This is a genomic window from Streptomyces rubellomurinus, assembly GCF_000961885.1.
In the GTDB taxonomy this organism is placed as follows: Bacteria; Actinomycetota; Actinomycetes; order Streptomycetales; family Streptomycetaceae; genus Kitasatospora; species Kitasatospora rubellomurina.
The window spans coordinates 1-49,468 of the sequence record NZ_JZKH01000059.1; the positions used below are offsets into that span (position 1 = coordinate 1).

The following is a 49,468-nucleotide window of genomic DNA, read 5'->3' on the forward strand; positions in this document are numbered from 1 at the left end:
GCCGCGCCCCTCCTCCCCCCGCCTCGCCGCCCGCGCGGCGGCCTACGCCTCCTCCTCCCCCAGCAGCCCGCGCCGGTAGGCGGGGACGAGGTTCTGCGGGACGAGCAGCTTGCGGCCGTTGAGGGTGACGGGGACGAGCTCGGGGGCCTTCGCCTTCCACTGGGCGCGGCGGTGCCGGGTGTTGCTGCGGGAGGTCCTGCGCTTGGGGACTGCCATCGGGGGCTCCTATCGGGTGGTGCCGGAGGCGTACGGGAGGAGGGCCATCTCGCGGGCGTTCTTGATCGCCCGGGCCATCGCCCGCTGCTGCTGAACGGTGAGCCGGGTGACCCTGCGGCTGCGGATCTTGCCCCGGTCGGAGACGAAGCGGCGCAGCAGGTCGGTGTCCTGGTAGTCGATGTATTCGATGCCGGCCGCCGTCAGCGGGTCGGGCCGGGTCTTCGAGGGGGCGGGTCGTCGGCGCACGGGCGGCTCCTTCAGCAGACGGGGTCGAGCAGGTCCTGGAAGCCGTCCGGCAGGGCCTTCCAGCCCGGTTCGCCGGCGGCGAGTTCGGCGTCGGTGAGCAGGCAGGAGTCGAGCAGCTCGGTGATGCCGTCGACGTCCAGCCCGTGCGCGGTGAAGCTGAGCTGCTGCACCCGGTCGGCGTGCACGGGGTGCCAGTCGAGGGCGGCGGCCGCCCGGCGGGCCGGCGGGTAGAGGTCCCAGACGGCGTCGGGCACGGAGCCGAGCCAGGGCCCGCACTCCTCGACGGCGAGGTTGGCCCCGGCCGCGTCCCACCCGAGCATCAGCGCGGGCCGGTTGGCGAGCCAGAACCGCCCTCGGCTGCGCTGCGCGGCCGGGACGAGCAGGTCGAGCGCCCGGTGCAGCCGGTCCGGGTGCAGGGGCCGGCGCCGTTCCCAGACGAGCGTGGCGACGCCGGCCTCGTCGCCCTCCTGGGGGAGCAGCGCGATCGCCGGGTTGACGCGGTCGCGGGCGGCGGGGACGTCGAAGCCGCCGAGCGCGGCCCGGGTGAGCGCGCCGCTGCCGAGCCGGACGATCCGGGCGGTGGGGTGGAGCTGTCGCAGCAGCGCGAGCCCCGGCGCGTGCGCGGTGGCGCGCGGCACGGCGAGGGTGGTGGCGTACTCGACCTGGTGGGCGAGCGCCTCCGCCCGGGTCCGCCGGTCCTGCCGGGCGGTGTGCTCGCCGTGCTCCACCAGCTCGTCGGGGACGGAGAGTTCGCCGAGCAGCCGGTCCGGGTCGACGGCGGTGACGACGCCCGCGATCTCCAGCAGGTCGGCCGCGCAGCGCCCGTCCGCCTCTCCCCCGGCGATCACCTCGACGGCGGGGTGCGGGTCGCTGCCGCCCCAGAGCTCGACGATCGCGAGCCCGTACCGGCCGTTCTCGGCGAAGTCCAGCAGCCTGGGCAGCAGGTCCTCGCGCAGGGCGCAGCAGGGGCAGTCGTTGGGCAGCGGCACCTCGGCCCGGTCGAACGCGCCGCGCCCGTCGCGCAGTTCGCGGTGGACGAGGCCGCGCGCGGCGTCCCGCAGGTCGTGCCGCAGGATCACCGCGTCCACCGCCGCCTCCGCCAACTCCCGGACGGCATCGCGGCGTTCGTCGGCGTGCAGGCCGCCGACCACGACCACGGGCAGCCTGACCGCTTCCACGGCGCTCACCAGCTGGCCTTGCGCACGCCGGGCAGGTGGCCGGCGTGCGCGTGTGCCCGCAGGTTGATCCGGGAGAGGCCGAAGGCGCGCAGGTAGCCGCGCGGACGGCCGTCGACGGCGTCGCGGTTGCGCACCCGGGTGGCGCTGGCGTCGCGCGGCTGGCGGGCGAGTTCGGCCCGGGCGGCGGCGCGTTCGGCGGGGCCGGTGCCGGGGTGGGCGATGGCCCGCTTGAGTTCGGCGCGGCGCTCGGCGTACCGGGCGACGAGGGCGCGCCGCCGCTCGTTCTTGGCGATCTTGCTCCGCTTGGCCATCAGACCTTCCCCCCTCGCGCCCGGATGCGGGCGACGGCGGCTTCGACGCCGATCGCGTCGACGGTGCGGATGCCCTTGGCGCTGAGCACGAGCCGGACGTACCGGCCCTCGCTGGGCAGCCAGTAGCGCTTGCGCTGGATGTTGGGGTCGAAGCGGCGCGGGGTGCGGCGGTGCGAGTGCGAGATCGCGTTGCCGAACCCGGGGCGGCGGCCGGTGAGTTGGCAGTGTGCGGACATGGGTGCTCCCTGGCGTCCGGGTACCCGGGGATCCGGGAATGGGCAGGACCGGGCTCACGTTACACCACATGAAAATGACTTCCATTTCGGTGTACGGTTTCGAGCCGACCGCACCCCCGACCCCCAGGAGGCCCCGATGGCCCGCAGCGAACTGCGCCCCGTGATCAAGCTCCGCTCCACCGCCGGCACCGGCTACACGTACGTGACCCGCAAGAACCGCCGGAACGACCCGGACCGGATGGTGCTGCGCAAGTACGACCCGATGGCCGGTCGGCACGTCGACTTCCGCGAGGAGCGCTGAACCGCGCCGGACAACGCGAAGCGGCGCCTCCCCCACCGCGGGGAGGCGCCGCTTCGGCACGCGCGGAGCCGCCTCAGCGCGGCGGCGGGACGGAGACCACCATGGTCAGCCGCAGCACCCGGTCCCCCGCGTTGCGGTAGACGTGCGCGTAGGCCGCGTCGAAGGAGACCGTGCTGCCGGCCGGGACGGGGCGGCCCGCGCCGTCGTGCACCAGCGTGAGCTCGCCCTCGTCGACCCGGACGATCTCCACCGTCCCGGCCGGGTGCGGCTCGGAGGAGTACTCCTCGCCCGGCTCCATCCGCCACTCCCACAGCTCCAGCGGCCCGGGCGCCTCGATCCCGTGCAGCAGGGTGCCCGTCCCGCCGCTGACGCCGGTCCAGAGCGGGACGGCCTGGTCGCCGGGGATGATCCGGACGTCCGGCCCCTCCTCGTAGTCGAGCAGCGTGGCGATCGAGACGCCGAGCGCGTCGCCGAGCCGGACGACGGTGGCCACGCTCGGGTTGGTACGGCCCTGCTCGATCTGGACGATCATGCCGCGGCTCACCCCGGAGCGGGCGGCGAGGGCGTCCAGGGTGTGGCCGCGCTCGGCGCGCAGCCGCTTGAGGTTGCGGGCGAGCGCCCGGGAGACGAGGTCGGGGTCCGGCACGCGGGCAGCCCTCCGGTGTCCACTGTACGAGACGTACAGAATATTGTTCGGCCGAGTTCAGTTCAGTGCACTACGCTGCCGATCCGGCAACAAGTCCACCTGACTGTACTGCGGAGTGCATCGTGCTGTCCTCGATCCCCCGGTCCCTCCCGTGACCGCCCTGCTCGCCCTCACTGCCAGCCTGCTCACCGGCCTGGGCGACTTCGGCGGCGGCGTCCTCACCCGCCGGCTGCCCGCGCTCGCCGTCGTGGTCGTCTCCCAGGCCACGGCCACCGTCGTCCTCCTGCTCGCCGTCCTCGCCACCGGCGGCTGGGCCGACGCCTCCCCCGCGCTCTGGTACGCCGTCGCCGCCGGAGTGATCGGCCCCTTCGCGATGCTCGCCTTCTACCGGGCACTCGCGCTCGGCCCGATGGGCGTGGTGTCCCCGCTGGCCACCGTGGGCGTCGCGGTGCCGGTCGGCGTCGGGCTCGCGCTCGGCGAGCGGCCGGGCCCCGGCCAGCTGGCCGGGATCGCGGTGGCCGTGGCCGGTGTGGTGCTGGCCGGCGGCCCCGAGCGCGGCGGGCCGTCCGCCGCCCGCACGGCCCTGCTGCTCACCCTGGCCGCCGCGTTCGGCTTCGGCGCCAACATGGCCCTGCTCTCCCGGGCCTCGGCCGGCGGCGGGCTGCTGCTCGTGCTGTGCGTCCAGCGGCTCGTCAACGTCGCCGTGGGCGGCGCCGCGCTGGTGGTCGAGCAGCGCGGCGCCGACACCGCCGGGCTGCTGCCGGACCTGCGCTCCCGGCTGCCCCTGCTCACCGCGGTCGGGCTGGCCGACGTCGCCGGGAACGCCGCGTACGCGCTGGCCGCGCACGCCGGCTCGGCGGCGGTGGCCGCCGTGCTCGCCTCGCTCTACCCGGTGGTCACCGCGCTGCTGGCGCGCGGACTGCTGAAGGAACGGCTGCGCCCGGTCCAGGTGGTCGGCGCCGGGCTCGCCGTCGCCGGCACCCTGCTGCTCGCGGCGGCGTAGCGCCGCCGGCCCGGGCGGACCGCCGACCGGGGCCCGCCCTGCCAGAATGTCGGTATGCATCTCGTACCGGCCGACCGCGCGGGCCACCGCACCATCGACGGGCACCGGGTCTGCGAGGCCATCGCCGCGATCGGCGATCCCGCGCACGTCCGGTCCTGGGCCGAGCGCTTCTCCCTGCTCGCCGACCCCGGGCGGCTCGCCCTGCTGCTCGCCCTGCACCGGGCCGGGGCGCTCGCCGTGTCCGACCTCGCCGTCGCCACCGGCATGCGCGACACCGCCGTCTCGCAGGCGCTGCGGCTGCTGCGGACGGCGGGCGTGGTCACCGGGGACAAGGACGGCCGCGTGGTGCGCTACCGGCTCGTGGACGAGAGCATGCGCCCCCTGCTCGACGAGTGCGTCGCCGGGGAGCACAACGAGCCCTCCGCCGCCGTCTGCTGACCCACTCGGCGACCGACCCGGCGACCGACCCGGCGGCCCGCCCGGCCGGACGGCCTCAGGCCTGCTGGCAGGACGGGCACCAGAACAGGTTCCGCGCGGCGTGCTCCTCCGTCCGCACCTCCGTGCCGCAGACCAGGCACGGCATGGCCGCGCGCCGGTAGACGTACACCTCGCCGCCGTGGTCGTCCACCCGCGGCGGACGGCCCATCGCCTCGGGGGTGTGCTCCGGGCGGACGGTGTCGATCCGGCCGGCCCCGACGCCCTCGCGCATCAGCGCGACCAGGTCCGCCCAGATCGCGTCCCACTCGCGCCGGGTGAGGTCCCGCCCGGCCCGGTGCGGGTCGATGCCGTGCCGGAACAGCACCTCGGCCCGGTAGACGTTGCCCACCCCGGCCAGCACCTTCTGGTCCATCAGCAGCGCGGCGACGGTCGTCCGGCTGCCCGATATCCGCCGCCAGGCGGCCTCCGGCTCGGCGTCGGCACGCAGCGGGTCGGGGCCGAGCCGGGCGGCCACCGCGGCCTTCTCGGCGTCGGTGACCAGCGCGCAGGTGTTGGGACCGCGCAGGTCCGCGTAGCCGTCCTCGTTCTCCAGCCGCAGCCGGACCAGGCCCACCGGCTCGGGCGCCGGGCCGGTGCCGAAGGTGAAGCCGCCGTACAGACCGAGGTGGACGTGCACCCAGCCGCCCTCCTCGAAGCCGAGGAACAGGTGCTTGCCGAAGGCCTCCGCACCCGTGAGCAGCTGCCCGTCGATCACCTTCGCCTCGTCGGCGAAGCGGCCCTGCGGGCTCGCGGCCCGGACGGCGCGGCCGCCGAAGGCCTTCAGGTTCTCGGCGGCGAGACGGTGGATGATGTGGCCTTCCGGCACGGGCGCGACTCCCCACGGTCGGTTCGACTGGACCGGTCCATCATCCCAGCCGGCACCGACAGCCCGGGCGCCCCCGGACCCCCGAGGTCAGCGGACCGGCATCCCCGTCAGCCGCGCCAGGATCACCCGGTCCAGCTCGGCGGCCGTCCCGGCGACGTCCAGGTACGAGTTGTCGATGATCGGCAGCCCGGAGTTGTACCAGCCCGCCATCCGCCCGTGGATGCGCGCCACCTCCTCGTCGCCGAGCCGCCGGTTGCCGCTGCGCCGGGAGTTGCGGCGCAGCACCGAGTCCAGGCTCGGCAGCAGCACGACCGGGAGCATGCCCGGGCCGATGTGCCGCTTCCAGCCGCCGAGGCCGATCGCCGGGCGGTCCGGGAAGACGGCGTCGTCGATGATGCAGGAGATGCCGTTGGCCAGGTAGTTGCGGCAGGCGAAGCCGCAGGTGCGCCGGGCCAGCCGGTACTGCGCCTCGGAGGCGTTGTTCCAGCCGGCCTGCGGGTTGGCGAAGCCGGACTGCACCCACTCGCGGACGTCGTCCAGGCTGACGTGGGCGGTCGGCGTGGGCCGCCGCTCGGCCCAGTACCGGGCGACGGTGGTCTTGCCGGCCCCGGCGGGCCCGATCAGCAGCACCGCGATCGGCCCGGCGGGCGCGTGCGGGCGCGGCGGGTGGGCGGGCAGCTGGACGGGCGTGCCGGGGGGCAGCACGAAGTGCCCGGTGCCGCCGGGCGGAACGGGCACGGTCGACAGCTGCACGGTCGCGTGAACGGGCACCGGCGCGGGCTGCGCTGCGGGCGCAGGTACGGGCTGCGGCGGAGGTACGGGCTGCGGCGCGGGCGCAGGTACGGCCTGCGGCGCCGGCGGCGGCGGTGACGTCGGCGGTGAGGGCGGAACGGGCGCCCCCGCCCCCGGCGGCACCGGCGGACCCGACACCGCCGCACCGCCCCCCGGCGGCACCGGCGGACCCGCGGGACGCGGCGGGACCTGCCCGCCTGCGGCGTACTGCGTCACGGAACCTCCCGACACCTCTCAGCGGGGACACTACACGGCGGCCCGGCGGCGGGCACAGTCCGCCACCGGGCCCTCGGCCGGTCCTCGACCCCCCGCGCTCAGCGCGTGGTCAGCTGCTCCGCCAGCGCCCGCAGCGCCAGCTCGTACGAGCCGATCCCGAACCCGGCGATGGTGCCGGACGCCACCGCGGCGATCACCGAGGTGTGCCGGAACGCCTCCCGGGCGTACGGGTTGGAGATGTGCACCTCGATCAGCGGCGCGGTGCGCTGCGCGGCGGCGTCCCGCATCGCGTACGAGTAGTGCGTGAACGCGCCCGGGTTGATCACCACGGGCACCTGCCCGTCCGCCGCCTCGTGCAGCCACTCCACCATCTGCTGCTCGGAGTTGGTCTCGTGGACCTCGACCTCGAAGCCGAACTCCTTGCCGAGCGCGGTGCAGCGCTCGACCAGCCCGGCGTACGAGGTGGCGCCGTAGACGTCGGGCTCGCGGCTGCCCAGCCGGCCCAGGTTGGGGCCGTTGAGCACCATCACCCTGGTCACGAGGAGACCTCGGCGTACGCGGCGACCAGCAGCGACGGGTCGGGGCCCTCCAGCACGGAGGTCTTGCCGAGGCCGTCCAGGACGATGAAGCGGATGAGGTCGCCGCGCGACTTCTTGTCGATCTTCATCGCGTCCAGCAACTTCGGCCAGGCGTCCGCCCGGTAGCTCAGCGGCAGCCCGACCGAGGCCAGCACGCTGCGGTGCCGGTCGGCCGTCTCGTCGTCCAACCGGCCCGCCAGGCGGCCGAGTTCGGCGGCGAAGACCATGCCGATGGAGATCGCGGCGCCGTGCCGCCACTTGTACCGCTCGGCCCGCTCGATGGCGTGGCCCAGGGTGTGGCCGTAGTTGAGGATCTCCCGCCGGCCGGACTCCTTGAGGTCCCCGGAGACCACGTCGGCCTTGACCTGGATGGCCCGGCGGATCAGCTCGACGGTGTGCGGGCCGGCCGGGGACTTGGCGCCCTCCGGGTCGGCCTCGATCAGGTCGAGGATGGCCGGGTCGGCGATGAAGCCGCACTTGATGACCTCGGCGAGGCCGGAGACGTAGTCGTGCTTGGGCACGGTCTCCAGGGTGCCGAGGTCGGCCAGCACGCCCACCGGCGGGTGGAAGGCGCCGACCATGTTCTTGCCCTCGGCGATGTTGATGCCGGTCTTGCCGCCCACGGCCGCGTCGACCATGCCGAGCAGCGTGGTGGGCATCGAGACCCAGCGCACCCCGCGCAGCCAGGTGGCGGCGACGAAGCCGGCCAGGTCGGTGGTGGCACCGCCGCCGAGGCCGACGACCACGTCGCTGCGGGTGAAGCCGGTCTGCCCGAGCACCGACCAGCAGTACGCGGCGACCTCGGCGCTCTTGGCGTCCTCGGCGTTCGGCACCTGCAGGCCGATCGCCTCGTAGCCCTCGGCGACCAGGTCCTCGCGGATCGCGTCCGCGGTGGCGGCCAGCGCCTCCGGGTGGATGATCGCGACCCGCTTCGCCCGGCCGCCGATCAGCGGCGCCAGCTCGCCGAGCAGCTGGTGCCCGATCAGCACGTCGTACGGGTCGTGGCCGGCGCTGCCGCCGACGTGAATCCTGACGATGGGGTCAGTCATGGGGGGTCTTCAGCTCCAGTGCTTCCAGTACGGCGTCCGCGACCTGCTCGGGGGTGCGGCCGGCGGTGTCGACGACGGCGGTGGCCACCTCGAGGTAGAGGGGGCGGCGGGCCTCCATCAGCTCGCGCCAGCGGGCGCGGGGGTTGACGGCCAGCAACGGGCGCGGCGCGTCCAGGCCGACCCGCTTGACGGCGTCGGCCAGCGGGACCTCCAGGAACACGACCGGCAGCTCGCGCAGCAGCTCGCGGGTGGCCTCGGCCATCACCGCGCCGCCGCCGAGCGCCAGCACGCCGCCGTGCCCGGTCGCGGCCGCCCGGACGGCGGCCACCTCCAGCGCGCGGAAGTGCGGCTCGCCCTCGTCGATGAAGATCTCCGGGATCGGCTTGCCGGCCGCCGACTCGATGTCGGCGTCGGTGTCCCGGAAGCCGACGCCCAGGCGCTCGGCCAGGGCCCGCCCGACGGTGGACTTGCCACTGCCGGGCGGCCCGACCAGCACCACGACGGGATTCGTCATCGGACGATCAGGTGGTCGAGGTAGCCCTGCACGTTGCGGCGGGTCTCGGACACGTGGTCGCCACCGAACTTCTCGTTCACCGCGTCGGCCAGCACCAGCGCGACCATCGCCTCGGCGACGATGCCGGCGGCCGGCACGGCGCAGACGTCCGACCGCTGGTGGTGCGCCTTGGCCGGCTCGCCGGTCCGCACGTCCAGGGTCTGCAGCGCCCGCGGCACGGTGGCGATCGGCTTCATCGCGGCGCGCACCCGCAGCACCTCGCCGGTGGACAGGCCGCCCTCGGTGCCGCCGGCCCGTCCGGAGGTGCGCTTGACGCCCTCGGGGGTCGGCACGATCTCGTCGTGCGCCTTCGAGCCGGGCACCCGGGCCAGCTCGAAGCCGTCGCCGACCTCGACGCCCTTGATCGCCTGGATGCCCATCAGCGCGGCGGCCAGCCGTGCGTCGAGGCGGCGGTCCCAGTGCACGTGCGAGCCGAGGCCCACCGGCACGCCGTACGCCAGCACCTCGACCACGCCGCCGAGGGTGTCGCCGTCCTTGTGGGCCTGGTCGATCTCGGCGACCATCGCCTTCGAGGCGTCGGCGTCCAGGCAGCGCACCGGGTCGGCGTCCAGCCGGGCCTCGTCCGAGGGCAGCGGCAGCACGCCGGCCGGGGCCTTGGCGGCGGCCAGCTCGACCACGTGGCTGACGATCTCGATCCCGGCCACCTCGCGCAGGTAGGCGCGCGCGACGGCGCCCAGCGCGACGCGGGCGGCGGTCTCCCGGGCGCTGGCGCGCTCCAGGATCGGCCGGGCCTCCTCGATCGAGTACTTCTGCATGCCGGCCAGGTCCGCGTGGCCGGGCCGGGGGCGGGTGAGCGCCTCGTTGCGGGCCAGGCCCGCCAGCACCTCGGGGTCGACCGGGTCGGCCGACATGACCTGCTCCCACTTCGGCCACTCGGTGTTGCCGACCATGATCGCGACCGGGCTGCCCATGGTCAGGCCGTGCCGGACGCCGCCGAGGAAGGTCACCTCGTCCTGTTCGAACTTCATCCGCGCGCCGCGGCCGTAACCGAGCCGGCGGCGCGCCAGCGCGTCGGCCACCACGGCGGTGGTGACCGGTACACCGGCGGGCAGGCCCTCCAGCGTCGCGACGAGTGCGGGGCCGTGCGACTCCCCCGCCGTCAGCCAGCGCAACGTACCCAACGGAGCTCCTTCATCAGCGGACCGGCCCACGACACCGCCGGGGCCCGCCCGGGCGTGCCTTCTGTCCGAATCCTTTCATGCCGCGGCGGCGCACCGGGGCCGCAGTCCGCGTGCCGGACAGCAAGTGGACACACCTCGGACCGGCGCGGCCGGTCGGTGCCCGGCCGGTCACTGCCCGGCGAGCGCCTGCTCCCCCGCTTCGCGCATCGCGGCCAGCGGGCCCGGCGTGCGCCCGGTGAAGGCCTCGCTCTGCAGCACCGCCTGGTGCACCAGGAGGTCCAGCCCGCCGAGCACGGTGGCCCCGCGCTCGGCGCAGGCGGCGGCCAGCGCGGTCGGCCACGGGTGGTAGAGCACGTCGAACAGCGCGCCCGGCGCGCCCGGCAGCGCCGCGGCGAAGCCGTCCGTGGCGCCGACCGGCGTGGTGGAGACGGTCAGCGGCCGCGCCAGCGCCTCGGCTCCGCGGGCCCAGTCGGCGGTGCGCACCGCGACGCCCAGCCGCTCGCCCAACTCGGCCATCTCCCGCGCCCGTTCGGGGCTGCGGACGTAGACGGTGACCTCGCCCGAGCAGATCTGGGCGAGCGCCGCCAGCGCCGAGGAGGCGGTCGCCCCGGCGCCGAGCACGGCCGCCTCGGGCACCTCGGTGATCCCCCGCTCGCGCAGCGCGTTCACCAGGCCGGGGACGTCGGTGTTGTCCCCGGTGCGCCGTCCGTCCGCGGTGAACACCACGGTGTTGACGGCGTCCACCGAGCGGGCCGTCGCGCTCACCTCGTCGAGCAGCGGGATGACGGCCCGCTTGAGCGGCATGGTCAGCGACAGCCCCGCCCACTCGGCCTCGTCCAGCCCGGCGAGGAAGCCGGGCAGCCCGGCCTCGTCGACCTCGAAGCGGTCGTAGCGCCAGCCGTCCAGCCCGAGCGCCGCGAAGGCGGCCCGGTGCAGGTCCGGCGAGAGCGAGTGGGCGATCGGCGAGCCGAGGACGGCCGCCCGGTGCTTGCTGGTCAACGCTGCCTCTCCGTGGGCGTCCTTCGAACCGGGGCTACTTGCTGGTGCAGTGGCCGCGCTCCTTGTCGAAGCCCTGGCCGGCGTTCTTGCAGTACTCCTCGACGTTGGCGTAGTGCTCCTTGGCCGTCTCGGCGAACCGGGTGTCGCTCGCGGACATCGCGATGAAGTACAGCCACTTGCCGTCCGCCGGGTGCAGCACCGCGTTGATCGCGTCGTCGCCGGGGTTGGAGATCGGCGTCGGCGGCAGGCCCGCGTTGAGGTAGGTGTTGTACTTGTTGGACGCGTCGTCCATGTCCTTCTTGGTGAGCTCCTTGCGGCCCAGCGAGTACTGCAGCGTGGTGTCCATGCCGAGCCGGTGGTGGGTCTCGGGCTCGTTGGCCAGCCGGTTCTGGATGGTCTTGGCCATCTTGGCGAAGTCCCCGACGTTGTTGCCCTCGCGCTGCAGGATGCTCGCCTCGATGAGCACCTCGTAGCCGTTCTTGAGGCCCGCCTGGGAGGCCTGGGCGTCCAGGTTCGCGTACTTCTCGGTGGCGTTCTTGACCATCTGCTTGAGCAGGTCCTCGGGCTTCATGCCGTCTGAGATGTTGTAGCGCGTCGGCCAGAGGAAGCCCTCGACGTTGCCGTTCGCGTACGCGGGCAGGCCGAGGCTGCCGGCCTGGGCCTTGGCGACACCGGCCGTGGTGCCCGGCGCCAGCTTCAGCTTCCCGTCGATCTTGGCGTAGATCTCGCTGGAGTTGAGCCCCTCGGGCAGCACCAGCGCGGCGCCGCCCATCTGGTCGACCAGGGACTGCACGGCGGAGGCCGCCGACATCTCCTTCTTCAGCGCGTAGAAGCCCGGCTGGATGTTCTGGCACTTCTTGTCGGCGTCGCAGGCCTTGGTGAAGGCGTCGACGCTCTTGACCACGCCGGCGTTCTTCAGCTTCAGGCCGATCTGCCCGCCGACCGCGCCCTTCTCGACCTCGACCTGCACGCTGCCGCTGCCCTCGCCGGAGAAGTCCGGCGGCGGGCCGAAGTGGTCCTGGTAGAAGCCGTAGCCCCACCAGCCGGCGCCGCCCACGGCGCCGAGCAGCACCAGCGCGACCACCAGGCAGGCCCCGCCGTTGCGCCGGCCCGACTTCTTGCTCTTCTCCTTGCGCTTCTTCTTCGCGTCGCGGGACTCGTCCTCCACGCCGAGGAAGCCGCCCTCGTGCTCGGCCTCCTCCTCAAGGTACGCGCCGTCCTCGTGGTGGCCGTCCAGATGGTCCTCGGGGTGGCCGTCCCACTCCTCGGCCTCGGCCTCGTGCGCGCCGCCGACCGGGTCGGCGCCGGCCTCCAGCGCGGCGGCCTCGGCCTCCCAGTCGATGCCGTCCGGGCCGGGACCGGACACCGGCTCGGGGTGCTGCGGCTGCTGCTGCGGCACCGGCTGCTGGACCGGCTGCTGAGCCTGCTGGACCTGCTGGGGCATCTGCTGCTGCCCGTACTGGCCGCCGCCCTGCGGGTAGCCCTGCTGCGGCATCGGCTGCGACATCTGCTGCTGCGGGTACTGCCCCTGCTGCGGCGCCTGCGGCTGGAAGCCCTGCTGCCCGCCGAAACTCTGGCCCTGCTGCGGGTACGCCTGCTGCCCGCCCTGGTAGCCCTGCTGCTGGCCGTACTGGCCGCCGCCCTGCGGGTAGCCCTGCTGCGACATCGGCTGGGGCGCCTGCTGCTGCGGGTACTGGCCCTGCGGGGCCATCGGCTGCTGGTAACCCTGCTGCTGGGGCTGCTGGTACTGCTGCTGCCACTGGCCGTCCTGCTGGCCGGGGACCGGCTGCTGGCCGCCGTACCCGGGATCACCGGGGTGCCACGGCTCGCCCTGGGGGCCGTAGCCCCGACCCAGATCGGTCATTGATCCCCTTAACCGACAGTGACGACCGACGGATCGGACCGGCCGTCCGGGACGCCGTCCCGGCTGATTCTCGAACCGGCGTGCTAGCGCAACGCCTGGGAGGAGACGTTACCGTACCGCAGCCGGGCCTCCGGCAGGGCGGACGTACCGTCAGTGCCCGACCTCACCCGCGGCCACCGTCCGCTACGGCGTCCCCGTGCCGGGCACCTGGGCCGGGGCGGAGGGCTGGGCCGACGCCGAGGCGGCGGCCGACGCGGACGACGAAGCGCCCGGCGCCGCCGCCCGGTTGGCGTTGAACTCCGCCACGTTGCGCTGCTGCACCTCGAAGCTGTCGGTGAAGCGGGTGTCCCCCGGCTTCACGGTGACGAAGTAGAGCCAGTCCCCCGGCGTCGGGTCCAGCGCCGCCATGATCGCCTGCCGCCCGGGGTTGGAGATCGGGGTCGGCGGCAGCCCGGCGTGCAGGTAGGTGTTGTACGGGGAGTCGAGCTTGGTCTCGGTGACGGTGGTGTTCAGCGTCGAGCGGCCGAGCGCGTAGTTGATGGTGGAGTCCAGCTGCAGCGGCATGCCCTTGGCCAGCCGGTTGTAGATCACCCGGGCCACCCGGCCCATGTCCTCGGTGTTGTCGGCCTCGCCCTGGACCATGCTGGCCACGGTGACCAGCCCGTACAGGCTCTGCCCGAGGGTCTGGGCGACGATGTCGGCGTCGTCCCGGCTGAACTCCTTGCCGGCCCGCTCGACCATCTGCTTGAGCAGGTCGAGCGCGGTGGTGCCCTCGGTGACGCTGTACGTCGCCGGGAACAGGTAGCCCTCGGGGCTGCCGGCCGCGAACTCCGGCAGGCCCAGCTCGGCGCTCTGCTCCTTCGCGGTGCGCTGGGTGGTGCCCTCGGGCAGGTTCAGCTTCTTGTCGATCGCCGCGTAGATCTGGTAGCCGCGCCAACCCTCGGGAATGGTCAGGCCGTTGGCGTTGGCCGGGTCGATCAGGACGGCGAGCGCGGCCGCGGCCGACATCTTCAGCTTGAGGGTGTACGTCCCCGGCTGGATGCGCCCGGCGGCCGCCGCGCTGCCCTTCGCCGCCCGCGTGAAGGCGAGCGAGCTGGCCACCACCCCGTTGCGGACCAGCGCGGAGGCGATCTGGGTCAGGCCGGCGCCCTCGGGCACCGAGACCTGGACGCTGCCGCTGCCCTGCCCGGCGTAGTCGGCGGCGGCCGCCGGCCGGCGCTGCCCCTGGAACCAGGTGTAGCCGGTCAGTCCGACCCCGCCGATCACCGCGACCAGGGCGAGCGCGGTGAGCCCGCAGGCCAGCCCGTTACGCCGTCGGTGCGGATCGGGCGCATCGGAGCGCGGACGGGGCGCGGACGGCGGCCGACCCTCCGGCTCCCACACCGGCGCACCCAGGTGGCCGGGCGTGAGCCCCGGGTGGCAGTCCTGGTCGGTCATGGCGGGCGTCCCCTCGGCGGTCTCGAACCGGCCCGGATCCGTCCGCCTCGATCAGCGCCGATCGGAGGTCGATCCGAAAGGCCACCACGACACGGGAGGAAACCGGACACGAACGAAGAGGGGTCCGTGCGGACGCGTCCGCACGGACCCCTCGACGGGACGTTAGACCAGGCCGGTCAGCCCGCCGCCTCGACGCTCTCACCGGGCGGCCTTCCGCTCACCCGTTCGGACTCAAGGGCGGTCTGCAGGATCACCACCGCGGCGGCCTGGTCGACCACCGAGCGGCCCTTCTTCGCCTTGACCCCCGAAGCGCGCAGCCCGTGGGTCGCGGTGACGGTCGTCATCCGCTCGTCCACCAGCCGCACCGGCACCGGGTAGAGCCGGTTGGCCAGCCGCGCGCAGTACGCGCGGACCTTCTCGGCCGCCGGGCCCTCCTTGCCGCTCAGCGAGCGCGGCAGCCCCACGATCACCTCGATCGCGTCGTACTCCTCGACGATCGCGGCGATCCTGGCCTGCGACTTCACCCCGGCGGGCACGGTCTCCACCGGCGTGGCGAGCACCCCGTCGGGGTCGCAGGACGCGACCCCGATCCGGGCGTCGCCGACGTCGACGGCGATCCGCCGGCCGCGACGAAAGGGCTTCGGCTCCTGCTCGATCATCAGGAGGCGCGCTCCGCGACCAGGCCGCGCACCGCGGCGACGGCCTCGCCGATCGCCGCCGGGTTGGTGCCGCCGCCCTGGGCGACGTCGTCCTTGCCGCCACCGCCGCCGCCGAGGGTCTTGGCGGCGGTCCGGACCAGCTCGCCGGCCTTGATGCCGCGGCCGCGGGCGTCCTCGTTGGTGGCGATCACGGTCAGCGGGCGGTCGTTCGCCACGGTGAACGCGGCGACCACGGCCGGGCGCGAGCCGAGGCGGCCGCGCACGTCCAGCACCAGCTTGCGCAGCTCGTCCGCGCCCACGCCGTCGGCGACCTGGGCGGCGACCACGGCGATGCCGTGGACGTCCTCGGCCGAGTCGGCCAGGCCCGCCGCGGCGGCCAGCACCTTCTCGGCGCGGAAGCGCTCGATCTCCTTCTCGGCGTCCTTGAGCTTGGCGAGCATGCCCGAGATCTTCTCCGGCAGCTCCTCCGGACGGCCCTTGACCAGCTCGGTCAGCTGGGCGACCACGGTGTGCTCACGGGCCAGGAACTTGTACGCGTCGACGCCGACCAGCGCCTCCACCCGGCGCACGCCGGAGCCGATCGAGGACTCGCCGAGCAGCTTCACCAGGCCCAGCTGGGCGGTGTTGCCGACGTGCGTGCCACCGCACAGCTCCTTGGAGAAGTCGCCGATGGTGACGACGCGCACCTCGTCGCCGTACTTCTCGCCGAACATCGCGATGGCGCCGGCCTTGCGGGCCTGGTCCATCGTCATGACCTCGGCGGTGACCTCCAGCTCGCGGCCCAGCACGTCGTTGATCTTCTGCTCGACGTCGACCAGCACGCTGCCCGGGACGGCCGCGGGCGAGCCGAAGTCGAAGCGGAAGCGGCCGGGGGCGTTCTCCGAACCGGCCTGGGCGGCGGTCGGGCCGAGCGCGTCGCGCAGCGCCTGGTGGGTCAGGTGGGTGGCCGAGTGGGCCCGGGCGATCGCCCGGCGGCGGTCGGTGTCGATCGTGGCGTACGCCGAGGCGCCGAGCACGACCTCGCCGAACAGCACGCCGCCGGAGTGCACGACCACGCCCGGGACGGGCTGCTGCACGTCGCGGATCTCCACCACCGCGCCGGACTCCAGCCGGATCCGGCCCTGGTCGGCGAGCTGGCCGCCGCCCTCGGCGTAGAACGGGGTGCGGTCGAGGATGATCTCGACCTCGTCGCCCTCCGAGGCGGCCGGCGCCGGAACGCCGTCCACCAGCAGGCCGACCACGGTGGCCTCGCCCTCGGTCAGGGTGTAGCCGGTGAAGACGCTGGCGCCGGACTTGTCGGCGACCTCGCGGTACGCGGCGACGTCGGCGTGGCCCATCTTCTTCGCCTTGGCGTCCGCCTTGGCGCGGTCCCGCTGCTCCTGCATCAGGCGGCGGAAGCCGGCCTCGTCCACCTGCAGGCCCTGCTCCTCGGCCATCTCCAGGGTGAGGTCGATCGGGAAGCCGTAGGTGTCGTGCAGCTTGAACGCCTGGTCGCCGGAGAGGACGACGCCGCCGGACTGCTTGGTCTCGGTGACCGCCGCGTCCAGCAGGTTGGTGCCGGCCTTCAGCGTCTGCAGGAAGGCCGCCTCCTCGCCGACGACGACCGTCTCGATGCGCTTGCGGTCGCTCTCCAGCTCCGGGTACTGCGGAGCCATCGCCTTGATGGCGATGTCGATGAGCTCCTTGGCCACCGGCTCGGTGGCGCCCAGCAGGCGCATGTTGCGGATGGCGCGGCGCAGGATGCGGCGCAGCACGTAGCCGCGGCCCTCGTTGCCGGGGGTGACACCGTCGCCGACCAGCATCAGCGCGGTGCGGATGTGGTCGGTGACCACGCGCAGCGACACGTCCGACTTGTGGTCGGCGCCGTAGGCGTGGCCGGTGAGCTCGGCGGCGCGGTCGAGGATCATCCGGCTGGTGTCGATCTCGAAGAGGTTGTCGACGCCCTGCAGGATCGCGGCGAGGCGCTCCAGGCCGAGACCGGTGTCGATGTTCTTGCTCGGCAGGTCGCCGAGGATCTCGAAGCCGTCCTTGCCGTCGCCGTGGCCGCGCTCGTACTGCATGAAGACCAGGTTCCAGATCTCCAGGTAGCGCTCGCCGTTGACCGCCGGGCCGCCCTCCTCGCCGTACGCGGGGCCGCGGTCGTAGTTGATCTCCGAGCACGGGCCGCACGGGCCGGGGACGCCCATCGACCAGAAGTTGTCCTTCATGCCCAGGCGCTGGATGCGCTCCGAGGGCACGCCGATGACGTCACGCCAGATCTGCTCGGCCTCGTCGTCGTCCTTGTAGACGGTGATCCAGAGCTTCTCCTTCTCCAGGCCGTAGCCGCCGTCCGCGACGGGAGTGGTGAGCAGCTCCCACGCGAACTTGATGGCCCCTTCCTTGAAGTAGTCGCCGAAGGAGAAGTTGCCGCACATCTGGAAGAAGGAGCCGTGCCGGGTGGTCTTCCCGACCTCCTCGATGTCCAGCGTGCGCACGCACTTCTGGACGCTGGTGGCGCGCGAGAACTGCGGCTTGACCTCGCCCAGGAAGTAGGGCTTGAACGGCACCATGCCGGCGTTGACGAGCAGCAGGGTGGGGTCGTCGGCGACCAGGGACGCCGACGGAACGACGGTGTGGCCGCGCTCCTCGAAGAAGCGCAGCCAGCGGCGGCGGATCTCAGCCGACTCCATTAGTGGTCCTTCCGGTTGGTGCCGCCCCGCGGCAGGGCTCGGCGGGGCGTTTCATCGATGGTCTGGGGGGTGGTGCGGATGCTGTCGGACGGGGGCAGGGCGGCGGCCGGGCGACCGGGCGCCGCCGAGATAGCTCGGTACTGCGGCTCGCCCGAGAGGGGCAGCGCGGAGCGCTTCCCAAGAAGGGTGGCGGCGGGCGACGGGCGGGCCCGGCGGGTGCGCCGGGGCTCCACCACGGCGGTGCCGCGCAGGCCCAGGTCGTCCTTCAGCTGCTCCTCGCGCTCGGCCATGCCGGCCCGCACGTCCAGCGCGAACTGCTTGGCCGCGTCGCCCAGGTGCAGCGCACCGCGCGCGGCGGTGCCGGAGAGGCTTTCGGGGGTGAGCCGCTGGGCCGCCTCGTTGGCCTTCTTCATGACCCAGACGGTGGCGCCGGCGCCGACCGCCATCCAGAAGATGCGTGCCATGCCGTCAGCCCCTCACCGCTCGCCGGACCCGGGAGAGCAGGCCGCCGCGGGGCGCCGTGGCGGCGCGCACCTCGGCCCGGATCAGCCGGGCCAGCTCCTCGCGCTCGCCGCTCTGCAGCGGCACGTTCGGCAGCCCGCCGCCCTGCTGCTTGGCGACCGCCTTGCGGACGCCGTAGCTGAACGCCGCGACCTTCACCAGCGGCCCGCCGAGGGTGGCGGCCACGGTGGAGGACAGCGCGTTGGCGTTGGCGGCGGCGTCCTGCACGTTGGCGGTGATCTCGTCCACCCGTTCCAGCTGCTGGTTGGCGCTGCGCACCGCGGCGCCCGCCTCGGACAGCAGCGGGACGGCCTGCTCGGTGACGGCGGAGACCAGGACGGCGGCCTCCTTCAGCACCCGGGAGAGGCGGACCAGCACGACGGCGAGCAGGGTGACCAGGACCGCCCAGAACACGGCGACGAGCAATCCGGCCAGCTCTCCCACGGACACCTTTGCGCGCTCCCTCGCCTTGCACGTATTCAGAAGGAACCCTATCGCGCCCGCGCCCGGAATCCGGACCGGGCCGTTCGCCCCCGCCGATCCGGTCGGGTGTGCGATCCCCGCGCGTAACCTACCGGCCGGTCACCTCGTTCTGCCAGGCGGGCCGACAGCACGGACGGCCCGGACGCACGTCCGGACCGCAGCGGTCCGGGCCGAGGAACGACGGGGAGCAGGGCGTGGCCGGCGACTGGACAGCACAGCCCGCGGCGCAGCCGCGCGAGCCGGAGCCCGGCCGGCTGCCGGCCGAGGTGACCGGCTTCGTCGGGCGGCAGCGCGAACTGACCGAGCTGGCGGCCCTGTTGGCCGCCGCCCGGCTGGTGACGGTGACCGGCCCGGGCGGGGTGGGCAAGAGCCGGCTGGCGCTGCGCGCGGCGGCCCGGGCGGCCGGCGCCTTCCCGGACGGCACCTGGCTGGTCGAGGTGGCCCCGGTGCAGGACCCGCTGCTGCTCGGCCACGCCGTCCTGGAGGCGCTGCGGCTGACCGACTGCACCGCCCGCCCGCCGGTGGACGTGCTGGCCGAGCGACTGGCCGGCCGCCGCCTGCTGCTGGTGCTGGACGGCTGCGAGCACCTGGTGGAGGCCTGCGCCGAGCTGGCGGACACCCTGCTGCGGGCCCTGCCCGGCCTGCGGGTGCTGACCACCAGCCGCTCGGTGCTGCGGGCCTCGGGCGAGCACCTGCTGACCCTGGCACCGCTGCCGGTCGGCGCCCTGCCGGGGCAGCGCCCGGGCCCGGGCGTGCTGCCGGACGCGGTGCGGCTGTTCGCCGACCGGGCCCGGGCGGTGCTGCCGTCCTTCGAGGTCACCGAGGCCAACGCGGAGGCGGTCGGCCTGCTCTGCCGCCGGCTGGACGGCATCCCGCTGGCCGTGGAGCTGGCGGCCGGGCGGCTGCGCGCGCTGTCGGTGGAGCAGATCACCGCGCGGCTGGACGACCGGTTCCGGCTGCTCACCGGCGGCTCCCGGACAGCACTGCCCCGGCACCAGACGCTGCGCACCACGATCGGCTGGAGTCACGAGCTCTGCACGGTGCAGGAACGTTTACTCTGGGCCCGCCTGTCGGTCTTCGCCGGGAGTTTCGACCTGGAGGCCGCCGAGTACGTCTGCGCCGGCGAGGGCATCGAACCCGAGGACGTGCTCGACCTGCTGGACGAACTCGTCGCCAAGTCCGTCCTGCTGCGCGAGGACAGCCCCTTCGGCGTCCGCTTCCGGCTGCTGGACACCCTGCGCGAGTACGGCGGCCACTGGCTGCGCGCGGCCGGCGAGGAGCAGCGGCTGCTGCGCCGCCACCGGGACTGGTACCTGGGCGTCGCCACCTGGGGCGAGGTCGAGTGGTTCGGCCCGCGCCAGGCGGAGACCGCCGAACGCACCCAGCTCGCCCACACCAACCTGCGCGCCGCGCTGGAGTTCTGCCTGTCCGAGCCCGGCGAGGAGCAGATCGCCCTGCTGCTGGCCGGCACCCTCTGGTTCTTCTGGGTCGGCTGCGGCCACCTCGGCGAGGGCCGGCACTGGCTGGACCGCGCGCTGGCGCTGGACCGCGAACCCACCGAGGCCCGTGCCAAGGCGCTGTGGGTGACCGGCTACATGGCCACCCTCCAGGGCGACCTCACGGCCGCCCGCCCGGCCCTGGAGGAGTGCCGCCGCCAGGCGCTGGACACCGGCGACGACCGGGCGCTCGCCTACGCCGTCCACCGCCAGGGCTGCGCGGCGCTGATCGGCGACGAGCCGGAGCGCGCCGCCGAGCTCTTCGAGGAGGCGCTCTGGCACTACCGGACGATCGGCGAGCTCAACAGCAACGTCGTGATGGCCATGATCGAGCTGGGCCTCGCCTACCTGTTCCAGGGCGACCTCGACAGCGGCGAGCTCTGGTTCGGCCAGGCCCGCGAGGTCTGCGAGGAGCACGGCGAGCAGTGGGCGTACGCGTACGTGCTGTACGCGTCGGCGTACTCGCACTTCCTGGACGGCGCGATCCAGCCCGCCCGCGCCCTGGCCCGGGAGTGCGTACGGCTGAACCACCAGTTCCGCGACCTGCTCGGCATCGTGCTGGGGATCGACCTGCTGGCGCTGCTGGAGACCGAGCCGGCCGGGCCGGGCGAGCCCGCCGACCTGTGCGAGGCCCGGGTGCTGCAGGGCGCCGCGCACCGGATCTGGCGCACGGTCGGCACGCCCTTCCTGGGCTCGCGCTCGTTCTTCGGCACCCACCAGGAGTGCGCCGAGCGGGCCCGGGCCGGGCTCACCCAGCAGGCCTTCGACGACTGCTACCGGGCCGGCGCCCGGCTGGACCTGGACGCCGCGGTCTCCCGGGCACTGGACGGCGGCGGCTCGCCGGAGGGCCCGGAGCCCGGCCCCGGCCCCTGCTCGGTGCCGCCCGCACCGGCGCCCGCGCCCGTCCCGAACAGCTGAGGTCCCGAACAGCTGAGGTCCCGAACAGCTGAGGGGGCGGCCCGGAATAGCCGAAGCTTGCCGATTGCTTGAGGAGGCAAGCAACCACCCGGAAGGAGCACCATGGCCGTCCACGACGAGTACCGCCGCGCGGCGTTCTACTTCGACTCCAAGGCGTACGCCGACGCCGCCCGCCTGTTCGAAGGCGTCCTGGCGGAGGAGCCGGCCAACCTCTCGGTCCGGCTGATGCTCGCCCGCAGCTACTACCACTCCGCCCAACTCGGCCGCGCCGAGGCCGAGTTGCACCGGATCCTGGAGGCCGACCCGGCCGAGGACTACGCCCGGCTGATGCTCGGCCGCACCCTGGAGCGCCAGGGCCGCGCCGAGGAGGCCCGCCCGCACCTGCGGCTGGCCGCCGCGATGACCGGCGAGGACGTCTGAGCGGAAAGCAGTGCGGAAAGCGGAACGGAAAACGGAGCGGAAAAGGGGCGAGCCCCCGCCACCTCGGAAGGTGGCGGGGGCTCGCTCCCGGTCCCGCGCAGTGCGGAACCGCTCGCGGGTCAGCGCGAGTAGTACTCGACGACCAGCTGCTCGTCGCAGATCACCGGGATCTCCTTGCGCTGCGGCGCACGGTCCAGGCGGAAGGCCAGGGCCTTCAGGTTGACCTCGAGGTACTTCGGGGTCTGGCCCTCACCCGCGTAGCCACCCTCACGGGCGACCTGGAACGGGACCTTCTCCTTGCTGCGCTCGCGGACGGTCACCACGAAGCCCGGCTTCATCTGGAACGACGGCTTGTTGACCTTGCCACCGTTGACCTCGATGTGGCCGTGGACGACCATCTGACGGGCCTGGTAGATGGTGCGGGCAATGCCCGAACGCAGCACCAGGGCGTCGAGGCGGGTCTCCAGCTCGGCGACGAGCGCCTCACCGGTCTTGCCCTCGGCCTTCTTCGCGCGGTCGAACGCGCGGGCCAGCTGCTTCTCGCTCAGGTCGTACTGGGCGCGAAGACGCTGCTTCTCGGTCAGACGGACCTTGTAGTCCGAGTTCTGCTTGCGACCACGGCCGTGCTGGCCGGGCGGGTACGGGCGGGCCTCGAAGTACTTGACGGACTTCGGGGTCAGCGGCACGCCGAGCGCACGCGCGATCTTGACCTTGGGGCGCTTCTGGTTCGCCATGAACCAAACCTTCCTCAGTTACGAATACGGCTTCACCAGGTGTTGACGGAGGTCGCATCTCGCGACCCGGAGAAAACCCCGCCGTCTGCGCGACGGGATCAGCCGCTCTCCGGAGCCGGGCACGAAAAGTGCTGGTCACACGGGCGGACCCGGAAAACCGGGCCGTCCGCGACACCGAAACGGTGCGCGACGCTCCTGGTGCGGACCTCCCGGAGGAGGTCTACGGCCATTGCCCCGCTGGTGCGGCCGGTCGGTGGGGTCTCCCCCGCCGCCGTCCCGGGACGTGGCACTCCGATCGAGTATACCGGCTGCTAGTCGGCCTTCTTCTCCGCCCTGCGCTCCCCGCGCAGCCGCCCGCGCGTCCACTCCACGGTGTCCGCGTACCGCACCTCGCCGCCGCGCCGGTTCGGCCGGTAGTACTCCTTGCCGTGCACCGCGTCCGGCGCGTACTGCTGCGTCGCGATGCCCTCGGGCAGGTCGTGCGGGTACTGGTAGCCGTGCCCGTGGCCGAGCTTGCCCGCGCCGCCGTAGTGCGCGTCCCGCAGGTGCGGCGGCACGGCGCCCGCCAGCCCCTGCCGGACGTCCGCCAGCGCCGCGTCGATCGCCAGGTAGGCCGAGTTGGACTTGGGCGCCAGGGCGAGCGCGATCGCCGCCTGGGACAGGATGATCCGCGCCTCCGGGAAGCCGATCAGGGCCACCGCCTGGGCCGCCGCCACCGCCGTCTGCAGCGCGCTCGGGTCCGCCAGGCCGACGTCCTCGCTGGCCGAGATCATCAGCCGGCGGGCGATGAACCGCGGGTCCTCCCCCGCCTCGATCATCCGGGCCAGGTAGTGCAGCGTCGCGTCGACGTCGCTGCCGCGGATCGACTTGATCAGCGCGCTGGCCACGTCGTAGTGCTGGTCGCCGTCCTTGTCGTAGCGCACCGCCGCCTGGTTCACGGCCGTCTCGGTGGTGGCCAGCGTGATGCTCGCCTCACCCTTCTCCAGCGCCGCCCCGGCCGCCGCCTCCAGCGTGGTGAGCGCCCGCCGGGCGTCCCCGCCGGCCAGCCGGACCAGGTGGTCCTCGGCCTCCGCGGTCAGCTCCAGCGCGCCCTCCAGGCCGCGCTCGTCGGCCACCGCGCGGCGCAGCAGCGCCCGGATGTCCTCGTCGGTCAGCGACTCCAGGGTCAGCAGCAGCGAGCGGGAGAGCAGCGGCGAGATCACCGAGAAGTACGGGTTCTCGGTGGTCGCCGCGATCAGCGTGACCCAGCGGTTCTCGACGGCCGGCAGCAGCGAGTCCTGCTGGGCCTTGGAGAAGCGGTGGATCTCGTCCAGGAACAGCACCGTCTCCCGGCCGGACATGCCGATCGCCCGCCGGGCGCCGTCGATCACCGCCCGGACCTCCTTGACCCCGGCGGTGATCGCGGACAGCTCGACGAAGCGGCCCTCCACGGCCTGGCTGATCACGTGCGCGAGCGTGGTCTTGCCGGTGCCGGGCGGCCCCCAGAGGATGACCGAGCTGGTGGCCGCCGGCCCGCGCGAGCTCGCGACCAGCCGGCGCAGCGGCGAGCCGGGCTTCAGCAGCTGCCGCTGCCCGGCGACCTCGTCCAGGGTGCGCGGGCGCATCCGCACGGCCAGCGGCGCCCGGCCGGGCTCCCGGCTCTGGCGTTCCTCGGCGGCGGCGGTGAAGAGGTCCGGTTCGTCCACACCGGAAGCCTATGCGAGGCCCCCGACACTACGGCGCGGGATGCTCGGGGCGGTCCAGCAGCACCACGTCGAACTCCTCCAGCGACCGCAGGGTCGCGCCGCTCTCGGCGATCGCCCGGGCCCGGGTGTCGGCGACCGGCCCGCGCGAGGCCACGAAGGTCTCCTGGTCCGCGAAGATCCCGCCCACCGAACCGCGCCCGCTGCCGCGGTCGACCAGCATGGCGGCGGTCACGAACCCGGCCATCTTCTCCAGCCCCGGCAGCGCGCGGTCCCGGAAGGCCTCGACCATCGCGTCGACCCTGGCCGGGTCGACGTCGAACCGCGTCAGCCGGAACCCGGCCCCCGGTCCGGCCGACCCGGGCGGAGCCGTCGCCACGGCCTCCCAGACATCGGTGGTCACGGTGCCGGCCAGCGGCGCCAGCAGCTCCCGGCGGCGCTCCCCCAGCGCCGCGTCGCTGGCGCGCTCGGCCTCCGCGGACTCCCACCACGAACCCATCGCGATCTTGCCGAGGGTCCGGTCGGCGAACAGCCCGTAGCCGCGGTAGCCGGGCTGGCCGGTCAGCAGCGCGAGCGCCTCGGTGCGGAGCCCGTCCAGGGTCTGCTCGATCCGGTCCGGATTCCCGGTGGCGTAGACGGTACGAACGAACATGAGCGCGCCTCCTGTGGACGCCCGGGCGCCACGCGGGGCCGTTCGTCGAGAAGCAGCGCCCGGAAGGCCCCGTCTACTCCAGTTTGGCAGCGTGGTCCGGAACGTACTTCTGGAGGTCCCGGGGCGGCCGCTGGTAGCCGCGCGGGGCCGGGCGCGGCGGCAGCTCGATCCTCGGCGGGGTGATCTCGTGGTACGGCACCGAGGAGAGCAGGTGGGCGATCATGTTGATCCGGGCCCGGCGCTTGTCGTCGCTCTCCACCACGTGCCAGGGCGAGTCCGGGACGTCGGTGTAGACGAACATCTCGTCCTTGGCCCGGGAGTAGTCCTCCCAGTGGTTGATCGACTCGACGTCCATCGGGGAGAGCTTCCAGCGCTTCATCGGGTCCTCCAGCCGCTCCCGGAAGCGCCGCTGCTGCTCGGTGTCGCTCACCGAGAACCAGTACTTGCGCAGCAGGATGCCGGCCTCGACGAGCATCCGCTCGAAGGTCGGGCACTGGTGCAGGAACTGCCAGTACTCCTCGTCGGTGCAGAAGCCCATGACCCGCTCGACGCCCGCCCGGTTGTACCAGCTGCGGTCGAACAGCACGATCTCGCCGGCCGCCGGCAGCTGCTCGACGTACCGCTGGAAGTACCACTGGGACTTCTGCCGCTCGGTCGGCGTCGGCAGCGCCGCGACCCGGGCGATCCGGGGGTTCAGGTACTCGGTGACCCGCTTGATCGCGCCGCCCTTGCCCGCCGCGTCCCGGCCCTCGAACACCACCACCAGCCGGGCGCCGGTGACCCGCACCCACTCCTGGAGCTTCACCAGCTCGTGCTGCAGCCGCAGCAGCTCCCGCTCGTACGGCTTCTTCGCCAACCGCTGCCGCTGCTCCTCGGCCACCCCGGGTCCTCCGTCCGCCTGTCCTGATGATCCCTCACCGTAGGCGCCGGCGGCCGACTTCGCAGGTCGGTGGGAGAGGTCGGTGGGAGAGGTCGGTGGGCCGGAGGTCCGGAGGCCGGGGCGGGGCCTCCGGGGGGGGAGCGGGGCCCGGTCGCGCACGCGCTTCGGCGGGCGGGGACTACACGCCGACGAACGGCTCCGGGTAGCGGCACAGGCCGCGCGGCCCGCCGTCGTACGCCGCCAGCGGCAGCGCCTGGAAGTACGCCTCCGGCACCTCGAACGGGCCGCTGACCTCGTGCCGCCCGGCCGGCGTGAAGCCGAACCGCCCGTAGTACTCCGGGTCGCCGAGGACGACCACCAGCTTCTCCCCCGCCTCCTCGGCCGCCGTCAGCGCGGCCCGGACGACGAGTTCGCCGACACCCCGGCGCTGCCACTCGGGCGCGACCGCGACCGGCGCGAGCGCCAGCGCGTCACCGGTCGTCGCGGCGTCGCCGACCCGCAGCCGGGTCAGCAGCGCGTGCCCGATCACCAGCCCGGCACCGTCCACGGCCACGATCGACAGACCGGGCAGCCAGGCGGGATCGCGGCGCAGCGCGTCCACCAGGTCCGCCTCGTCCGGGCCGGGGAACGCGGCCATGTGGACCCGTCTGGTCGCCGGGGCATCCCCCGGGTCTTCCACTCTCGTTGTGACCCGCATGGGTCAACCCTCCCTGTGTCGCACACCGTTGTGGACCGGCCCCGGACGGTGGGTGGACCGTCCGGGGCCGTTGCAGGTTAGCGGATGACGCGGCGTCAGCTCTCCGGCTGCGCCTCGGACTTGGCGTCCTCGCGCACCTTGGGCTTGGCGTCCACGCCGGCCTCGCGGCGCTGAGCCGGGGTGATCGGGGTCGGGGCGCCGGTCAGCGGGTCGCCGCCGGTGGACGTCTTCGGGAAGGCGATGACGTCCCGGATGGTGTCGTACCCGCCGAGCAGGGTGACGATGCGGTCCAGGCCGAAGGCGACGCCACCGTGCGGCGGCGGGCCGTAGTTGAAGGCGTCCAGCAGGAAGCCGAACTGCGAGGCCGCCTCCTCCTCGGAGAGGCCGATCGCGTCGAACGCCCGCTTCTGGACGTCCCGCTGGTGGATACGGATCGAACCGCCGCCCAGCTCCGAGCCGTTGAGGACCAGGTCGTAGGCGTTGGACAGGGCCGCGCCCGGGTCGGTGTCGAAGGTGTCCAGCGACTCCGGGGTCGGGGCGGTGAACGGGTGGTGCACCGCGTGCCAGCCCTGGAACTGGCCCTTGTCGTCCTCGATCGGCTCGAACATCGGGAAGTCGACGACCCAGAGGAAGGCCCACTGGGACTCGTCGATCAGCCCGCAGCGCTTGCCGATCTCCAGACGGGCGGCGCCCAGCAGCTCCTGCGAGGCGCGCTCCTTGCCGGCGGCGAAGAAGACGGCGTCGCCGTTCTTGGCGCCCGCGGCGGCGGCGAGGCCGGCCAGGTGCTCCTCGGAGAGGTTCTTGGCGACCGGGCCGCGCAGCTCGCCGGTCTCGGCGTCGATGAGCACGTAGGCGAGGCCCTTGGCGCCGCGCGCCTTGGCCCAGTCCTGCCAGGCGTCGAGCTGCTTGCGCGGCTGCGAGGCGCCGCCGGGCATGACCACGGCACCGACGTACGGGGCCTGGAAGACGCGGAACTCGGTGCCCTTGAAGTACTCGGTGAGGTCGGTGAGTTCCTGGCCGAAGCGGACGTCCGGCTTGTCGGAGCCGTAGCGGCCCATGGCGTCCGCGTAGGTCATCCGCGGCAGCGGGTTCGGGATCTCGTAGCCGTGGACCTCGCGCCAGATGGCGCCGACGATCTTCTCGCCGAGGGCCAGGATGTCCTCCTGGTCGACGAACGAGGCCTCGATGTCCAGCTGGGTGAACTCCGGCTGCCGGTCGGCGCGGAAGTCCTCGTCGCGGAAGCAGCGGGCGATCTGGTAGTAGCGCTCCATGCCGGCCACCATCAGCAGCTGCTTGAACAGCTGGGGCGACTGCGGCAGGGCGTACCAGTGGCCCGGCTGCAGGCGGACGGGCACCAGGAAGTCGCGGGCGCCCTCGGGGGTGGAGCGGGTGAGGTACGGCGTCTCGATGTCGAGGAAGTCGTTCTCCTCCATCACCCGGCGGATGATGTTGTTGACCTTGGAGCGCAGCCGCAGGCCCTTGGCCGGGCCCTCGCGGCGCAGGTCCAGGTAGCGGTAGCGCAGCCGGACCTCCTCGTTGACCGTGCCCGGCTCGTACTCGGCGACCGGGAAGGGCAGCGGGGCGGCCTCGGAGAGCACCTCGATCTCGCTGACGACGACCTCGACGGCACCGGTCGGGATGTCCGGGTTCTCGTTGCCCTCGGGGCGGACGCGGACGTCGCCGACGACCTTGACGCAGTACTCGGCGCGCAGGCCGTGGACGGAGTCGAGGTCGCGGACCACGATCTGCACGGTGCCGGAGGCGTCGCGCAGGTCGATGAAGGCGACGCCGCCGTGGTCGCGGCGGCGGGCGACCCAGCCGGCCAGGGTGACGGTGGTGTCTGCGTGCTCCGGGCGGAGCGTGCCCGCGTCGTGCGTGCGGATCACAGCTGCTTCTCCTTCAGGGTGGTGACGAGTGCGTCGAGGGCGACGGGGGTCTGCTCGCCGGTGTTCATGTCCTTGAGCTGGACGACGCCCTCGGCGAGGTCCCGGTCCCCGGCGATCAGGGCGAAGCGGGCGCCGGACCGGTCGGCGGACTTCATGGCGTTCTTGATGCTCTTGACGCCGAAGGCGAGGTCGGTGGCGACGCCGGCCCGGCGCAGCTCGACCACCTTGGCGAACAGGGTGTTCTTGGCCTCCTCGCCGAGCGCGACGGCGTAGACGGCGGTGGCGGCCGGCAGGTCGAGGGCGACGCCCTCGGCCTCCAGCGCGAGGAACGTGCGGTCGACGCCGAGGGCCCAGCCGACGGACGGCAGCGCGGGGCCGCCGATCATCTCGGACAGGCCGTCGTAGCGGCCGCCGCCGCCGATCGCGGACTGGGCGCCGAGGCCGTTGTGCACGAACTCGAAGGTGGTGCGGGTGTAGTAGTCCAGGCCGCGGACCAGCTTCGGGTCGTCGACGAAGGCCACGCCGTTGGCGGTGAGCAGCTCGCGCACCTTCTCGTCGTAGGCCTTGCAGTCCTCGCACAGGAAGTCGCGCAGCATCGGGGCGCCGACCAGCTGGTCCTGGACGTCCTTGCGCTTGTCGTCGAGGACGCGCAGCGGGTTGATCTCGGCGCGGCGGCGGGTCTCCTCGTCCAGGTCGAGGCCGGTGAGGAACTCGATCAGGGCGGCGCGGTAGACCGGGCGGCACTGCTTGTCGCCGAGGCTGTTGAGCAGCAGCGAGTAGTCGCTCAGCCCCAGCGAGCGGAAGGCGTCGTCGGCCAGGATGATCAGCTCGGCGTCCAGCGCCGGGTCCTCGGCGCCGATCGCCTCGGCGCCGACCTGGGAGAACTGGCGGTAGCGGCCCTTCTGGGCGCGCTCGTAGCGGTAGTACGAGCCGGAGTACCAGAGCTTGACCGGCAGGTTGCCCTGCTTGTGCAAGTTGGCCTGGAGGGCGGCGCGCAGCACCGAGGCGGTGCCCTCGGGGCGCAGCGCGAGCTCGTCGCCGCCCTTGGTGGTGAGGTTGTACATCTCCTTGGTGACGATGTCGGTGGACTCGCCGACGCCGCGGGAGAACAGCTTCACGTCCTCGAAGACCGGGGTCTCGATGTAGCCGTAGCCGGCCCGCCGGGCGGGGGCGGCGATGCGCTCGCGGATCGCCAGGAAGGTCGCGGAGCTGGGGGGCAGCAGGTCGTAGGTGCCCTTGGGGGCGGTGAAGGTGCTCAACTTCTCTATCCGTCACATTCCTCGTCGCGGGAAAGCCGGGGCGCCGGCCGCCCCCGCTGCCTGTCGGAGGTAGGGGTTGGCGGCGCGCTCGCGGCCGATGGTGGTCTGACCGCCGTGGCCGGAGAGGACCACGGTGGAATCGTCGAGGGGCAGGCACACCCGGGCCAGCGAGCGCATGATCGCGTCGCTGTCCCCGCCCGGGAGGTCGGTACGCCCGATGGAGCCGGCGAACAGCAGGTCGCCCGAGAACAGCACCGGGGGGAGGTCCTCGGCACCGGGCGTCCGGAAGGTCACCGACCCCCCGGTATGGCCCGGAGCGTGGTCCACGGTGAGCCGCAGGCCGGCCAGCTCCAGCACGGAGCCGTCGGTCAGTTCGCGCACGTCGTCCGGCTCGCCGACGGTGAGCTCGCCCATCAGCTGGGTGCCCAGGGAGCGGCCGAGCGCCTTCTCCGGGTCGGACATCATGTACCGGTCCTCGGGGTGGATCCAGGCCGGGACGCCACGGGCGCCGCAGACCGGGACCACCGAGGCGACGTGGTCGATGTGCCCGTGCGTGAGCAGCACGGCGACGGGCTTGAGCCCGTGCTCGCGGATCAGCTCCTCGACCCCGCGGGCCGCCTGGTGGCCCGGATCGACGATGACGCACTCCTCGCCCGCCGCGGGGGCGACCAGGTAGCAGTTGGTGCCCCAGGCTCCTGCGGGGAATCCGGCGATGAACACGCGCGTCCTCTGGTGATCTGGTCGGCGGCGGCTACGACGTGCAGCTACGCGTACGGGGTGTGGCTACGAAGATGTAAAGGCAGCCTACCGGCGGTTCGGGCCCGGTTGCGAACCAGATAGCGGTGCCGGGCCGGCGCCGCCTGACAGGTTCACCGCGTTCTTACGGGCCCGGTCCCTACACTTGGCCGCCGATGGATGCGATGATCCGGTTCGGAATCCATCCACTTCTTCCGCACATCCTCAGGAGACACGGCCGGTGGTCAGCAGCGAACAGCGGCGGCGGCAGCTCGCCCGCGAGAAGTACGAGCGCCAGATGGAGCGCCGCGCCACCGCGGTGGCCGCCCGCAGGCGTCGCAACACGATCCTGGGCGCCTCGCTCGCCGTCGTGGTGCTGGCCGGCGGTGGCGCGCTGGTGGGCAGCGGCGCGTTCAGCTCGGACAAGGACGACAAGAAGGACGTCTCCGCCGCCTCCACCCCGCAGTCCGCGCCGACCCAGCCGACCGAGCCGGCGATGCCGACCCGCAAGCCGGTCGAGGGCTGCACCGACCCGGCGCCGGGCGCCCCCAACGGCAAGCAGTGGAAGGCCGAGCCGGCCATGTCCGTCGACCAGGCCGCCTCGTACACGATGGCGCTGGACTCCAACTGCGGCAAGGTGACGATCGCGCTGGACGCGGCCAAGGCGCCGCACACCGTGAACTCCTTCAACTTCCTGGCCGGCGAGCACTTCTTCGACCACACCAAGTGCCACCGCCTGACCACCGACGGCATCTTCGTGCTGCAGTGCGGCGACCCGACCGCCAGTGCGACCGTCCCGGGCGGCACCGGCGGCCCCGGCTACCAGTTCAAGGACGAGAACCTGTCCGGCGCGACGTACCCGGCGGGCACCGTGGCGATGGCCAACTCCGGCCCGGACACCAACGGGAGCCAGTTCTTCCTGGTCTACAAGGACACCAAGCTGCCGCCGAGCTACATCCCGTTCGGCAAGATCACCGGCGGCCTGGACGTGGTGCAGAAGATCGCCGCCGCGGGCACCCTGGAGGGCGCTCCGGACGGCCACCCGATGGCCGATGTCACCTTCAACTCGGTTACCGTGTCGAAGGGTTGACCAACTCCGGGGCCGCCGGCGGCGGGTGGCGAGTCCGCCCCCGCCCGGCCCCGGCCCGAAATCGCCCGGCCCGGATGCGGACAGCACCGGGCCTGGTCGCCTATGTTGGCGTTGTGTAGGGTGCCCGGACCCGCCCAGCCGATCCACCCTCGGCAGCACAGTACGGCGGACGGGGACGGCGGACTCTTCGGTCCGCCGCACATCAACTGTGGACGACGGACGCGCGCCGCCCCGGCGCGGGCGCGACGTCATGTGGAGGACGCGCTATGAGCAGCGACCCGTGGGGCCGTGTCGACGAGCAGGGCACGGTCTACGTCAGGACGGCGGACGGCGAACGCGTCGTCGGTTCCTGGCAGGCCGGCTCGCCCGAGGAGGCCCTGGCCTACTTCGAGCGCAAGTACCAGGGCATCGAGGTGGAGATCGGCCTGCTGGAGAAGCGGGTGCGCACCACCGACCTGGCCGCCAAGGACGCCCAGACCGCGCTGGAGCACCTGCGCGCGCAGGTCACCGAGGGGCACGCGGTCGGCGACCTGGACGCCCTGGCCAAGCGGCTGGACACCCTCGCCGCCGACATCGAGAGCCGGCGCGAGGAGCGCAAGGCGGCCCGCGCCAAGGCGCAGGACGAGACCCGCGCCGCCAAGGAGGCCCTGGTCTCGGAGGCCGAGCAGCTCGCCGAGTCCACCCAGTGGCGGGAGGCCGGGGACCGGCTGCGCGCGCTGGTGGACACCTGGAAGGGCCTGCCCCGGCTGGACCGCAAGAGCGACGACGAGCTGTGGCACCGCTTCTCGCACGCCCGCTCGGTCTTCTCCAAGCACCGCAAGGGGCACTTCGCCGCCCTGGACGCCGACCGCGAGCAGGCCCGGCAGACCAAGGAGGCGCTGGTCGCCGAGGCCGAGGCGCTGTCCTCGTCCACCGAGTGGGGCAGCACCGCGGCCGCCTACCGCGACCTGATGGCGCGCTGGAAGGCCGCCGGCCGGGCCCAGCGGGACATCGAGGACGAGCTGTGGGCGCGGTTCCGCGGCGCGCAGGACGTCTTCTTCCAGGCCCGTTCCGCGGTGTTCAGCGAGCGGGACGCCGAGCAGGTGGAGAACCAGAAGCTCAAGGAGGCGCTGGCCGTCGAGGCCGAGGCGATCCTGCCGATCACCGACCTGAAGGCCGCCAAGGCCGCGCTGCGCGAGGTCAACGAGCGCTGGGAGGCGATCGGGCACGTGCCGCGCGACGTCCGTCCGAAGCTGGACGGCCGGCTGAACGCGGTCGAGCGGGCCATCCGCGAGGCCGAGGACGCCGAGTGGAAGCGCTCCAACCCGGAGGCCAAGGCCCGCGCGGCCGGCATGGTGGGCCTGTTCCAGGCGAAGGCCGACAAGATCCAGGCCGACCTGGACAAGGCCCGCGCGGCGGGCAACGCCTCCAAGGTCGCCAAGCTGGAGTCCGAGCTGGCCGGTGTGCAGACCCTGCTGGAGCAGGCGCACCGCAGCCAGGAGGAGTTCAGCGGCTGATCCGGTGAGCCGATGAACGCCGAAAGGCCCCCGGAGTGCTCCCCCGGGGGCCTTTCGGCGTTCCCGCGCTACTTGCGGGCCGAGGTCACGCGGTAGACGTCGTACACGCCCTCGACGCCGCGCACCGCCTTGAGCACGTGGCCCAGGTGCTTCGGGTCGCCCATCTCGAAGGTGAAGCGGCTCATCGCCACCCGGTCCCGGGAGGTCTGGACCGCCGCCGACAGGATGTTGACGTGCTGGTCGGAGAGCACCCGGGTGACGTCCGAGAGCAGGCGGGAGCGGTCCAGCGCCTCGACCTGGATAGCCACCAGGAAGACCGAGGACTGGGTGGCCGCCCACTCGACCTCGATGATCCGCTCCGGCTGCTGGCTCAGCGCCTCGACGTTGACGCAGTCGGCGCGGTGCACCGAGACGCCGTTGCCGCGGGTGACGAAGCCGACGATCGGGTCGCCCGGCACCGGGGTGCAGCAGCGGGACAGCTTGACCCAGACGTCCTCGACGCCCTTGACGATCACGCCCGGGTCGCCCTTGGCCCGGCGGCGCACGGCCCGGCGGTTGTCGTGCGTCGGGGTGGCGGTCTCCGCCAGGTCCTCGGTCGCGCCCTCCTCGCCGCCGAGCGCCTGGACCAGCTTCTGGACGATGTTCTGCGCGGCGACGTGCCCCTCGCCGATCGCGGCGTAGAGCGAGGAGATGTCGGGGTAGCGCATCTCGTGGGCCAGGGTGACCAGCGAGTCCCCGGTGAGGATCCGCTGGATCGGCAGGCCCTGCTTGCGCATCGCCCGGACGATCGCCTCCTTGCCGTGCTCGATCGCCTCCTCGCGGCGCTCCTTGGAGAACCAGGCGCGGATCTTGTTGCGGGCGCGCGGCGACTTGACGAAGCCCAGCCAGTCCCGGGACGGCCCGGCGTTCTCCGCCTTGGAGGTGAACACCTCGACGGTGTCGCCGTTCTCCAGGGTCGACTCCAGCGGCACCAGCCGCCCGTTCACCCGGGCCCCTATGGTCCGGTAGCCGACCTCGGTGTGCACCGCGAAGGCGAAGTCGACCGGCGTGGCGCCGGCCGGCAGGGCTATCACGTCGCCCTTGGGGGTGAAGACGAAGACCTCGTTGCTGGCCAGGTCGAAGCGCAGCGACTCCAGGAACTCGCCCGGGTCGGCGGTCTCCTTCTGCCAGTCCAGCAGCTGCCGCAGCCAGGCCATCTCGTTGACGGCGCCGGCCTTGTCGTCCTTGCGGGTCTGGGTCGGGGTGTCGGTGCGGACCTTGGAGGCGCCGGCCACCGCGCGCTGCTTGTACTTCCAGTGCGCGGCGATGCCGTACTCGGCCCGCCGGTGCATGTCGAAGGTGCGGATCTGCAGTTCGACGGGCTTGCCGCCGGGCCCGATCACCGTCGTGTGCAGCGACTGGTACATGTTGAACTTGGGCATCGCGATGTAGTCCTTGAACCGCCCCGGCACCGGGTTCCACCGCGCGTGGATGGTGCCCAGCGCCGCGTAGCAGTCGCGGACGGTGTCGACCAGGACCCGGATGCCCACCAGGTCGTAGATCTCGGCGAAGTCCCGGCCCCGGACGATCATCTTCTGGTAGACCGAGTAGTAGTGCTTCGGCCGGCCGGTGACGGAGGCGGTGATCCGGGCGCCGCGCAGGTCCGCCTGGACCTGGTCGATGACGGTCGCCAGGTACTCGTCCCGCTTGGGGGCGCGCTCGGCGACCAGCCGGACGATCTCGTCGTACATCTTGGGGTAGAGGATCGCGAAGGCGAGGTCCTCCAGCTCCCACTTGATGGTGTTCATGCCCAGCCGGTGCGCCAGCGGGGCGTAGATCTCCAGCGTCTCGCGGGCCTTCTTCTCCTGCTTCTCCCGCTTGAGGTAGCGCATCGTGCGCATGTTGTGCAGGCGGTCGGCGAGCTTGATCACCAGGACCCGCGGGTCCTTGGCCATCGCCACGACCATCTTGCGGACGGTCTCCGCCTGCGCGGCCTCGCCGAACTTGACCCGGTCGAGCTTGGTGACGCCGTCGACCAGCAGGGCCACCGAGTCGCCGAAGTCCTTGCGCAGGGTCTCCAGGCCGTAGTCGGTGTCCTCGACGGTGTCGTGCAGCAGCCCGGCCATCAGGGTCGGGGCGTCCATGCCGAGCTCGGCCAGGATCGTCGCGACGGCCAGCGGGTGGGTGATGTACGGGTCGCCGCTCTTGCGCTTCTGCCCCCGGTGCCACTTCTCGGCGACGGCGTAGGCCCGCTCGATGTCGCGCAGCAGCGCCGGGTCGGCCTTGGGGTCGTTCGCCCGGATCGAGCGGAACAGCGGCTCCAGGACGGGGTTGAGCACGCTGGAGCGCTGGCCGCCGAGGCGGGCCAGCCGGGCGCGCATGCCGCCGGTGGAACCGCGGCCGGAGGGGCCGAGCGAGCGCGGGGAGGTCGGCGCCGGACGTGCCGGGGTGGCCCCCGAGGGCGTGGGACGGTCTTCGGGGGCGGCCGCTGCGGCCGTGGGCACAACCTCGTCGGGCAAGGACACTCCTCGGGGCACCGGGGCCTACCCCTGCCGGGGCCCGAGCGGGCGGGTGCACCGGGAGGGGATGAATCTTCATGGTACCGAGCCGGGCGCCCCGCCGTTCATCCGGCCGGGCCCGGAAACGGAAGGACGGCGGTCGGATGATCCGACCGCCGTCCTTCGAACGCGTCCCTCAGACCGTGACCAGCGTCTCCAGCGGAGCGCCGTCCAGGTGCTCGGCCAGCCGCTCGCGGCCGTCCAGGAAGCCCAGCTCCATCAGCACCACGACGCCCGCCAGCTCGGCGCCGGCCTGCTTGACCAGGTCCAGTGAGGCCCCGATGGTGCCGCCGGTGGCCAGCACGTCGTCCACCACCAGCACCTTCTCACCGGGCGCGAAGGCGTCGCACTGCACCTCCAGCGTCGCCGAGCCGTACTCCAGCTCGTACGAACGCCGGAACACCTCGCCGGGCAGCTTGCCCTGCTTGCGGATCGGCACGAAGCCGAGCCCGGCCGCGAAGGCCGCCGGGGCCGCCAGCACGAAGCCGCGCGCCTCCAGACCCACCACCTTGGTCGCCCCGAGCTCCCGCGCCCGGTCCGCCAGCGCCCGGGTGAGGGCGCCGAAGGCCTCGGCGTCGGCGAGCAGCGGCGCGATGTCCTTGAACAGCACGCCCGGCTTCGGGTAGTCGGGGACGTCCCGGATCCGGCTGTTCAGCAGCTCGGCCAGGGCGGTGTCGGCGGTGGTCACGGTGTTTCCTTAGAGATCGAGTTCAGCGCTTGGTGGACGGACGGCCCTTGGCACGTGCGGTGCCGGCCGACCGGCCGCGCTGACCGACCATACCCGCAGGCTGCTCGTCCGCCTCGGCCTCCTCGCCCCCGGCGGCCTCGGCCTCGGCCTTGGCGGCCGCCGACGCCCGGTGCCGCAGGACCTGCTTGCGCAGCTCCTTCATGTCCGGCTGCTCCTCCTTGAGCTGCGCCAGCAGCGGGGTGGCGACGCAGATCGAGGAGTAGGCACCGGCCGCGAGGCCGATGAACAGGGCGAGCGAGATGTCGTTCAGGGTGCCGGCGCCCAGCAGGCCGCCGCCGATGAACAGCAGCGCGGCGACCGGCAGCAGCGCGACCACGGTGGTGTTGAGCGAGCGGACCAGGGTCTGGTTGAGGCCCGCGTTGGCCGCCTCGCTGTAGGTGAGCTTGTTCTGCTTGGTGAGCCCCTTGGTGTTCTCCTTCACGGTGTCGAAGACGACGACCGTGTCGTAGAGCGAGTACCCGAGGATCGTCAGGAAGCCGATCACCGTACCGGGGGTGACCTCGAAGCCCACCAGGGCGTACACGCCGATGGTGATCAGCAGGTCGTGCAGCAGGGCGACCAGGGCCGCCACCGCCATCCGCCACTCGAAGGCGATCGCCAGGTAGACCGTCACCAGGATCATGAAGACGATCAGACCGGTGAGCGCCTTCTGGGAGATCTGCTTGCCCCAGCTGGGGCCGATCACCTGGGCCTCGACGGTGTCCAGCGGCACGCTGAGCTTCTGCGAGAGCTCGGAGCGGACCTGGTCCGAGCTCTTCGTCTCGTCGGTGCTGACCTGGATGCGGATCTTGCCGTTGTCGGTCGACTGCACCAGCGGGTGCGAGGAGACGATGTTGTCAGCCGTCTCCTGCGCCTGCGAGACGGTCAGCCCCGGCTTGCTGACGGTGTAGACCGAGCCGCCCTTGAACTCGATGCCCAGGTGCAGGCCCATGGCCAGGCCGATCGCCGCGACCAGCACGATCACGCCGGAGATGGAGTACCAGAGCTTGCGGCGCCCGACGAAGTCGAAGCTGACCTCGCCCTGGTAGAGCCGGTGGCCCAGATTGGAGAAGCGCGACACGGTGTCAGGCCTCCTTCACGGCGGCAGAGGAGGAGGGGCGACGGCGGGTGCTGCGCAGCGGCGGGCGGGCGCCCAGCCGCTTCGGGTCCAGGCCGGACCACGGGTGGCCGTTGGAGAAGAACTTGCGCCGGGCCAGCAGCGTGATCAGCGGCTTGGTGAAGAGGAAGATCACCACGACGTCGAGCGCGGTGGTCAGGCCGAGCGTGAAGGCGAAGCCCTGGACCTTGCCGACCGAGACGACGTACAGCACGGCGGCACAGAGGAAGGACACGAAGTCCGAGACCAGGATGGTGCGCCGGGCGCGCGGCCAGGCCCGCTGGACGGCCGGGCGCAGCGGGGCGCCCTCGCGGACCTCGTCGCGAATGCGCTCGAAGTACACGATGAAGGAGTCCGCGGTGATGCCGATCGCGACGATGGCGCCGCAGACCGCCGGCAGGTTCAGCGCGAAGCCGATCCCGCCGCCGAGCAGGCTCATGATCGAGTAGGTCAGGGCCGCCGAGACGAGCAGACCGGCGATCGAGACCAGGCCCAGGCCGCGGTAGTAGACGAGCGAGTAGGCGACCACCAGCAGCATGCCGATCGCGCCGGCGACCAGGCCGGCCTTCAGCTGGTCGTTGCCCAGGGCCGGGGAGACGGTGGTGACGTCGCTCTTGTTGAACTCCAGCGGCAGGGCGCCGTAGCTGAGCACGTTGGCGAGGTCGTCCGCCTCGGACTGGCTGAACTGGCCGGTGATGACCGCGCTACCGCCCGAGATCGGGCCGTTGACCCGCGGGTGGGAGACGACCTCGTTGTCCAGCACGATGGCGAACTGGTTGGTCGGCGGGGTCTGGCTGGCCAGCTTGGTGGTGACCGAGCTGAAGGCGTCGCTGCCGGTGTTGTCGAACCCCAGCTGGACCTGCCAGCCGCCACCGGTCTGGTTGTCGAAGATCGCCTGCGCCTTGGAGACGTTCCCGCCCTTCACGGCCACCGGGCCGAGCGCCAGCTTCTGGTAGAAGCCCTGCTCGGGCTTCTGGGAGCAGGCGAGGACGGCCTTGTCGTCGGCGCCGCTCTGCGCGATGCGGGCCTCGGGCTTGGAGCAGTCCAGTGCGGCCCACGCGGCGGACAGCTCCGGCGGGACGGTGCCCTGGGTCAGCAGGCTGCTCGGGTCGGCCGGGTTCTGCTGGGCCGGCGGGGTCGCGGCGGCGCTCGGGGCGCCGCTGGCGGCCGCGGCGGGCGTGCCGGTCGCGGACGGGGCCGCGCTCGCGCCGGTGGCGGCCGCGGACGGCGTGGTGCCCTCGGCGGCCAGCGCCTCGCTGGCCGGGCGGCCCTGCTTGGTGGCGCTCGCGGTCGCGGACGGCGTCGCGGCCGGCGCGGTGCTCGCGGACGGGGTGGCGCCCGCGGACGGGGTGGCGGCCGGGGTCCCGGAGGCACCGGCCGAGGGGGTGGCGGTGGCCGCGGAGGCCGGCACGCCGCTGGGGGCCACGGCCAGGACCGGGCGGAAGAACAGCTTCGCGGTGGTACCGACCTGGTCCGCCGCGTTCTGCTTGTCCCCGCCCTTGGGGATGTTCACGATGATCGTGTCCGAGCCCTGGGTCTGGACCTCCGCCTCGGAGACACCCATCCCGTTGACCCGGCGCTCCATGATCCCGACGGCGATGTCCATGTTCGCCTTGGTGAGCGCCTTGGGATCGGTCGACTTGGCGGTCAGCGTGATGCTGGTGCCGCCGGCGAGGTCGATTCCGAGCCTGGGCTTGGTGTTGCCCGTCCCGAACATGAGGGCGACCAGTCCGACGGTGACGACCAGGATGAGGGCCAGTGCCCGCCCTGGGTAGCCGTCGCGCGGGCGCGACTTGGGTGTTGCCACCTTGCTCGTTTCTCCCTGTCCATGCCACGTCGCCAACCGGACCCCCGTCCGGCTCGTGGCTGGACGGGGGGCATGGTGGTCTCGCGGCCCTGAGGTCCTGTGGGCTCGCGGCACACTGCGCCGCGCGGCCGGGCGGGTGCCCGACCGTCTTACTTGCTCGCGGGAGCCCCGCCCTCGGCGTCGCCCTTCTCCGCGCTCTCCTTGCTGAGCGACAGCGGCTCGCCCTCGACCGGCACGGCGTCCTCGGCCTCCGGCTCGGGCAGCTCGTCATCGGCGGGGCGGCCGTTGATGATCGCGTCGTACTCCTGGGGGTCCAGGACGGCGGCGATCGCACTCTTGGTGAAGTGGGTGACCACGCCGGGCGCGATCTCCAGCTCGACGGTCTCCTCGTTGACCGCCTTCACCTGGGCGTACAGGCCACCGATGGTGCGCACTCCCGCCCCGGGCTCCAGCGCGGTCTGCATCTGCGACATCTGCGCCTGGCGCTTCTTCTGCGCCCGGAACATGAACACGATCAGGAGAACGGGGAGGAGGAGGATGATGAGGTTCACTGCAGCCAGGGTCCTTTACGGGCCGCCGGCCGGCGGCCTGTGTGGTATTGGTCGGCCCGTCAGGTGAGAGGGGCGGTCCGGCGGAGTCTAGGCGACCCCGAACTGATCGGACAACGCCAAGCATCGCATCCTGCCGCCGAAAGTGGCGAGCCTCCGCCTGCACGGTTTCCCCGGACTTCTTCCCTGGCATCTCCGCGAGCGACCGGTCCGCCACCGGGCGGGAACCAGTCGGCACCCCCCACCCGTTCCTCACCCGATCGGAGCAGCGCCCGTCAACTCTCCTCGGCCGGGAACAGCTCCGGCTGGGGCGGCACCGCACCGCGGGTGGTCTGGACCGGCGGGCCGCCCTGGACCGGCGGGGTGAGGCCGAGGTGCTGCCAGGCGGCCGCGGTGGCGATCCGCCCGCGCGGGGTCCGGGCCAGCAGGCCCTCGCGGACCAGGAACGGCTCGGCGACCTCCTCGACGGTCTCCGCCTCCTCCCCCACCGCGACGGCCAGTGTCGACAAACCGACCGGACCGCCGCCGAACAGCCGCAGCAGCGCGTCCAGCACCGCGCGGTCCAGCCGGTCCAGACCGCGGGCGTCCACCTCGTAGACGTCCAGCGCCTGGGCGGCGATCCCGGCGGTGACCTGGCCGTCGTGCCGCACCTGGGCGTAGTCGCGGACCCGGCGCAGCAGCCGGTTGGCGATGCGCGGCGTGCCGCGCGAGCGCCCGGCGATCTCGGCCGCGCCGGCCGGGTCTATCTCGACGTCCAGCAGCGCCGCCGAGCGGTGCACCACCCGCTGCAGCTCGGCCGGGGCGTAGAACTCCATGTGCCCGGTGAAGCCGAACCGGTCGCGCAGCGGCGGCGGCAGCAGGCCGGCCCGGGTGGTGGCGCCGACCAGGGTGAACGGCGGCAGCTCCAGCGGGATGGCGGTGGCGCCCGGGCCCTTGCCGACGATCACGTCGACCCGGAAGTCCTCCATCGCCATGTAGAGCATCTCCTCGGCCGGCCGGGACATCCGGTGGATCTCGTCGAGGAAGAGCACCTCGCCCTCGGTGAGCGAGGACAGGATCGCCGCGAGGTCCCCCGCGTGCTGGATCGCCGGGCCGGAGGTGATCCGGATCGGGGCGCCCAGCTCGGCGGCGATGATCATGGACAGCGTGGTCTTGCCCAGCCCGGGCGGCCCGCTCAGCAGCACGTGGTCGGGCGCGCTGCCGCGCTTGCGGGCCGCCTGCAGCACCAGCGACAGCTGCTCGCGCACCCGCTCCTGGCCGATGAACTCGTCCAGCAGCTTGGGGCGCAGCGCCGCCTCCACCGCCTGGTCCTCGCCATCGGCGGCGGCCGTGACCAGCCGGTCGGCGGGGTCGGAGTCGTACGGACTCATCTCTGCGGGCTCCATGGTCGACAAACTGACAGGTCGTCAAACTGCTTCAGCGGGCGCGGTTCAGACCGCGCAGCGCGAGCCGCAGCAGGGCGCCGACGTCCGGCGTCTGCTGGGCCTGCGCCTCCGGGGTGACGGCGGCCACCGCCTCGTCCGCCTCGCGCGGGGCGTAGCCGAGACCGGTCAGCGCGGCGTGCAGCTGGTCGCTCCACGGCGCCGGGCCGGCGGCGATCGGCTTCTGCGCGGGCACCGCGCCGAGCGGGGCGCCGAGCTTGTCCTTGTACTCCAGCAGCAGCTTCGCCGCCTTCGCCTTGCCGATGCCGGGGACGGCGACCAGCGCCTTCTCGTCCCCGCCCGCCACCGCGGCGCGCAGCGCGTCCGGGCTGTGCACGCCGAGGATCGCCTGCGCCAGCTTGGGTCCGACGCCCGGCGCCGCCTGCAGGATCTCGAACACGGCCCGCTCGTCGTCGTCCGCGAAGCCGAACAGGGTCAGCGAGTCCTCCCGGACGACCAGCGAGGTCGCCAGCCGGGCGGGCTCGCCGAGCCGCAGCCCGGCCAGGGTGTTCGGGGTGCACTGCACCGCCATGCCGACCCCGCCGACCTCGATCACCGCGACACCGGCGGAGACGGCCGCGACGGGCCCTTGGACGAAGGCGATCACCGGGCACTGCCTTTCAGAGGGGAGGGGTCCTTCAGGGGGGTGGCGCGGGCGGCCTGGACGGCGGCCTGCAGCCGGTTGGTCGTCCCGCCGCGCCAGATGTGGCAGATGGCCAGCGCCAGCGCGTCGGCGGCGTCGGCCGGCTTGGGTGGGGCGTCCAGCCGCAGCAGGCGCTGCACCATCGCGGTGACCTGCGCCTTGTCGGCCCGGCCGGAGCCGGTGACGGCCGCCTTGACCTCGCTCGGGGTGTGCAGCGTGACGGGGATGCCGCGCCGGGTGGCGCAGAGCATGGCGACGGCGCTGGCCTGCGCGGTGCCCATCACGGTGCGGACGTTGTGCTGGGCGAAGACCCGCTCGACGGCGACCAGGTCCGGCCGGTGCTCGTCCAGCCAGGCCTCCAGGCCCTGCTCGACCAGCAGCAGCCGCTGCCCGATCTCCGCCTCCGCGGGGGTGCGCACGACGCCGACCCCGGCCATCCGCAGCGGCCGGCCCGGCGCGCCCTCGACCACACCGACCCCGCACCTGGTCAGCCCCGGGTCCACGCCCAGTACCCGCACCACGTCGCCCCGCCCGTCTCTTTCCGTCGCCGACCTGCGAAGGCTACCGCCAGGGTCCGACAACCCCACCGGACGACACCGGCCCGGCGGTCCAGGGACCACCGGGCCGGGCAGTGAGAACGATCACTCGCCGTCGATCAGTCGGCGTCGATCACTCGGCGTCGAGCTGCGCACCGACCTCGTCGGAGATGTCGAAGTTGGCGAAGACGTTCTGCACGTCGTCGCTGTCCTCCAGCGCGTCGATCAGCTTCAGGATCTTGCGGGCGCCGTCGACGTCCAGCTCGACCTGCATGCTCGGGAGGAAGTTGGCCTCGGCCGAGTCGTAGTCGACGCCCGCGTCCACCAGCGCGGTGCGCACGGCGACCATCTTGGAGGCCTCGGAGACGATCTCGAAGGACTCGCCGAGGTCGTTGATCTCCTCGGGCTCCTGGTCCAGGACGACCTCGAAGAGCTTGTCCTCGTCCACGCCGTCAGCCTTGGGGACGATCACGACGCCCTTGCGGGTGAACAGGTACGACACCGAGCCCGGGTCGGCCATCGAGCCGCCGTTGCGGGTCATCGCGACGCGCACGTCGGAGGCCGCGCGGTTGCGGTTGTCGGTGAGGCACTCGATCAGGACGGCGACGCCGTTCGGGCCGTAGCCCTCGTACATGATGGTCTGGTAGTCGGCGCCGCCGGCCTCCAGACCGCCACCGCGCTTGACGGCGCGGTTGATGTTGTCGATCGGGACCGAGCTCTTCTTCGCCTTCTGGATGGCGTCGTAGAGGGTCGGGTTGCCCTGCGGGTCGGGACCGCCGGTGCGCGCCGCCACCTCGATGTTCTTGATCATCTTGGCGAAGAGCTTGCCGCGCTTGGCGTCGATCACGGCCTTCTTGTGCTTGGTGGTAGCCCACTTAGAGTGGCCGGACATCGCCAGCTCCTTTACGTCGCCAAAGGGAAATGAACAGATGAGATCTTACCGGTGTCGCCACCGGTGAGGCGCACACGGTCAGCGCGCGGCCACGGCGAGGTGCTCCTCGACCATCCGCACGAAGTACCCGTGCACCCGGTGATCGCCGGTCAGCTCCGGGTGGAAGGACGTGGCCAGCAGGTTTCCCTGGCGCACGGCGACGATCCGGCTGTCCGGGCCGTCCGCGGCGGGCAGCTCGGCCAGCACCTCGACGCCCGCGCCGACCTCCTCGACCCAGGGGGCGCGGATGAACACGCCGTGCACCGGGGCGTCGCCCAGGCCGGCGAAGTCGATCCCGGACTCGAAGGACTCGTTCTGACGGCCGAAGGCGTTGCGGCGCACGGTCATGTCGATGCCGCCGACCGTCTCCTGGTCGTCCCGGCCGTCCAGGATCTTGTCGGCCAGCATGATCATGCCCGCGCAGGTGCCGTACACCGGCATCCCGGCGGCGACCCGGTCGCGCAGCGGCTGCATCACGTCGAACAGCAGCGCCAGCTTGGACATGGTGGTGGACTCCCCGCCGGGGATCACCAGCGCGTCGACCTCGGCCAGCTCCTCGGCGCGGCGCACCGGACGGGCGAGCGCGTCGGCCTCGGCCAGCGCCACCAGGTGCTCGCGGACGTCGCCCTGCAGGGCGAGGACGCCGATGACAGGAGTGCTCACGGTCTTCAACCTCTATCGATCGTTACTACGGACGTACGTGGCGCGGCCCGCCGCGCGCCGAGGCGCAACGGCGGGCCGGCTCGGCGGGGGGCGGTGACTACCAGCCGCGGTTGGCGTAGCGCTCGGTCTCCGGCAGGGTGTCGCAGTTGATGCCGACCATGGCCTCGCCCAGGTTGCGGGAGGCGTCCGCGATGACCTTCGGGTCGTCGAAGAAGGTGGTGGCCTTCACGATCGCGGCGGCACGCTTGGCCGGGTCGCCCGACTTGAAGATGCCGGAGCCGACGAAGACGCCCTCGGCGCCCAGCTGGCGCATCAGCGCGGCGTCGGCCGGGGTGGCCACGCCACCGGCGGAGAACAGCACGACCGGCAGCTTGCCGAGCTCGGCGACCTCCTTGACCAGCTCGTACGGGGCGCGCAGCTCCTTGGCGGCGGCGTACAGCTCGTTGTTGTCGAAGCCGCGCAGCTTGGCGATCTCGTTCTTGATCTGGCGCAGGTGGCGGACGGCCTCGACGACGTTGCCGGTGCCGGCCTCACCCTTCGAGCGGATCATGGCCGCGCCCTCGGCGATGCGGCGCAGGGCCTCGCCCAGGTTGGTGGCGCCGCAGACGAAGGGGGTGGTGAAGGCCCACTTGTCCGAGTGGTTGACCTCGTCGGCCGGGGTCAGCACCTCGGACTCGTCGATGTAGTCGACGCCGAGCGACTGCAGGACCTGGGCCTCGACGAAGTGGCCGATGCGGGACTTGGCCATCACCGGGATGGAGACCGCCCCGATGATCTCCTCGATCATGTTGGGGTCGGACATGCGGGCCACGCCGCCGTCCTTGCGGATGTCCGCCGGCACCCGCTCCAGCGCCATGACGGCCACCGCACCGGCGTCCTCGGCGATCTTGGCCTGCTCGGCGTTGACCACGTCCATGATCACACCGCCCTTGAGCTGCTCGGCCATGCCGCGCTTGACCCGGGCGGTGCCGATCTGCGGCTGGTCTGCGGTGGTGGGGGTGGTGGACACGTGAGACCTCACTCCAAGGATGAACCAGTGCTATCGCCCTATGGTAGGCCGGACGAGTGGCCCCTCCATGTGCCACCGAGTCCAGCCAGGACGACGGGATGCGACAAACGGGCCGTATCCGGGGGACAGCCTAAGCAGGCGCTCCCTCGGGCGTGAGAGCGGGCGGCGGGGCGTCGTCCATCTCGAACGCCAGCGGGAACGGCGCCCTCCCCGCCAGCCGGAAGTACCGCACCAACCGGTGCTCGCGCACCGCCCGCGCCGCCCGCACCGCGTCGTTGTGGAACCGGCGGGCCATCGGCACCCGGCGCACCGCGGCCGTCAGGTCACGAACCGCCTCCTCGCCGCCCGGCTCCGCCACCAGCGCCGCCACCTGCTCCGGCTCCTCGAACACCGCCCGCAGCGCCAGGCTCAGCTGGCTCTCCGCCACCTCGCGCTGCTCGTCGTCCGCCTGCCGCGCCGCGTGCGCCGCGTCCAGCAGCAGCAGCGAGGCCGCCGGGTCCAGCAGCGAGGACGTCGCCAGCTCCATCGCCACCGACGCCCGGCGGACCAGCTGCGCGTCCAGCGCCGCCCGCGCGGCGTCGATCCGGGCGTGCAGCCGGTCCAGCCGGCCGGCCGTCCAACTCAGGTACATGCCGAACAGCACCACGGCCACGCCGGCCCAGATCCAGGTAGTCACGGACCGCAACGTTACCGGGTGTCACCCGTGGGCCCCGGTCATCCCCGAACGGTCGCGCTCCGGTAGCTGTCCCGGTCGATGTCCGCCACGTCCACCGCGGTGAACAGCCGCACCCCCGGCCCCGGCCTCACGTGCTCGGCCAGCAGTGCCAGCACGCCCTCGCTCAGCGCCGCCTTCGCCTCCGGCGTGCGGCCGGGGAACAGCTGGAACTGGACGAACACCTGGGCGTCGGCCGGCGTCCCGGTCGTCCCCACGACCAGCGACTCCACCGGACGGAACACGGTCTTGCACGCCTCCGGCTTCGCGTCGACGGTCTCCTCCGCGAGCCGGTTGATCGCCAGGCCGAGCGCCCGGCGGTCGAAGGTGTCGGCCAGGTCGGCCGAGTAGTCGACGGAGATCTGCGGCATCGGTTGCTCCCGAGGGTCGGCCGGATCGAACGGTACGGTCGCCGACCCTAACCCCTGCCCGGCCCCGGCACCCGTGCTCAGTCCCGGGCCAGGCCGAACCGGCCGCGCCGGGTGCCGCGCACGTCCTCCACCACCGCGGCCTCCCCGGCCGTCACCGTCTCGTACACCGCCAGGATGTCCGCGCCGACCGTCGACCAGTCGAACCGCCGCACGTGCCGCGAAGCCGCCTCGCGCAACCGCTCCAGCCGCGCCGGATCCCCCAGCAGCCGCAGCGCCGTCCGCGCCAGCGCGTCCGCGTCCTCCACCGGGAACAGCTCCCCCGCGTCCCCGCCGTCCAGCACCTGCTTGAACGCGTCCAGGTCGCTCGCCAGCACCGGCGCACCCGCCGACATCGCCTCGACCAGGATGATCCCGAAGCTCTCGCCACCGGTGTTCGGCGCCACGTACAGGTCCACGCTGCGCAGCAGCCGGGCCTTCTCCCGGTCCGACACCATGCCCAGGAACTCCACCTGGCCCCGGAACTCCGGCGCCAGGCCCGCGACGGCCTCCGCCTCGTCGCCCTTGCCCGCCACCAGCAGCCGCACCCCCGGCCGCTCGGCCAGGATCCGCGGCAACGCCGCCAGCAGCGTCGGCAGCCCCTTGCGCGGCTCGTTGATCCGCCCGATGAAACCGATCGTGCCCGGCTCCCCCTTCGCCGCGTGGCCCATCCAGCGCTCGTCCGGCTCCGCCTCCGCGAAGAACCCGACGTCCACGCCGTTCGGGATCACCACCGCGTCGCCGCCCAGGTGCTCCACCAGCGTGCGCCGCGCGTACTCCGACACCGCGATCCGGGCCCGCATCTTCTCCAGGCCCGGCTGCAGGATCGGCGAGGCCGCGATCATCGCCCGCGACCGCGGGTTCGAGGTGTGGAACGTCCCCACCATCGGCCCGCTCGCCGACCACGCCGCCAGCATCGACAGGCTCGGCGAGGCCGGCTCGTGCACGTGCAGGATGTCGAACCGGCCGTCGTGCAGCCACCGCCGCACCCGCGCCGCCGACAGGAACCCGAAGCTCAGCCGCGCCACCGACCCGTTGTACGGCACCGCCACCGCCCGCCCCGCCGAGACCACGTACGGCGGCAGCGCCTCGTCGTCCTCGGCCGGCGCGAGCACCGACACCTCGTGGCCCAGGCCGATCAGGTGCTCGGCCAGGTCCCGGATGTGGAACTGCACCCCGCCGGGGACGTCCCAGTCGTACGGGCAGACGATGCCGATCTTCACGGGTTCCTCAAGCTCCTTCGGGCGGTCGCGGCGGTCGCGGCGGTCGTACGGGCGGGGCGGGTCAGGGGCGGGTCAGGCGCCGGAGGCCTCGGCCGCCGGCTCGGCGGCCCGCGCCGCGGACGGCTCCCCGACCGTCCCGCGCACGGGCAGGTCGGCCAGCCAGAACTTCTGCAGCATGTGCCAGTCCTGCGGGTACTCGGCGATCGCCCGCTCCCACACCCGCGCCAGCGCCTGCGTCATCACCCGGGTCCGCTCCTGGCGGTCGCCCTCCTCCGGCGCCACCACCTCCGGGTGGATCCGCGCCCGCATCACCGGGCCGTCGTACCAGAGCGTCACCGGCAGCAGCGCCGCCCCGGTCCGCTGGCACAGCGCCGCCGGCCCGGCCGGCATCCGGGTCGCCTCACCGAAGAACGACACCTCGATGCCCGCCTCCGACAGGTCCCGGTCCCCCACCAGGCAGACCAGCCGACCCTCGCGCAGCCGCCGCGCCAACGTGCCGATCACGTTCACCGAGCCACCGGTCAGCGCCAGGACCTCCATGCCCTGGCCCTCCCGGAACGCCACGAACCGGTCGAACAGCCGCTCCGGCTTCAACCGCTCCGCCACCGTCGTGAACGGATGGCCCTGCTGCGCCACCCACGTTCCCGCCAGGTCCCAGTTGCCCATGTGCGGCAGCGCTATCACCGCGCCCCGCCCGGCCTCCAACGGCGCCTTCAGGTGCTCGAAGCCCTCCACCCGGACGTCCCGGGCCACCCGCTCCCGGCTCCACACCGGCAGCCGGAACGACTCCATCCAGTAGCGCAGGTACGAGCGCATGCCCGCCCGCGACAGCTCCCGCAGCGCCGCCTCGTCCAGCTCCGGCCGGACCCGGCCCAGGTTCCGCTCCAGCTGGAGCACCCGCTTGCCGCGCTTGCGCCACGCGTAGTCCGCCAGCCGGTCGAACAGCCCGCGCGCCCACGACTCCGGCAGGTGCTTCAGCACCCCCCAGCCCAGCGCGTACGCCCAGTACACCAGTCGGTCCGTCACCGCAGGACGCCCCCCGTCAACTCCCGGCCGCCGCACGGTCGGCCTCGAACGCCTCGCGGCGCACGGTCAGCATCCGCTGGAACACCGTCACCAGGCTGCCCGCCGCCACCAGCCACAGCGCCACCGGCAGCAACCACTCCACGTACGGCACCCCGAACTTGTGCAGACCCGCGACCCCGGCCGCCACCAGGCTGGCCACCAGCCGCTCCGCCCGCTCCACCAGCCCCGACACGTCGCACGGCAGGCCCTGGCTCTCCGCCCGCGCCTTCGTGTACGACACCACCAGGCCGCTCGCCAGGCAGAAGATCGCCACCGCGCACAGCAGGTTGTTGTCGCCCTGACCGGCGTACCACATGGCCAGACCGCCGAAGATCGCCGCGTCGGCGACCCGGTCCAGCGTGGAGTCCAGGAACGCCCCCCACTTGGTGCTCCGGCCCAGCTGCCGGGCCATGTTCCCGTCCACCAGGTCCGAGAAGATGAACAGCGTGATCGTGATGGTGCCCCAGAAGAACTCCCCACGCGGGAAGAACACCAGCGCACCGGCCACCGAACCGGCGGTACCGATCAGCGTCACGGCGTCCGGGCTCACGCCCAGCCGGATCAGGAACGCGGCGAACGGGGTCAGAACACGTGTGAAGAAGGCACGCGCGTATTTGTTGAGCATGGCCTTCCCAGCCGCTCCGATCCTCCAGGCACCCGCCTGGCGCGGCACGCGCGGCAGACGGCCGAACGGATCAGCCCGTCCGGCGCAACCATCGTAGCCACGCCCGGGACACCCTCCGTCGCACGCACCGCCGCTCCGCGCACCGGCCGCCGCCGCACACACGCACGGTCACCGACCACCCGTACGGCGGGCGCGCCGACCACCCGCACGACACGCGCCACCGCGACACCCGACCCTAGACTGCCAAAGACTGCCAAGAGACAGCCTCGGCGCCACGGGAGGAGACCCCGATGCCCGACCGCAGCACGGCACGAGCCGGCCAGGCACCCGCCGTCGCCCGCCCCCAGGACCTGCGCAACGTCGCCCTCATCGGCCCCGCCGGTGTGGGCAAGACCACCCTCGCCGAATCCCTCGCCCTCGCCGCCGGCGCCACCGGCCGCGCCGGCCGCGTCACCGACGGCACCACCGTCTCCGACCACGAGGACATCGAGCACCAGCAACAGCGCTCCGTCCAGCTCTCCCTCCTCCCCCTCGAATGGAAGGGCGTCAAGATCAACCTGATCGACCCGCCCGGCCACCCCGACTTCACCGCCGACCTGCGCGCCGCCCTCCACGCCGCCGACGCCGCCGTCTTCGTCGTCTCCGCCACCGACCCCGTCACCGCCCCCACCCGCGCCCTCTGGCGCCAATGCGCCGCCGAAGGCATCCCCCGCGCCATCGCCGTCGCCAAACTCGACCTCGCCCGCACCGCCTTCGACGACATCCTCACCGCCTGCCACGACGCCTTCGACCTGGGCCCCGACACCCTCCGCCCGCTCTTCCTCCCCGTCCACCACGACGGCCACCCGGACGGCAGCGTCGACCTCATCACCGGCGACACCTACGGCGACGCCACCCCCCTCCCCGACACCGGCCCCGCCCACGACAGCCTCGTCGAAGCCATCTCCGGCCAGGACGACACCCTCATGGAGCGCTACCTCGCCGGCGACCCCCTCGACCCCGACGCCCTCGAAGCCGGCCTGCGCCGCGAAGTCCTCGCCTGCACCCTCCACCCCGCCGTCCCCACCAGCGAGAACGGCCTCGGCGCCGCCGAACTCCTCGACCTCATCACCCACGCCTTCCCCGACCCCACCGAACGCACCCGCCCCCCCCCCCCCCCCGCCCCCGGCG

51 protein-coding genes are annotated in these 49,468 nt (G+C 73.1%); 8 read left to right on the forward strand and 43 right to left on the reverse strand.

From position 1 onward, the window contains the following. Positions 1–42: 42 nt before the first annotated feature. Genes rpmF through rpmB form a run of 5 tightly spaced genes read right to left on the reverse strand, consistent with a single transcriptional unit; the run spans position 43 to position 2,187 of the window. Positions 43–216: a 50S ribosomal protein L32 gene (rpmF, locus tag VM95_RS25060; protein WP_045700479.1), complete on the reverse strand. Its 174-nt coding sequence runs from the start codon at positions 214–216 to the stop codon at positions 43–45. Positions 217–225: 9 nt separating this feature from the next. Then, positions 226–462, reverse strand: coding sequence for a 30S ribosomal protein S18 (gene rpsR, locus VM95_RS25065; protein WP_045700481.1), 237 nt, complete (start codon positions 460–462; stop codon positions 226–228). Between the two features lie 11 nt (positions 463–473). Continuing rightward, a complete protein-coding gene (locus VM95_RS25070) occupies positions 474–1,649 on the reverse strand; it encodes a CobW family GTP-binding protein (protein WP_244178936.1) in 1,176 nt (391 codons plus the stop codon). Beyond that, positions 1,646–1,951: a 30S ribosomal protein S14 gene (rpsN, locus tag VM95_RS25075; protein WP_045700485.1), complete on the reverse strand. Its 306-nt coding sequence runs from the start codon at positions 1,949–1,951 to the stop codon at positions 1,646–1,648. Before rpsN ends, VM95_RS25070 begins: the two co-directional genes overlap by 4 nt. After that, entirely contained in the window at positions 1,951–2,187 is a 237-nt protein-coding gene (rpmB, locus tag VM95_RS25080) for a 50S ribosomal protein L28 (RefSeq protein WP_045700488.1), read from the reverse strand. Before rpmB ends, rpsN begins: the two co-directional genes overlap by 1 nt. 136 nt (positions 2,188–2,323) lie before the next feature. On the opposite strand from rpmB, the gene rpmG reads away from it, so the two are divergent. Next, positions 2,324–2,488 (forward strand): 50S ribosomal protein L33, encoded by a 165-nt coding sequence (gene rpmG, locus VM95_RS25085; protein ID WP_045700490.1) that lies wholly within the window; start codon positions 2,324–2,326, stop codon positions 2,486–2,488. A 73-nt stretch (positions 2,489–2,561) separates the two neighbouring features. Here rpmG and VM95_RS25090 read toward each other — a convergent pair whose 3' ends face one another. Next, positions 2,562–3,134, reverse strand: coding sequence for a helix-turn-helix domain-containing protein (locus VM95_RS25090; protein ID WP_045700492.1), 573 nt, complete (start codon positions 3,132–3,134; stop codon positions 2,562–2,564). Between the two features lie 151 nt (positions 3,135–3,285). Here VM95_RS25090 and VM95_RS25095 point away from each other — a divergent pair, with 151 nt between their 5' ends. Further along, positions 3,286–4,137: an EamA family transporter gene (locus VM95_RS25095; protein ID WP_045700494.1), complete on the forward strand. Its 852-nt coding sequence runs from the start codon at positions 3,286–3,288 to the stop codon at positions 4,135–4,137. 54 nt (positions 4,138–4,191) lie between these two features. Beyond that, entirely contained in the window at positions 4,192–4,575 is a 384-nt protein-coding gene (locus tag VM95_RS25100) for a metalloregulator ArsR/SmtB family transcription factor (protein WP_045700496.1), read from the forward strand. Between the two features lie 55 nt (positions 4,576–4,630). Here VM95_RS25100 and VM95_RS25105 read toward each other — a convergent pair whose 3' ends face one another. From VM95_RS25105 to VM95_RS25165, 13 genes are all read right to left on the reverse strand, one after another. Continuing rightward, complete coding sequence (locus VM95_RS25105) at positions 4,631–5,440, reverse strand: Fpg/Nei family DNA glycosylase (RefSeq protein WP_045700498.1); 810 nt, start codon at positions 5,438–5,440, stop codon at positions 4,631–4,633. A gap of 87 nt (positions 5,441–5,527) precedes the next feature. Continuing rightward, positions 5,528–6,463, reverse strand: a complete 936-nt coding sequence (locus VM95_RS25110; RefSeq protein ID WP_425265355.1) for an AAA family ATPase — start codon at positions 6,461–6,463, stop codon at positions 5,528–5,530. Between the two features lie 83 nt (positions 6,464–6,546). Continuing rightward, on the reverse strand, positions 6,547–6,975 hold the full coding sequence (gene aroQ, locus VM95_RS25115) for a type II 3-dehydroquinate dehydratase (RefSeq protein ID WP_045700577.1): 429 nt from the start codon (positions 6,973–6,975) through the stop codon (positions 6,547–6,549). A gap of 8 nt (positions 6,976–6,983) precedes the next feature. After that, positions 6,984–8,075, reverse strand: a complete 1,092-nt coding sequence (gene aroB / locus VM95_RS25120; RefSeq protein WP_045700502.1) for a 3-dehydroquinate synthase — start codon at positions 8,073–8,075, stop codon at positions 6,984–6,986. Then, a complete protein-coding gene (locus VM95_RS25125) occupies positions 8,068–8,589 on the reverse strand; it encodes a shikimate kinase (protein ID WP_045700504.1) in 522 nt (173 codons plus the stop codon). The genes aroB and VM95_RS25125 overlap by 8 nt, the downstream gene beginning before the upstream one ends. Further along, complete coding sequence (aroC, locus tag VM95_RS25130) at positions 8,586–9,770, reverse strand: chorismate synthase (protein WP_107073078.1); 1,185 nt, start codon at positions 9,768–9,770, stop codon at positions 8,586–8,588. The genes VM95_RS25125 and aroC overlap by 4 nt, the downstream gene beginning before the upstream one ends. A gap of 168 nt (positions 9,771–9,938) precedes the next feature. Further along, the gene (locus tag VM95_RS25135; protein WP_045700508.1) at positions 9,939–10,769 is read right to left on the reverse strand and encodes a shikimate dehydrogenase; all 831 of its coding nucleotides are present in this window, start codon (positions 10,767–10,769) and stop codon (positions 9,939–9,941) included. Positions 10,770–10,803: 34 nt separating this feature from the next. Continuing rightward, positions 10,804–12,633, reverse strand: coding sequence for an endolytic transglycosylase MltG (gene mltG, locus VM95_RS25140; protein ID WP_045700510.1), 1,830 nt, complete (start codon positions 12,631–12,633; stop codon positions 10,804–10,806). 183 nt (positions 12,634–12,816) lie between these two features. Further along, entirely contained in the window at positions 12,817–14,070 is a 1,254-nt protein-coding gene (gene mltG / locus VM95_RS25145) for an endolytic transglycosylase MltG (protein ID WP_078860496.1), read from the reverse strand. Between the two features lie 176 nt (positions 14,071–14,246). Continuing rightward, positions 14,247–14,729, reverse strand: a complete 483-nt coding sequence (gene ruvX / locus VM95_RS25150; RefSeq protein WP_045700512.1) for a Holliday junction resolvase RuvX — start codon at positions 14,727–14,729, stop codon at positions 14,247–14,249. Beyond that, positions 14,729–17,398: an alanine--tRNA ligase gene (gene alaS, locus VM95_RS25155; RefSeq protein WP_045700515.1), complete on the reverse strand. Its 2,670-nt coding sequence runs from the start codon at positions 17,396–17,398 to the stop codon at positions 14,729–14,731. The genes ruvX and alaS overlap by 1 nt, the downstream gene beginning before the upstream one ends. Further along, a complete protein-coding gene (locus VM95_RS39075; protein ID WP_052707559.1) occupies positions 17,398–17,862 on the reverse strand; it encodes a DUF6167 family protein in 465 nt (154 codons plus the stop codon). The genes alaS and VM95_RS39075 overlap by 1 nt, the downstream gene beginning before the upstream one ends. A 4-nt stretch (positions 17,863–17,866) precedes the next feature. Next, complete coding sequence (locus tag VM95_RS25165; RefSeq protein ID WP_045700517.1) at positions 17,867–18,349, reverse strand: DUF948 domain-containing protein; 483 nt, start codon at positions 18,347–18,349, stop codon at positions 17,867–17,869. Between the two features lie 227 nt (positions 18,350–18,576). Between VM95_RS25165 and VM95_RS25170 the strand changes: the two genes are divergently transcribed. Together VM95_RS25170 and VM95_RS25175 are read left to right on the forward strand one after the other, a co-directional pair. Next, positions 18,577–20,796 carry an ATP-binding protein gene (locus VM95_RS25170; protein ID WP_045700519.1) on the forward strand — a complete coding sequence of 740 codons (2,220 nt, stop codon included), beginning with the start codon at positions 18,577–18,579 and terminating at the stop codon, positions 20,794–20,796. A 102-nt stretch (positions 20,797–20,898) separates the two neighbouring features. After that, on the forward strand, positions 20,899–21,216 hold the full coding sequence (locus VM95_RS25175; RefSeq protein WP_045700521.1) for a tetratricopeptide repeat protein: 318 nt from the start codon (positions 20,899–20,901) through the stop codon (positions 21,214–21,216). Positions 21,217–21,335: 119 nt separating this feature from the next. Here the strand turns inward: VM95_RS25175 and rpsD are convergent, their stop codons facing one another. The 8 genes from rpsD to VM95_RS25215 form a co-directional block, all read right to left on the reverse strand. Further along, positions 21,336–21,950, reverse strand: coding sequence for a 30S ribosomal protein S4 (gene rpsD / locus VM95_RS25180; RefSeq protein WP_045700524.1), 615 nt, complete (start codon positions 21,948–21,950; stop codon positions 21,336–21,338). Between the two features lie 311 nt (positions 21,951–22,261). Next, positions 22,262–23,635, reverse strand: a complete 1,374-nt coding sequence (locus VM95_RS25185) for a replication-associated recombination protein A (RefSeq protein WP_045700526.1) — start codon at positions 23,633–23,635, stop codon at positions 22,262–22,264. Positions 23,636–23,663: 28 nt separating this feature from the next. Further along, entirely contained in the window at positions 23,664–24,284 is a 621-nt protein-coding gene (locus VM95_RS25190) for a hypothetical protein (protein ID WP_045700528.1), read from the reverse strand. 73 nt (positions 24,285–24,357) lie between these two features. After that, positions 24,358–25,164 carry a polyphosphate kinase 2 gene (gene ppk2, locus VM95_RS25195; RefSeq protein ID WP_045700530.1) on the reverse strand — a complete coding sequence of 269 codons (807 nt, stop codon included), beginning with the start codon at positions 25,162–25,164 and terminating at the stop codon, positions 24,358–24,360. Between the two features lie 178 nt (positions 25,165–25,342). Then, complete coding sequence (locus VM95_RS25200; protein WP_045700532.1) at positions 25,343–25,861, reverse strand: GNAT family N-acetyltransferase; 519 nt, start codon at positions 25,859–25,861, stop codon at positions 25,343–25,345. Positions 25,862–25,956: 95 nt separating this feature from the next. Further along, positions 25,957–27,747 (reverse strand): aspartate--tRNA ligase, encoded by a 1,791-nt coding sequence (gene aspS / locus VM95_RS25205; protein WP_045700534.1) that lies wholly within the window; start codon positions 27,745–27,747, stop codon positions 25,957–25,959. Beyond that, positions 27,744–29,006, reverse strand: coding sequence for a histidine--tRNA ligase (gene hisS / locus VM95_RS25210; protein WP_045700536.1), 1,263 nt, complete (start codon positions 29,004–29,006; stop codon positions 27,744–27,746). Before hisS ends, aspS begins: the two co-directional genes overlap by 4 nt. Positions 29,007–29,018: 12 nt before the next feature. Continuing rightward, positions 29,019–29,726 (reverse strand): MBL fold metallo-hydrolase, encoded by a 708-nt coding sequence (locus VM95_RS25215; RefSeq protein ID WP_045700538.1) that lies wholly within the window; start codon positions 29,724–29,726, stop codon positions 29,019–29,021. A 256-nt stretch (positions 29,727–29,982) separates the two neighbouring features. Here VM95_RS25215 and VM95_RS25220 point away from each other — a divergent pair, with 256 nt between their 5' ends. Together VM95_RS25220 and VM95_RS25225 are read left to right on the forward strand one after the other, a co-directional pair. After that, positions 29,983–30,831 (forward strand): peptidylprolyl isomerase, encoded by an 849-nt coding sequence (locus VM95_RS25220; RefSeq protein ID WP_045700540.1) that lies wholly within the window; start codon positions 29,983–29,985, stop codon positions 30,829–30,831. A 266-nt stretch (positions 30,832–31,097) separates the two neighbouring features. Continuing rightward, positions 31,098–32,327: a DUF349 domain-containing protein gene (locus tag VM95_RS25225; RefSeq protein WP_045700543.1), complete on the forward strand. Its 1,230-nt coding sequence runs from the start codon at positions 31,098–31,100 to the stop codon at positions 32,325–32,327. Positions 32,328–32,395: 68 nt separating this feature from the next. On the opposite strand, the gene VM95_RS25230 is transcribed toward VM95_RS25225, so the two are convergent. The 16 genes from VM95_RS25230 to pgsA form a co-directional block, all read right to left on the reverse strand. Further along, a complete protein-coding gene (locus tag VM95_RS25230) occupies positions 32,396–34,825 on the reverse strand; it encodes a RelA/SpoT family protein (RefSeq protein ID WP_107073079.1) in 2,430 nt (809 codons plus the stop codon). A gap of 175 nt (positions 34,826–35,000) precedes the next feature. Next, a complete protein-coding gene (locus VM95_RS25235) occupies positions 35,001–35,552 on the reverse strand; it encodes an adenine phosphoribosyltransferase (protein ID WP_045700548.1) in 552 nt (183 codons plus the stop codon). A 22-nt stretch (positions 35,553–35,574) separates the two neighbouring features. Next, positions 35,575–36,672: a protein translocase subunit SecF gene (secF, locus tag VM95_RS25240; RefSeq protein ID WP_045700550.1), complete on the reverse strand. Its 1,098-nt coding sequence runs from the start codon at positions 36,670–36,672 to the stop codon at positions 35,575–35,577. A gap of 4 nt (positions 36,673–36,676) precedes the next feature. Beyond that, on the reverse strand, positions 36,677–38,515 hold the full coding sequence (gene secD, locus VM95_RS25245) for a protein translocase subunit SecD (protein ID WP_045700552.1): 1,839 nt from the start codon (positions 38,513–38,515) through the stop codon (positions 36,677–36,679). 149 nt (positions 38,516–38,664) lie between these two features. Then, complete coding sequence (gene yajC / locus VM95_RS25250; protein WP_052706225.1) at positions 38,665–39,066, reverse strand: preprotein translocase subunit YajC; 402 nt, start codon at positions 39,064–39,066, stop codon at positions 38,665–38,667. A 272-nt stretch (positions 39,067–39,338) separates the two neighbouring features. Beyond that, positions 39,339–40,433, reverse strand: coding sequence for a Holliday junction branch migration DNA helicase RuvB (ruvB, locus tag VM95_RS25255; RefSeq protein ID WP_045700554.1), 1,095 nt, complete (start codon positions 40,431–40,433; stop codon positions 39,339–39,341). A 46-nt stretch (positions 40,434–40,479) separates the two neighbouring features. Further along, complete coding sequence (ruvA, locus tag VM95_RS25260; RefSeq protein WP_045700556.1) at positions 40,480–41,091, reverse strand: Holliday junction branch migration protein RuvA; 612 nt, start codon at positions 41,089–41,091, stop codon at positions 40,480–40,482. Beyond that, positions 41,088–41,645: a crossover junction endodeoxyribonuclease RuvC gene (gene ruvC / locus VM95_RS25265; RefSeq protein ID WP_045700587.1), complete on the reverse strand. Its 558-nt coding sequence runs from the start codon at positions 41,643–41,645 to the stop codon at positions 41,088–41,090. Before ruvC ends, ruvA begins: the two co-directional genes overlap by 4 nt. A gap of 151 nt (positions 41,646–41,796) precedes the next feature. Continuing rightward, entirely contained in the window at positions 41,797–42,555 is a 759-nt protein-coding gene (locus VM95_RS25270; RefSeq protein WP_045700558.1) for a YebC/PmpR family DNA-binding transcriptional regulator, read from the reverse strand. 78 nt (positions 42,556–42,633) lie between these two features. After that, positions 42,634–43,257: a pyridoxal 5'-phosphate synthase glutaminase subunit PdxT gene (gene pdxT, locus VM95_RS25275; protein WP_045700589.1), complete on the reverse strand. Its 624-nt coding sequence runs from the start codon at positions 43,255–43,257 to the stop codon at positions 42,634–42,636. A gap of 97 nt (positions 43,258–43,354) precedes the next feature. Beyond that, on the reverse strand, positions 43,355–44,266 hold the full coding sequence (gene pdxS / locus VM95_RS25280; protein WP_045700561.1) for a pyridoxal 5'-phosphate synthase lyase subunit PdxS: 912 nt from the start codon (positions 44,264–44,266) through the stop codon (positions 43,355–43,357). Between the two features lie 130 nt (positions 44,267–44,396). Next, on the reverse strand, positions 44,397–44,942 hold the full coding sequence (locus tag VM95_RS25285; protein WP_045700563.1) for a LemA family protein: 546 nt from the start codon (positions 44,940–44,942) through the stop codon (positions 44,397–44,399). A 38-nt stretch (positions 44,943–44,980) separates the two neighbouring features. Next, the gene (locus VM95_RS25290; RefSeq protein ID WP_045700566.1) at positions 44,981–45,349 is read right to left on the reverse strand and encodes a 5-carboxymethyl-2-hydroxymuconate Delta-isomerase; all 369 of its coding nucleotides are present in this window, start codon (positions 45,347–45,349) and stop codon (positions 44,981–44,983) included. Between the two features lie 77 nt (positions 45,350–45,426). Further along, positions 45,427–46,608 (reverse strand): glycosyltransferase family 4 protein, encoded by a 1,182-nt coding sequence (locus VM95_RS25295; protein WP_045700568.1) that lies wholly within the window; start codon positions 46,606–46,608, stop codon positions 45,427–45,429. Positions 46,609–46,680: 72 nt separating this feature from the next. Further along, entirely contained in the window at positions 46,681–47,634 is a 954-nt protein-coding gene (locus VM95_RS25300) for a phosphatidylinositol mannoside acyltransferase (RefSeq protein WP_045700570.1), read from the reverse strand. Positions 47,635–47,650: 16 nt separating this feature from the next. Then, entirely contained in the window at positions 47,651–48,298 is a 648-nt protein-coding gene (pgsA, locus tag VM95_RS25305) for a phosphatidylinositol phosphate synthase (RefSeq protein WP_045700573.1), read from the reverse strand. Between the two features lie 290 nt (positions 48,299–48,588). On the opposite strand from pgsA, the gene VM95_RS25310 reads away from it, so the two are divergent. Beyond that, the coding region (locus VM95_RS25310; RefSeq protein ID WP_045700575.1) for a GTP-binding protein at positions 48,589–49,468 on the forward strand (880 nt) is incomplete at its 3' end.

What these genes read in the sequence shown, in the direction of transcription:
- rpmF (WP_045700479.1), bottom strand. Translation starts at nt 216, where the DNA reads ATGGCAGTCCCCAAGCGCAGGACCTCCCGCAGCAACACCCGGCACCGC.
- rpsN (WP_045700485.1), bottom strand. Translation starts at nt 1,951, where the DNA reads ATGGCCAAGCGGAGCAAGATCGCCAAGAACGAGCGGCGGCGCGCCCTC.
- rpmB (WP_045700488.1), bottom strand. Translation starts at nt 2,187, where the DNA reads ATGTCCGCACACTGCCAACTCACCGGCCGCCGCCCCGGGTTCGGCAAC.
- rpmG (WP_045700490.1), top strand. Translation starts at nt 2,324, where the DNA reads ATGGCCCGCAGCGAACTGCGCCCCGTGATCAAGCTCCGCTCCACCGCC.
- VM95_RS25100 (WP_045700496.1), top strand. Translation starts at nt 4,192, where the DNA reads ATGCATCTCGTACCGGCCGACCGCGCGGGCCACCGCACCATCGACGGG.
- aroQ (WP_045700577.1), bottom strand. Translation starts at nt 6,975, where the DNA reads ATGGTGCTCAACGGCCCCAACCTGGGCCGGCTGGGCAGCCGCGAGCCC.
- aroB (WP_045700502.1), bottom strand. Translation starts at nt 8,075, where the DNA reads ATGACTGACCCCATCGTCAGGATTCACGTCGGCGGCAGCGCCGGCCAC.
- VM95_RS25125 (WP_045700504.1), bottom strand. Translation starts at nt 8,589, where the DNA reads ATGACGAATCCCGTCGTGGTGCTGGTCGGGCCGCCCGGCAGTGGCAAG.
- mltG (WP_045700510.1), bottom strand. Translation starts at nt 12,633, where the DNA reads ATGACCGATCTGGGTCGGGGCTACGGCCCCCAGGGCGAGCCGTGGCAC.
- mltG (WP_078860496.1), bottom strand. Translation starts at nt 14,070, where the DNA reads ATGACCGACCAGGACTGCCACCCGGGGCTCACGCCCGGCCACCTGGGT.
- ruvX (WP_045700512.1), bottom strand. Translation starts at nt 14,729, where the DNA reads ATGATCGAGCAGGAGCCGAAGCCCTTTCGTCGCGGCCGGCGGATCGCC.
- alaS (WP_045700515.1), bottom strand. Translation starts at nt 17,398, where the DNA reads ATGGAGTCGGCTGAGATCCGCCGCCGCTGGCTGCGCTTCTTCGAGGAG.
- VM95_RS39075 (WP_052707559.1), bottom strand. Translation starts at nt 17,862, where the DNA reads ATGGCACGCATCTTCTGGATGGCGGTCGGCGCCGGCGCCACCGTCTGG.
- VM95_RS25175 (WP_045700521.1), top strand. Translation starts at nt 20,899, where the DNA reads ATGGCCGTCCACGACGAGTACCGCCGCGCGGCGTTCTACTTCGACTCC.
- rpsD (WP_045700524.1), bottom strand. Translation starts at nt 21,950, where the DNA reads ATGGCGAACCAGAAGCGCCCCAAGGTCAAGATCGCGCGTGCGCTCGGC.
- VM95_RS25190 (WP_045700528.1), bottom strand. Translation starts at nt 24,284, where the DNA reads ATGTTCGTTCGTACCGTCTACGCCACCGGGAATCCGGACCGGATCGAG.
- VM95_RS25200 (WP_045700532.1), bottom strand. Translation starts at nt 25,861, where the DNA reads ATGCGGGTCACAACGAGAGTGGAAGACCCGGGGGATGCCCCGGCGACC.
- VM95_RS25225 (WP_045700543.1), top strand. Translation starts at nt 31,098, where the DNA reads ATGAGCAGCGACCCGTGGGGCCGTGTCGACGAGCAGGGCACGGTCTAC.
- ruvB (WP_045700554.1), bottom strand. Translation starts at nt 40,433, where the DNA reads ATGAGTCCGTACGACTCCGACCCCGCCGACCGGCTGGTCACGGCCGCC.
- VM95_RS25270 (WP_045700558.1), bottom strand. Translation starts at nt 42,555, where the DNA reads ATGTCCGGCCACTCTAAGTGGGCTACCACCAAGCACAAGAAGGCCGTG.
- VM95_RS25290 (WP_045700566.1), bottom strand. Translation starts at nt 45,349, where the DNA reads ATGCCGCAGATCTCCGTCGACTACTCGGCCGACCTGGCCGACACCTTC.
- pgsA (WP_045700573.1), bottom strand. Translation starts at nt 48,298, where the DNA reads ATGCTCAACAAATACGCGCGTGCCTTCTTCACACGTGTTCTGACCCCG.